We start from the raw sequence: 57,671 nt of genomic DNA, 5'->3' as shown, positions 1-57,671 counted from the left end.
TGTTGATGAGTTGGGTGGTGCCCGTCTTTATCGTAATGATGGCGGCCATTTTACAAATGTAACCAAAGAAGCAGGAATATATTCAAGTGATATAGGTTTTGGTTTAGGCGTTTCTGTAGCAGATATCAACCAGGATGGATATCCTGATATCTATGTCTCCAATGATTTTTTTGAGCGCGATTATCTTTATATCAACCAAAAAAACGGAACTTTTAAAGAGGATATTCAAAATGAAACGGGGCACCTGAGCCTGGCCTCAATGGGATCAGATATTGCCGATATCAATAACGATGGGCAGTATGATATTTTTACTACAGAGATGCTGCCTGAAGGCGATCGGCGTTTAAAAAAAATGACCTCGTTTGAATCATACGATGTGATCAAAGCCAAGCAGCGCGACGGCTATTATAACCAATACATGCAAAACTGTCTGCAGGTGCGTAATAGCGATGGTACGTTCTCCGAAACGGCCTTCTATTCGGGCGTAGCAGCAACCGACTGGAGCTGGGGAGCGCTGATGTTTGATATGGATAACGATGGTTGGAAAGATATTTTTGTATCAAACGGTATTTATAAAGACCTGACCGATCAGGATTACATTGAATTTTTAGGCAATCGTGATAATATGGCCAAAATAGCCGAAGGCCGGAAAAAATTTGATTATAAAGATTTTACTGATAAAATGGCTTCATCGCCTTTGTCTAATTATGCCTATCTGAATAATCACAACCTTACTTTCACCAATAAATCAACTGATTTTGGTTTGGATAAGCCGGGGTTTAGTAACGGTTCGTCATATGCCGATCTGGATAATGATGGGGACAATGACCTCATCGTAAATAACGAAAATGCCCAGGTGTCGATCTTTAAAAACAACGCCGAAAAAAACGGGAACCATCATATCCAAATAAAATTAAAAGGAACAGGTCTGAATACTTTTGGAATAGGTACTACGGTAAAAGTGTTTATGAAGGGCAGTTCGCTAATTTACTATAATCAGCCTACACGTGGTTTTCAAAGTTGCACATCGCCCAATTTACTTACAATAGGTATAGGTAAATACAAATCTATTGATTCGGTCCAGGTGATTTGGCCGGGTAATACTTATCAGTTGCTAAAAAACGTAAACGCGGATAAAGTTTACGCGGTTAATCAAACCGATGCCGCCTTGAAATATAACTGGACAAAGCCTGCTGTTAAAACACTATTTGCCGATGTTACCAAATCAATATTTGACAGCATTCCTAAGCATAAGGAGGACGATTTTATCGATTTCGACAACGAGCGCCTGATGCTCCAGATGTTATCGACAGAAAATCCTTATATGGCTACCGGTGACGTTAATGGCGACGGGCTGACTGATTTTTATTTCGGAAGCTCAAAAAACAGCTTTGCCAGCATCTATATCCAGCAAAAGAACGGTAAGTTTAAACAAACTATTCCCGAAGATTTTAAAAAGCAGGAATACCTGGAAAATGCCGGGGCTGTTTTTGGCGATTTTGATGGCGATGGCGACCAGGACCTGATTATAGGAGTAGGAGGTAATGCCGATGAAGCCGAAACACCAGTCTATAATCCCCGCTTTTTTGTGAACGATGGTAAAGGGAATTTTCATAGGGACCCTGAGAGAACACTCCATGCAGCTGTTAATGCCTCGATCATTATTTCGGCTGATTATGATGGCGATGGCAAGCCCGACCTTTTTATTGGGGGCAGAAGTATGCCCGGGCTTTACGGATGTTCGCCGCAATCATTTGTTTTTCATAATGAAGGCAACGGGCATTTTACCGATGTATCAAAATTAGTATTGGGCACGGATACAAGGCTCGGTATGGTAACAGCAGCCAAATGGGCTGATATTGATCATAACGGCTCGCCCGATTTGATAATTGCCGGTGATTGGATGGGAATTAAGATTTTCAAAAACAACAAAGGAAAATTTGCTGAAGATAAACAACTGGCTAATTACAAAGGCTGGTGGAGCAGTCTTGAAATTGCTGATGTGGATGGCGATGGCGCACTTGATATTATTGGCGGTAACATCGGGCTTAACTCAAAATTCAGGGCTTCGTTTGAGCAACCAATGGAAATTTTTGTAAAGGATTTCGATAATAACGGTACAAAAGAATGTGTAACTTCCATGTATAAAAGTGATGGGGTAAACTATGTTTTTCATATGAAACCTGATTTAGTGGGCCAGATGCCAATCTTCAAAAAACGTTTTCTGCGCTATATTGACTATGCGGGCAAACCATTTGACGAGGTATTTCCTGCTGAGATGCTTGATGGCGCCGAAAAGCACCAAATGAATTTCCTGGCTTCGGCGGTATTTTTTAATAAACGCGGAAAATTTATTTGTAAACCACTGCCTGCCGATGCACAGTTATCTATGATAAATACTATTTTGTGTGCAGATTTTGATAATACCGGAGCTGTGAAGATCATATTAGGAGGTAACTTTTATGGCTTTAAACCCGAAATCGGCCGGCTTGATGCCAATCGGGGGCTTGTTTATCAATATACAAAAAATGGGTTTGCTTATTTTCCGGCTGCCAAAACGGGCCTCAATTTAAACGGACAGGTACGCTCATCGTTAGGTATAAGAAATGCATCCGGTAAAAATTATTACCTGTTTGGCATTAATGATGAACCGCTTAAAGCTTATGAACTACGTTAACATCAATTTAATGCTGTTTGCCAAATATATTCTGAGATACTTCTTTATCCTTCTTTGTATTGGTGTGGTCGGCCTGTCTTCTTGTAAACCCCAAAAGGCCGGAGAAGGTGTATTTAAATTACTCCCAGCTAATGAAACGGGGGTGACCTTCGAAAACAGGAACGTAGTATCCGATTCGGTCAATGTTTTAGATTATTTGTATTTCTACAACGGTGCCGGCATAGCTACCGCTGATTTTAATAACGACGGCTTGCCCGATCTTTATTTCGTATCAAACCAGGGTTCTAACAAGCTTTACCTTAATAAGGGAGGGATGAAGTTTGAAGACATCACCGATAGAGCGGGTGTTGCAGGTACCGGGAATTGGAAAACCGGCGTAACTGTAGTTGATATCAATGGCGATGGATTTAAAGATATCTACGTAAGCGTGGTGTCAGGTTATAAAACCTTTTAAAGGTAAAAATCAGCTTTACATCAATAACGGTAATTTAACTTTTACAGAAAGCGCGGCCAAATACGGGCTCGATTTTGCAGGACTTTCTACCCAGGCTTCTTTTTTTGATTATGATAAGGACGGTGACCTGGATATGTTCCTGCTTACCTCATCAGTTCATAGCAATGATACCTATGGCGATTCAACCCAAAGGTTTAAATACAGCCATGATGCCGGCGATCATCTTTTCAGGAATGACAATGGACACTTTACAGATGTAACTGCGGGTTCAGGCATTTATTCGGCGCCAATTGGTTACGGATTAGGTGTGAGTGTAGGTGATTTGAATAATGATGGCTGGGATGATCTTTATGTAAGTAACGACTTTTTTGAGCAGGACTATTACTACGTTAACCAACATAACGGCACATTTAAAGAAGAGTTGAAAAGTGCGTTCGGACATACGAGCCTTTTTTCAATGGGGAATACTATCAGTGATATCAACCAGGATGGCCATTTGGATGTGCTTAGCACCGACATGCTTCCGGAAGAAATGAAGGTGTTACGATCGACCATCAACGACGAACCTTTGGATATTTATAATCAGGAAGTTAATGCCGGGTATTACTATCAATATTCAAAAAATTGTATGCAATTGAACGTAGGCAACGGCAATAAGTTTGTCGACCTGAGTTTGTACAGCGGGAACTCTGCTACGGATTGGACATGGTCGCCACTGGTACAGGATTTTGATATGGACGGAATGAAAGATATGTTCTTCTCCAACGGTATCAAACGCCGTCTCAATGATATGGACTACCTGAAATATCTTGGTGACCCCATGGTTATGCAGGCATATAAACAAAATCGCGTTTTTGATAAGGACAAGATCAACAGAATGCCCGAAGGCGGCGTGCATAATTACTTTTATCACGGTGAGGATAAATTGAAATTTACAGATGTTTCTAACGGCAACGATATGCAGCAAGCATCTATATCGGCAGGATCTGTTGCCGTTGATTTAGATAATGATGGCGATCTCGATATTGTGACCAACAATATGGATGAACCGGCATATATCTATAACAATACCACAATGGAGAACCGCAAAGAAAGCAAGCCGGGCTATCTTAAATACACTGTAAAATATAACCTTTTAAACCGTGATGGCATCGGTACTAAATTTTTCCTTAAGTCAAAGCATCATCTCGATCACCAGGAAATACAAACCAGCAATGCGTACGAAAGTAATTTGAATAACGAACTGCTTTTTACATTTGCCCCTGACGATAAACCAGAATCGTTGTTAGTGGTTTGGCCTGACAATAGCTACGAAGTGGTGAATGATTTTAGGCTCGGTCAGAAAACCACTTTAAGATATAACCCTCAAGCAGTTGAAAATAGTAAACCTATAGCTAAGGTTATCGAAGCTTTCATCAGCGATAAAAAACAGTTTGACAGCAAATCTATACAAGCAAAGCTTTTGACCACCGTTAAAACTTTTGATATTCCCGACTTTAATTATTATTCGCTTTTACCGCACACTTATTTGCAGCACACTCCCGCAGTTGCCGTAGCTGATGCCAATAATGATGGCATTGATGATATTTACGTAGGAGGCATAGCCGACGAAGAAAAATACATACTTGCAGGTGATAAATCGGGAGGATTTACCAAAGTTAAAGTGTCATTATTTGACCGGGATAAATATATTGCGGATGAGCAGGCTACATGGGCTGATGTAAATAACGATGGTAAGCCCGATTTGATCGTGATCAGCGCTAACCATCCTTTTCAGGAAACCGAGAAATTGATACAGCCCCGGTTATATATCAATAAAGGCAATTTTCAGTTTGAAGATCAACATTTACCAAAGCTCAATTACCAGGCATCAAAAATTACGTTGTTTGATTTTAACGGAGATGGGCTGAACGATATTTTATTTACCAGCGCCGTTTCATTTAAGGATTATACAGCTACTATTCCTTCCTCAATACTCATTAATAAAGGCAATGGAAAGTTTGAAATAAGTCATGACAAAGCTTATGATCAGATCATGAAGCTGCAATATGTCACCAGTATAACAACTGCCGATATCGACCACAATGGCAAGCCCGATCTGCTGATTACGGCCGAGTGGCAGCCCGTTTACATTTTCCTGAATGATGGAAAAAAAATAAATCGTTTCTCATCACCGGTTTTGGATAAGGAAAAGGGCTGGTGGCAGTCGGCTATAATAAGCGATATGGACGGCGACGGCAAGGCCGACCTTATTGCCGGCAATTGGGGGTTGAACAATAAATATAATGTTACTGCCGATCAGCCGCTTTATGCCTATAATACCGATTTGGACAAGGATGGCAAAAACGATTTGATATTATCATATTTTTATAAAGGCCTCTATTACCCGTTTCGTCCTAAAAATGATTTGGAGCAGGAACTGCCATATCTTAAAAAAGAATGGCTTAGCTATCAAAAAATGGCCGATAAAACCACCACTGAAGTATTTAAGGACAAACTGGATGATAATGACAGGTTAAGCGTGAACCAATTCAATAGCGTTTTTGTAAGTGATGTATTGCATGCTACTTCGGTTACTGCACTGCCATATCTTTATCAGCAGGCTCCAATTAAATCGATGCTAAAATATAACAATGGCGATATATTGCTGAACGGAAACTTTTGGGGTGTTGTGCCCTATGAAGGAAAGTACGATGCACTCGGCCTGGCCGGCTTACACTACAACAAACAGCAAAAACAATTTGATACGCCGACATACTATGTTAACGGTGCAATCAACTCACAGGAAATCACTTATCTGGTGCCAGTGAAAACGACAACCAATCTGAATACTTATCTTGCGGTTACCTATGATGGCCGGGCAATGTTATTAAGCAGATAGCGTAATATCACAATATCGGATAATATATTTTGGTGATCCATTTTGAGGTATCCTTTTGTGCCAGTCTATCGGTAACAAGCGATTGAAAAGGCATGGCAGGTGATACCAGCCTGTGATCTGTCATGTATATTTTCATTTGTACCAATGCATTGTTGACTGTGTTTTGGCCGCCACGTACATCAGCCACCAATAAATTGCCTCCCTTGGGTATGTTATTTAAACTTGTTTTTTGAAACGGAATTATCCTTTTGTTAATCGGTAAGGCGACATTTACCTGGTATTCGCGCTCATCTGTTTGGGTGACGTTAAGCATAGGGAAATTTGTTTGTTTAGCCCCCTGGCTGCCAGCTTGTTGTTGCAGGGTTTTAACGGTGTTGTAAATTGCTTGTAATGAAGGATATATCGGATAGGTGTTAGCCGAAACGAGCAAAACTGTGTCTTTAGCATGATTTAAGTATATTCTATAGCCATATGCGTTTCTTTCATCCTCAAGAAAGTGTTTAAGGGTTAGTAAAATTTCGCCAACCAGTTTTTCTGCATCTTGAGTTTTGAAATAATTAGTTATCCGTGATAAAAATTGGGTACTATTCTCATCAACAGCATCCCATTTAAATTTGACAGAGCCTTCGGCATCGGCAAAACAACTTATTACACCATTAAAGGTCAGGTTACCTTTTTTCAATTTAAGATAGGTACTGCTATTGGTCATTTTATCGATACTGATCTTTGCACCTTTAAAATTGTATTGCCTGTCCCCGGTTTTGGTGCCGGGCCACCATTTATCCCATCCGCTTTCGGTGGTCAGGAATTTTTCAGCAATAACGTCGGAGGTATCAATTGACAGGTCCTGTGCTATAACCGGTTTTTCGGGGAGCAAAATATAAGCCGCTGCAATAATTACAATAATGGTAAGTATAATAAAAAAGATCTTCTTCATTTAGTTTATAAAAGACGGATACCCGGGGTGATAAATTTAATAATATCGGGTGGATTAACAGGTGTATATTGTTATAAAATATGTTGCCTTTTTATTAAATAAAAAAAGTGCCTCATCGGGTTAAAAAACTAATGTAAATATGCTGTAGCGTACAAAAAAAAGCCTATATTGGCTGTTGATCAATCAAAAAACCAGCAGATTTTCTCCTTGTGTATCTGTTCGGTTTTTAACCTATTTTATAACTTATGAGATCCTTTTTATTTTGCCTTGCCGGTGTATTACTTTTATTCACCTCCTGTAAAAAGCCCTACTATGAAAAAGTACTCCACGATCCCGAACTTTATCGTATAACCGTTAAAAAACTTAATGATATTGTACTGGAAAATAACTTTCCGCCGGTTACAGCTTCCCGTAATTATGTATATGCCAATATAGCCGCCTATGAAGTTATAGCTTCCGGAGATCCTGAGCATTTTAGATCATTAGCCGGGCAAATTAAGCACTTACCGGCCGTACCCAAAGCGTCAAAAGATACTGCTGTTGATTACCAATTTGCTTCGTTGCTTGCCTTTTGCACAGTTGGCAATGCGGTAACGTTTCCGGAAGGTAGTATGGATCAATATGTTGATGAGCTTAAAAAGAAGGCCAAAGATGCAGGTATGCCGTCGGTTTTGTTTGATGGTTCCGTAAACTACGCTGATAAAGTCGCTAAATTTATATTGAAGTGGAGCAAAGGCGATCACTATGCACAAACACGGTCGGCAAGTAAATACACAGTAAAACAGCAGGATGGCCGTTGGATCCCCACGCCGCCCATGTACGCGCAGGCCCTTGAGGCCCATTGGGGTGAGATCAGGCCCATGGTGCTGGATTCCACAGCTCAATTTATTCCACCCGATCCGCCGGCTTTCAATGTTAAAGACCATAACAGTCCTTTTTACAAACAGGCGCTTGAAGTAAAGCAAATAGTTGACAGCCTAACCAAAGAAGAGAAACATCAGGCCGATTTTTGGGATGATAATGCCTTTAAACTCAACGTCGTAGGCCATGCATCGTTCGCGACCAAGAAGTTTTCGCCGGGAGGGCACTGGATGAATATTACCGCAATTGGCACAAGAATTAAAAAGTTTGATTTTGGAACCACAGTAAGCGTTTATACCGAAACGGCGATCGCTCTGTTTGATGGCTTTATTAATTGCTGGTACCTTAAATACCGCTCAAATTACGTTCGCCCCGAAACCATAATTACCAAATATATGGATGCCGAATGGCGCCCATATATTCAAACGCCCCCCTTTCCGGAGTATAGTAGCGGCCATGCCGTAATTTCGGCAGCCGCGGCCGAAGTACTTACCAATAGGATCGGTGATAATTTTGCATATACAGATTCATCAGAAATGGAGTTTGGGATCGATCCGCTTTCTTTTAAATCATTCCGGGCGGCCGCGAAATCAGCAGGGATGTCAAGGGTAATGGGAGGAATCCATTTTAAGAATGCCTGTATTGTGGGCAATAAACAAGGCGCCGAGATTGGGCAACTGGTGGTGAAAAAGCTACAATTAAAAATTAAGTAGTATTTTATTTATTTTAATTAAATAATTGATTTTGAACAGGATATTTAAATTGAGCTTGTTTTTCGCTTTGCTAACACCTGCTGTGTCTGAGGCGCAAAGCATCGATCCATGGAAAATTAAAGCCGACAAAATTGATCCCGCAAACTATTACGGAATTACCGTAGCCAACGGGATGATTGGGATAGTATCAGCACCGGAGCCTTTCAAGGTTAAAAATGTAGTACTGGCCGGCGCCTATGATCTATATGGCAGGGGGCGGGTAAGCAATTTCCTGAACAGCTTTAACCTGCTTAATATGTACCTTGAAATAGATGGCAGACGGATCGATGCTAAAAGTATTAACAATTTTAAGCAGGAACTGGATATGCAACACGCCGCCTTCACTACTACCTTTGATTATGCCGATAAAGCGACCATAAAATATACTTATTACTCGCTGCGGCAACTGCCCTTTACCGTTTTGATGGATGTTTCGGTAACAGCAAAACAGGCCATCAACATTACATCGGCCAGTGTAATGGAAGCGCCCGATGCGCTCAAAGAAGTGCAGAATTATTATAACGAAATCGACAGACCGCATGTAACCATTAGTTTGCTTACTTCAACAGCAAAGAGCCCTACAGGTAAAATGCAGTTATGTGCATCTACTTCGTTCTTATTCAGCGAACCGCACGGACAGGAGCCGCGTATTATTCATGAAATGTGGGACAATAACATGCACCTTATGAAGTTTAGCAAAGCGATAGCTGCCGGGCAAACTTATAATTATGCGGTAACTGGTTCATCCATAACTTCGGCACACCATGCCGACCCACTGAATGAAGCCGAACGCCTCACCATTTTTGCCAAATTGGAAGGTCGGGACAGGCTAATTAAATTTCATAACAAGGCCTGGAGTGAGCTGTGGACAAGTGATATCCAAATAGAGGGTGATGACCAGTCACAGCAGGATATTCACAGCATGTTATATCATTTATACTCATTCTCGAGGGCTGGCACAGCATACTCACCTTCACCTATGGGACTTTCTGGGTTGGGTTACAATGGCCACGTTTTTTGGGATTGTGATGTTTGGATGTATCCGGCTATGTTGGTTTTACACCCCGACATTGCCAAATCTATGGTTGAATACCGGTTTGAACGATTGGATGCCGCGCGTAAAAATGCGTTTTCACATGGTTATAAAGGAGCGATGTTCCCCTGGGAAAGCGCTGACAGCGGGGTAGAGGAAACACCGGTTTGGGCTTTGAGTGGTCCGTTTGAGCACCATATTACTGCGGATGTAGCGCTGGCCGCGTGGAATTACTATTGCGTAACCCAGGATAAACAATGGCTAAAAGAAAAAGGTTGGCCGATACTTTCAGCCACTGCCGATTTTTGGGCAAGCAGAGTTGAACGCAATGGACCCGGTCATTATGATATTAACAACGTAGTAGCTGCAGATGAATGGGCCGAAAACATTGACAATAATGCTTTCACCAATGCCGCAGCGAAAGCTAACTTGCTAAATGCTAACGCTGCTGCCAAAATCCTGGGAGAGAAGGCCGATGCCGATTGGGCAAATGTTGCTCAAAACATCCCGATCCTCAGGTTAGATAACGGCGTCACCCGCGAGCATGCTTCTTATAAGGGTGAAGGGATTAAGCAGGCTGATGTTAACCTGTTAGCTTATCCGCTTAAAACAATAACCGATCCGGCACAAATTAAGAAAGATCTTGAATACTACGAAACCCGTGTACCTAACGAAGGTACACCTGCCATGACCCAGGCCGTTTTTGCTTTATTATACTCGCGGTTGGGCAATGGCGATAAGGCATTTCACTTTTTTAAGGATGCTTATGAACCTAATCTCAACCCGCCGTTCCGGGTAATTGCCGAAACAAAAGGTGGAACCAATCCGTATTTTGCTACAGGCGCAGGTGGTATTATTCAAAGCTTGCTCATGGGTTTTGGCGGTTTGGATATTACACCAACCGGTATAGTACAAGTTAAAAGCAAGTTGCCTGCTAACTGGAAATCATTGAAAATTACAGGCGTGGGGATGAATAGAGCTACTTATACAATAAAGTAACTGTTTTATAACTTTACACGTCATGCCCTTTAAAATCTCCTGCGTTTGACAGAGAGAACGAATTGGCGATTGGAAGACTTACGAAGTTTTTAAAGCTTCGTAAGTCTGGCTTCTGAAACTTTCTTTACCAGGTACTTAGTTCTGAACTTCTGCCGGAGCCTTTTCTAATTGCTGGGTATCAATATGATACCTGTTTACTAAGTGCAGTAATACCCCATTTGTCCACCCGAAACCATCTTGCAGGGGGTATTCACCTCCGCCGGCAGTTAATTGTGTATCAACCACATTATACTTTTCAAGCAATTTGCCTGTTTGTTTAAACACCCGGATGTTAAGTTTAAGCCAGCGGATGGCTATCTCTTTAGCCAGCGTATTGTAATTGTACTTTTCAAGGCCGTCTACAGCTATGTATTGCAGTGGCGCCCAGCCATTGGGTGCATCCCACTGCTGGCCGGAAAAGTTGAGGGTAGTAACCAATCCGCCGGGTTTCAGGAAATTATTTTTGAGCCCATCAGCTACAAGACGGGCTTGCTCATCACTGGCAATTTTAAATTCGAGAGGGAACTCACCTGCAAGTGTTTCCACGGCAGATAGTTGTTTCAGCTGCCAGTTGTAATCATCAAACCAGCCTGTTTTTTGGTTCCAGCAATATTTCAGGATAGCATTTTTGCGGCTGTTTGCCCTATATCTATACATTTTGGCAAGCTTTGCATTTGAAAGTTGGTTTAAACTTCGTGCAATAGTCATTTCCAGGTTATATAATAGGCAATTCAAATCAACCGGTATAATATCGGTGGTTTGTATAGTTGGCAACTTACCCGATTCATCAAACCAGCGCGTACTGAAATCCCAACCCGAAGCCGCCGCTGCCCGCACGTTGCGGTAAAATTGTGCTGCCGGTTGTTTGCTTTCTTTGGCGGCATTAACATCTTTTATATATGATTCTTCGCGGGGTTCATCACTTTCGTCCCAATAACGGTTCATTATCTGCCCATCCGGCATTCGTACAACCCGGTGTGCAGCCTGATTGGCTTGTACAGCTTCCCATCCATGCATCCAATATTCATATTCTTTGATCAATTGCGGCCTGAAATGTACCAATACTTTCTCTCCATCAATTTTGGCCAACAGGTTTACCATCATAGCAAAAAATGGCGGCTGCGAACGGGTAAGATAATAACTTCGATTGCCGTTGGGTATAAAGCCATATTTATCAATAAGGTAAGCAAAGTTTTCGACCATGTTGCGGATCACTTTAACCTGATGGCTTTCCTGTAAGCCTAACATCGTAAAATATGAGTCCCAATAGTAAATTTCCCTGAACCTGCCGCCAGGTACAATGTAAGGGTTAGGCAGCGCCAGGGTTGATGAAAAAGGTTTTGCTTCATCCGGACGGCGTTGTAATACCTGCCACAAAGTATCAATATGTTTGCGGATACCGGCCGATATATCTGTTTGAAAATTGTTGTGTGATACAGGTACGTTAAAATTGGCCAATATAAATGCCTGGAGGTTAAACCCGGGCTGATCTTTCTGTTCGTTATAAGCCTTCATGATCAGTGCCGGATCCTGTTTGGGCACAGCGTCAACAAAAGTTTTGTTATCAGGGAAAATGGTTGAAGTTTGAACCGCCTCAAACAATCCCGGGAACTGTTGCCGGGGTGTAGCCGTTTGCGATTTTGCGTTAAATACAAAGAATAAAAATGCGAGTAAAAAAAGTTTTCTCATCAGCCTAAAATTATACCCTGTTGCAGGATGTGTAATTGGTTTATAACAGGTTATAAATTTACTATTTTTGAAACGAATATAACCGGTATCTGATTTGTTTTCAGGGTTTCTGTGCGATATTATCGCAGGGAAATATTAGATATCAAGGTGTGGGCCAATTAAAAAAACAAAATACATAAGCCATTTATTATGATAAACTTTTTACGGAAGGGAAGTATTATATTTTCGTTGTTACTTACCCAGCTATGCTATGGCCAGTCGCGGGTTAATACCCTGCCTTCCTGGGCCTTTGGCGGCTTTGTGCGGCCGGTAAATATCAATCCTATTATCTCACCAGATACGGTTTCCCGCTTTCTTGATCCTATGAGTAAAAAGCAGGTGCAATGGGAAGCCAATGACACTTTTAACCCTGCTGCAACCGTTAAGAACAATAAAATAGTGGTATTATACCGGGCTGAAGACTTGTACGGCATCGGTATTGGCTTCCGTACCTCTCGTGTTGGGTATGCCGAAAGCACTGATGGAATTCGGTTTAGCAGAAGGAAAACCCCGGTACTATATCCTGATAATGATATCGCTAAAAAGTACGAATGGCCCGGAGGCTGTGAAGACCCCCGCGTAGCCGTCACCGCCGGCGGGACTTATGTTGTTTTTTACACCGAATGGAACCGCGATCTGCCAAGATTAGGTGTGGCCACATCAAAAGACCTCATCCATTGGAAAAAACACGGGCCGATATTTGAAGCTGCCTATCATGGCAAGTTTTTCAATATCGCCAGTAAATCGGCTTCTATATTAACCCGGGTGGTTAATGGTAAACAAGTGATTATTAAAACAAATGGAAAATATTGGCTGTACTGGGGCGAACATCACGTATACGCGGCAACATCAACAAACCTGGTAGACTGGGCTCCGGTGGTTGATAATAAAGGAGAGTTGAAAGAGCTGATATCGCCGCGTGATGGTTATTTCGACAGTGACTTAACTGAGTGCGGCCCGCCTGCTTTGATGACCAAAAACGGTGTAATCCTATTTTACAATGGCAAAAACAAACCCGCCGAAGGCAGGGACACCCGGTTTAACGCCAATTCATACTGTGCAGGACAGGCCTTGTTTGATGCAAAAGATCCTTCTAAATTCAAAACACGCCTTGATTTTCCTTTCTTAAGACCAATGGAACCTTTCGAGAAAAGTGGTCAGTATATTAACGGAACAGTGTTTATTGAAGGGATGGTTTATTTTAACAGGAAATGGTTCCTTTACTATGGCTGTGCCGATTCGCGGGTAGCCGTAGCTGTATATGATCCATCGAAACCGGCACCTCCTGATCCGGTTGAATAGTATTTGACATTTGTTTATTGTTGAAGATCAAAATACAACGTAAAACTTTTGGTTGTGACGGCTAAAGTTTTATCTTCATAGTAAAAATCTTTATCATGCTTTATATCTTGATCTCAGTGGCAATTATTCTTTTTATTGCCCACGTTATTTTATTATTTACTTCGTTTTCAAATGCCGGCATTATTCCATCACGCTATTTTTACTCGCATCTAACGCTTTGGCTTACCGGTTTATCTGTATTTGCCTTAGCTGCCTTGTATAGTGGTACAAACCGCTCAGCCTTCCTTGATTATTTTGATACCTGGATGAGGAGGTCGTATATCGTACTGTTTACTTTTGGCCTATCGTTGATTGCTCATGTTGTTGTTACTTTTTTAGTGCTTCCATTATTACGGAAATCTAAACCTAATAATAACTTATAGCATGGGAAGGCCTAAGCAGTAATTATTATTAAGCTTTGTAACTAATTCAATAAATCAAGCAGGTCATCTTTTGACAATGAACTTGCAACAGCGGTGTCGGGCCTGATCAGGCTTTTGGCGATATCCTTTTTTGATTGCTGCATCACCATGATCTTCTCTTCGATAGTGCCGGGGCAAATAAGCCTTACCGCCACAATTTTTTTATCCTGGCCTATGCGGTGACAACGATCTATGGCCTGGTTTTCGACAGCCGGGTTCCACCACGGGTCGACGAGGTAAACATAATCTGCTTCTGTTAAATTAAGACCGGTACCACCAGCTTTTAGGCTAATGAGGAACACCCTGATGCCGGGATCATTCTGAAACTCATTAACGACCTGCTCGCGTTTGCGGGTTTGACCGGTGAGGTATGAGAAGCGAATCTCACGCGATATCAATTCCTTGCGGATAAGATCAAGCATGGAAACAAACTGCGAAAATATGAGTATCTTATGCTGGTGCTTTTTGCTTTCTATTTCCTCAATCAGCGTTTCCAATTTGGCCGATGCATCACCGGGCATTTTCTCGCCTTTTATGAGCATCGGCGAATCGCAGATCTGTCTCAATTTGTTTAACCCTTTTAATACGTTCATCGGGCTTTTTTTTAGCTCCTCATTTGTTGTGGCCGAAATGTACTCTCGGAATTCCTTCTCATATGAGTCGTAAATATGACGCTGCTCCTGCTTCATTTCACAATACAGCACCATTTCGGTTTTTTCGGGCAGTTCTGTTGCAACCTGCTGTTTAGTACGCCGAAGTATAAAAGGCCTTACTTTTTCCTGTAGTTCGGCCGCGCGTTTGCTCCCCTTAAATTTATCGATAGGAACAGCATAAATATCCTTGAAATATTGCTTGCTTCCCAGCAAACCGGGGCAGGCAAATGAAAGTTGACCATACAAGTCGAACGTATTATTTTCTATCGGAGTGCCCGTTATCGTAATTTTATTACGCGATTTCAGGAGCCTTACAGCCTTGTAACGCTGCGATTCGGGATTTTTTATATTCTGCGATTCATCGAGAAAAACGTAGTTGAAATTAAAATCCTTTAAAAAATTAATATCTGACAGTAACGTGCCGTAGGAGGTAAGCACTATCTCATACTGGTGCAGGTGTTTGGTATGCCTAAGTCGTTCAGCACCGTAAATGGTGTGGATGCTGATAGAAGGCGCAAATTTTTGTACCTCCTGCTGCCAGTTAAACAGGAGCGAGGTTGGCACTACAATAAGGTTGGTATTGTTTTCGGTTTTGCTGCGCTGTAAAAGGATAAAGGCTATCACCTGAATACTTTTACCCAGACCCATATCATCGGCAAGGCAGCCGCCAAAATTAAGGTTATCTAAAAAATTTAACCAGTTTAAACCCTGGCGTTGGTAAGGGCGGAGCGTTCCGTTTAATCCGGGAGGAACCGGTACTTCATCAATGCTTTCTGTACCGGTAAGCTTTCTGTTGTATATCGCAAGTTCGTTTCGCACGTCCTCGTCAAGCATTTCCTCGTCGTAATATTGCTGTATAGCAGTATAATTACTTTTTGAAGTATGCAGCGTGTCATCATCAGTAATCTCCCCCGAATTAAAATAATCGGTGAATTTCTCTATCCATTCGGTGGGTAAAATTCCCCGGGTTCCATCATCAAGGCGTACATACTTGCTTTTATTTTTTACAGCCTGGTGAACCTGTTTCAACGAAGCCCTTTTTTTGCCAAATTTTATATCGATAACTGTATTGAACCAGTTGATCCCGCTCACTACGTTGATCGTGATCTTTACTTTATGAGGGTTCAGCTTGTTGCCTTCCAGTTCGTTAAAGCCGAGTATTTCGATCTTGTGGTTATGCCATTCGTCAAATACATTTAAAAACCACTCCTCATCTAAAAAATGCCTTTTATGTAGGTAGAAGTAATCAAGGCCGTTATCCAACTGTTCGTTAAAATAAGGATGTTGTTTTACAAGCAGGGCTGCAAAGGCTATTTCCTCATCATCGCGCCGTTTAACTAAAAATTGGTTGCCTTTTTCGTCGGTACCGTAGATCTGCTTTTGCGTGCGAATAGGAATCTCGGCCTCGCCATAACGCAGCAAGGGGATGATCATTACATGTGCGCCAAAGTCCGACAAATAAATGATCTTTTCGGCAGGCTGATCAAAGCCCTCTTTTATCATCTGTTCCTGTGTTGCAGGCTTAATGTAAGTGTAATCAATGCGGAGTTTGCTTTCCAGCTTATTAAGCAAGTGTGATTTTAATTCTGCAAACTTACTCTTATGCACCTGCAGGCTACCCTGTTTCTTTTTCAGCAAATCAATGATATTCAATACCTGCAGGCTTTCAATAAGATAAAGCGCGTTACCTATGCCGATAAAATAGGTATACCTGATATCAAGATCTTTAATATCATACAGCAAACCATCGATGTTAAAAATACCGCTTATTTCATAAAACTCATCCCAGGTATTTACTTTTAGTTCCAGGTCACTTTTTAAATTTTTAACCAATACAGGGTTTATCGAGCCAGCTGTTACTTTATCCGAAACAGTGTTGTCATGCGCGTAAAAACTGTAGGCCAATGGGTTTTTAACAACGGCTTTTAGTGCTGCGATATCCGCAGCAGTTCTTTGTATGTTAATATGATTTTGAAACTTATGTACCCCGGTAAAGAATTTGAGTTGCTGTGCGTCATTCGTTTCCCAAATCAGGTCTAAAGGAGCGATAGGCGCCAGTGGGTTCTTGATTTTTCCATCTTTGGTGCTTTGTGCGGTGTAGAGTTCAATAAATAAATATTTATAGTATTTATGCTGTTTTAGTATGATACAAGTTGTTTTATTTGTGTCCTCGCCGGGTTGCCCAACCGGTTCAGAAATGTCATTAACTATAACGCTTTGCAAACTGGCAAGGCTCTCTTTGGTAATGGCTGTTAACGCGGCGGAGCGGGGGACTATCTCGAAATTTTTAGACAGTGATTTTACCTCGAAAAACTTGTCGAGATCAGGGGCCTCTTCAAGTCCGTAATCAGCTGCTGCTTTTTTTAACTTTTTATGTCTTAGTTCGTCATCAAAAAATAACCGTAACTCATCACGCTGTGTTATAGCCGATAGTACCTGTGCCTGGTGCTCGCAAAGTTTATTACCTGTAGCATGGCACCCGCACGAAAGCGCCAGCTGCCCTTCATGACTGGTAACAATTACCTCGGGAAAGGCAACTGTACCCGACTGATTGGTAAAAGCCCCGTGGTTAATTTCCAAATGTTTGGCCAGTATTTGCCTGTAGCTTTGCTTGTCAAAATAAATGCTGACGGCTGCGTGAGCGGCAATAACACTTTCGCTAAGGTCGGTTATGGTTGCGCCTTTGATGATGATATTATGGTTGCTTTCGCCTTCCTGGTAGCTAATTATCCTGATCACTCGTATATTGATGTGTTACCCGGTAAATATCATAACAATTATATAAAAGAAGACAATCACCAACGCATTTTCGTGAACTATGTAACAATTATATTCTTTATCAAATATTTACCTTTAGTAAACGTATCTGCCTTAATTTAGCCACTTAGTTCAGTACTATGAAGTATCCAAAATTTTTATTGCATCTATCCATATTAGCAATTTTTTTTTCCCTTTATGCCTGCCATACCGTTTCTGGCATCAAACAAAGCTCCGATAATGAACAGGTTAATATGCACAGTGCTTATGATGACAGCACACTAAATCGTCATATACTACCGGTTTTAATGCCTTACAACCGTATTATTGATCCGGCAGGAACGGTGATATCGTTTGGCGATGCATCCGACGAAAATCATAGCATGGATGTAAGGGTGATACCTGGTACCAGGTTTATCGCTGTCGAAGACCGATACGGACTTACTATAATTGATACATTCTCAAAAAAAGTAACCACCCGCTGGACCTATAAACAAGATTCCCGCTACGGCGGACTTACCAGTACTTACTCCGGCCTAAGAGTTGTAAATATTGACAATCAAACTCAAATATATTGGAGCGCTGCGGCAGGCAAGGGTAAGGATTCAAAATCGTATGTTTTCCAGGCTATCTGGAAAGATGGTAATATCAGCATACAAAACACTTTCAATTTTAAAGCTGAAGGCGAGTCGCCATTGGCATTACCTAACGATTTAGCCATCAATAAAGAAAATGGTATAAATTACTTATATGTAGTTTTAAATGGAAATAACCAACTGGCGAAGATCAATTTAACCGATAATAAAGCCGTTTGGACGAGATCAACCGGTGTTGCACCTTATGGGTTGACGATTGCAAAGGACAAGATATTTTTAACCAACTGGGCCGGGCCGCAAGCTATTGATACATTGAAGCGTGAAACAGCGGGTGTACCCTATGGTAAAGCTTACGTCGATCCTAAAACAGGGGCAACGGTGCAGGGCACAGTAATGGTTATGGATTTGGCTAAGGGCGATGTGATCAAGGAAATTACTGTGGGGCAGCATCCTAATGCCATTATCAATAGTACAGATGAAGCTTTTGTTTATGTAGCGAATGGCAATAGTGACATGGTATCGGTAATCTCAACAAGTTCATTACAAAATGTAGCAGCGATTGATGTTAAATTAAATCCCGGTAAAAAAAGTTATATAGGCGATACACCCAATGCGTTAGCTATAAATAACGATGGCACAATCCTGTATGTAGCAAATGGCTTGGATAACGCTGTGGCCATGGTTAAATTGGGCAATAAAACATCACTTAAGGGAGCCGGAAACGATGAGCTAAAAGGCTTTATCCCGACCGAAGCATACCCTGGCGGCCTGGCTGTTGACGGTAATAATTTATTTGTAACCAACCTGGAAGGAGAGGGCTCAAGGTTAGGTACCGACGAGATAGGTAAAAGCAATTTAAAAGGTGATTTACCCTCGGGAGCAGACGTTACAGCTTACAACTCGCACCATTCAAAAGCTACCGTATCAATAATAACTATTCCGGATGATGCTTTGCTTAAAAAGTATACTCAAAAAGTCCAAAATCTAAATCTGAGTTTCCGCCAGCAGATAGCACAGTTACTGCCCCGTAAAAACATTGCGCCTAAACCCATACCAGAGCGTATTGGCGAGCCATCGGTATTTAACCATGTACTTTATATTATCAAGGAAAACCGCACATACGACCAGGTTTTGGGCGATATGCCCGAAGGTGACGGCAATAAATCGCTTTGTATCTATGGTGATAGTGTTACCCCCAATCAACATAATTTGGCGCGCAACTTTTTGTTGCTTGATAATTATTATGCCTCAGGAAAATGCTCTGCCGAAGGGCACCAATGGACTGATGCCGCTATGGTAACCGATTATGTTGAAAAAAGTGTACGCTCCTGGTTTAGAAGTTATCCGCATGTGCAGGAGGACGCTTTAGTTTATGACGGGAACGGTTTTATCTGGAATAATGCCGCCGATCATGGCAAAATTGTCAGAATTTACGGTGAAGCCTGTGCCGTGCATTTTGATGATAAGTTAAGCTGGAGCGATATTTATAACAATTACACAGCAGGTAAACCATTCGCATTTAAAAACACCAGCACTATTTCCCGAGTGAGGCCAATGCTGTCACAAAATTTCCCGGGATCCGACGAGCATAAGATCAATGAACAGTTACGGGCCACCGCTTTTATTAAAGAACTTCATGAATATGAGCAAAAGCCTGGTGACCAGTTACCGCAACTGATGATCATGGCCCTATCGGCCGATCATACTGTAGGCACCCGGCCAGGCTACCCGACACCTGACGCTATGGTAGCTGATAATGACCTGGCGCTCGGCCGTATTGTTGAAGCAGTTTCAAAAAGCCGTTTCTGGAAAAACACGGTAATATTTGTTACCGAAGATGATTCACAGGCAGGGTGGGACCATGTATCTGCATATCGTACTACAGGGTTTGTGATTAGTCCGTATAGCAGGTTACAGCATAAGGTGAGCAAAAACTATAATCAAACCTGTATAGTGCGTTCTATTGAGCAAATATTGGGCTTACCACCAATGAATATTATTGACGCTACTGCATTACCTATGTTTGATTGCTTTACCGGCAAACCATCTGCATACACTTATACCAGTTTAAAAAACAGGGTTCCGCTCAATACAATCAACCAGCCTTTTTCTGCGCTAAAAGGTTCTGCATTGCATTTTGCACAATTATCATCAAGACCTGAATACGATCATATTGACGGTGGTAATGATGATGTGATGAACAGGATACTTTGGTTTGCGGCTAAGGGTAAAAAAGCTTATCCCGCTAAACTGGCGGGCAAAGATGAAGATCATGATGATTGATCGGGAAAATAGCTAACGTCAACATCATTCCCAGAGATTAACCGTATAATATTACATGGATGATTAGAGCTCGTTGCCTTAACCAGACAGCGAGTTTTTTTTATAGCTGATTGCCTTAAATTTCTATTGATCTATTAATTGTTTTATGCGTAAAAATACGGGAAACTCTTCTGAAAATTCCGTGAAATTACGTGGTCATTTGTGCACGATATTACTTTATCTTTATTGCAAACCTCATCAACGCCTGCAAGCAATTAATCAATCAATTTTTCAACCTAACCAAAAAAATTATGAAAATTTCTGCGCTTGATGAGAACGGCGCACCAGTCGACTGGTGGTTTATCTACAAAGTTCCGCAACTTGACGGAGGTGTGGGTAATGACAAAGCTACAGGGTACGAATATGTTTATTACGACTCAACTATCGATGCCAATACCGACGCCCGAAAAAGAACGATTACCAAATCACCCAATGTTTTGAATGGCGATAAAGGAGCACTCAACCTGACGATGGACTCCGTATTCAAAAACTTTAAATCACCGGCTCCGAGTACCGGATGGGTTCTTTATAATGACGAGATGCCCGAAAGTGCCAATAAACATGATGATGGCACCAAAGGGCATACCAAGGGAGTATTGGCATTTGATACCGAATCTAAAACTGCATTTTGGTTACTTCACTCATGGCCGAAATTTGCAGACCCTGGTGCCATAAAAGATCCTACTCCCAAATACGGGCAAACCTACCTGTGCATTTCATTGGATTTGGATACTGCTAATCTTATTGCCAAACAGATGCTGAACCACCAGGAGCCGCAAATCTATCTTCATAATACCGCCAACCTGCCCGCAACTGCCGAGTTGCATTCGCTGACACAGCCTTTGGCGAGCCACCCGATCGCTCTGGGCGACTCGATCGATTTAAAGTCTATTGGCGGTATGCCATTCAAAGTTATAGCCAAGAACCGGGAATGGAATAAAGATTTTTGGAACGAATTGGTAGGGCCTATCCTAAACGACGATTTAGACATTGAAACCTGGATCCGCGGTCCTATTCCACCTATCGCTGATAGCGACGGCATTCACAAAACTTTTGACATCAAGTATATCAATTTAGGTTTCATGGGTGCACACTGGGCCTGGCCCGAAACACATGACCATGCCAAATGGGGAGTTACATTGCATGATCCCTGGGTTTGTGTTGGCGATATCAACCGCATGATTTCGCAAAGGAGGCGCGGCGGCTGTACAATTGCATTTCAAAATCAAACTTTATGGTCGGGTTTATCCAAAACAAGTTTGCTTTTAGCGCCTCCGGGGCATAACAGAACTGAAGCTCACGTTCTGATCCAAAAAACACATCATCTTCATGCCGAAGCACCATTGAGGGAACAGCAGTAAACGTAATTTACAATTTAAAACTTTTCCATACACGCCAGTATACAAAAATTCTGCTCAAGCGGGATTTTTGTATACATATTAGGCTGTTTTTTATAACATAGCGGATGGTTTGCTTATATTTAACTATCAGTTTGATATAAAATTATAAGCCAGCGCTGCCAATGATTTTAAACGGAAAATACTTTAGCTTCGAACCGAGGCGATATGCATTTATGCTAATCGCTCTTTTTACTACTAACGGCTTTGCGCACGCTCAAAACTTACCCAACGAAACAAGACCACGCATCGTAATTACAGCAGATCCGGAATTGGATGATAATAATTCACTTATTCGGTTCCTGCTATATAGCAGTGATGTTGAAATTGAAGGATTGATTTATGCCAGCAGCGCTTTTCATTGGAAGGGAGATAGCAAAAGAACCAAATGGTTTGTACCGGGACGGGAGTATACCCGCTTTGGATTAAACTTGTGCCCATGTGAATCGTGGCGGTGGGGTGAAGATGAGCATTTTATTCATGATGCTGTGTATACCTACGCAAATGTTTACGCCAATCTAAAAATTCATAATTTCAATTATCCTGCACCTGATGTACTCAGAGGCAAAATCAGGATTGGGAATATTGAATTTGATGGTGATATTTCAAAAGATTCACCAGGTTCAGACCTCATCAAAACCCTGATACTTGATGATAAACCGGGCCAATTGTTTATTACAGCATGGGGAGGCCAAAGCACTATAGCGCGTGCTTTAAAAGCTATTCAGGAACAATATGAGTTCACCGCCAATTGGGAGCAAACGAAATTAAAAATTTATCGAAAGGTGGTTTTACTTCCCTCCAGTGACCAGGATGATACTTATGCAAATTATATTAAACCTAACTGGCCGGGTGTTTATCATATGTTTTAGAGTATAAAACTGCTAATATGCCCCCTGTTAAAGCTATCAGGGAACAATGGCATGAGGACAAAAACTCTTTAAACCAGCATGACGCCGGTGCTGCATCAATAACCCTCGACCAGGTTACCAGAAAGCAAAGAACGAATGGCTATCTGCAGATAAGAAAAAGAATACCATTTATTTTGAAACCAATAATAATGGCATGATATCCGGCGCAAGTTATGTACCCAATGGCTGTCAGGATGATTGCTCAACAGGTATCTCCATAAGCGAGATCAAGGCACTGTAACTTTATTGTAATTTACAGCGAAATTTGGCCGATATGTGTCATAACGCATATTACTTTTGTGCTTTTTAGTACCTTTGACCAAATTTTTAATTGATGCATAATTCAGATAATTTACAGTTTTTACTTAACGATCCGAATTTATCTGCTGATTTAAAGCATATTGCTCAAAAAGTTCTTGACAAACAACGCATCACTTTTGATGAAGGTGTTTTGCTTTATGAGCAGGGCGAACTTGGCTATCTTGGCACTTTGGCTAATTACATCCGCGAGGAACGCCACGGCGATAAAACTTATTTCAACCGTAATTTTCATATTGAGCCCACCAATCTTTGCGTTTACGACTGCAAATTTTGTTCGTACTCGCGGCTGCTGAAACAAAAGGCGGAAGGATGGGAGTACACCATGGATGAAATGTTCAACATGGTTACCAAGTATGATGGCGAACCGGTTACTGAGGTTCACATTGTAGGTGGTGTGCTGCCGCAATATGACGTGCCTTTTTACCAGGAACTTTTCGCCCGCATCCGCGCGCATCGCCCGGAGTTGCATATCAAAGCGTTAACCCCGGTTGAATATCACTACATCTTTAAAAAAGCTAAAATTGACTACGCCACAGGCATGCGCCTGATGAAGGAAGCTGGCTTGGACTCTATCCCCGGCGGCGGCGCTGAAATTTTTGACCCGGAAATCAGGGATCAGATCTCAAAAGATAAATGTACTGCCGATCAGTGGCTGGCTATTCATGAAGAATGGCACAAGCTTGGCGGCCGTTCAAACGCTACCATGCTTTACGGGCATATTGAAGCATATAAACACCGCGTTGACCACATGGAACGCTTACGCCAATTGCAGGATAAAACAGGCGGTTTCCAGACGTTCATTCCGCTTAAGTTCCGTAACAAGGATAACCAGATGTCGCACGTACCCGAGGTTTCGGTAATTGAAGATTTGCGAAACTACGCCGTAGCCCGCATCTACCTGGATAACTTCGACCATATTAAAGCTTATTGGGCTATGATCAGTCGTACTACCGCACAGCTTTCGCTTAACTTCGGCGTTGACGACATTGATGGTACGCTTGATGATACCACCAAAATCTATTCAATGGCCGGCGCCGAAGAGCAGCATCCAGGTATGAGCACCAAGCAAGTGGTAGAGTTAATTAAACATGTAGGCCGCCAGCCTATTGAACGTGATACATTATATAATGTAGTAACGGATTATACCAACTTTGTGTTCGGCGACGAACCGAAACCGCAGTATTACAAATTACCGGTAATTAATTAAGCTTTTTAAGCTGAAAGCCAAAGGCCGAAAGCTTAAAGCAAAGCAATAAATTTAGCATAGATAAAAGCAAAAAAGCTTTAAGTCTTCGGCTTTCAGCTTTGGGCTCAAGAAAATGGTACAAAAAACCTTATATATAGTACGTCACGGCCAAACTGAGTATAACAAACTTGGTATTATACAGGGTCGTGGTGTGGATACCGATTTAAATGACGAAGGTCGTAAACAAGCCCGCCAGTTTTTTGAGGCTTATAAAACTGTTCCGTTCGATAAAATTTATATATCGGCATTAAAGCGCACACAGCAAAGTATCCAGCCTTTTATTGATCTGGGGATACCTTATGAAAAGCTTCCGGGTTTGGATGAGCTGGCCTGGGGCATTCACGAAGGCCAGTCGCCAACTACTGATAATAAAGCTGCTTTTCTGCAGATTATGCGTGATTGGCTGGATGGTAAGCTCGACAGTAAATTTGAAGGGGGCGAAAGTCCGCTTGAGGTTGAAGTACGCCAGCGCGAAGCCATGGAGGTGATCATGAGCCACCCCGAAGAAAAAAACGTGCTTATTTGTATGCACGGTCGCGCTTTACGACTGTTGCTTTGTATCCTTACCGGTAAGCCCTTATCCGAAATGGATACCTTTCCGCACCAAAACCTGGTATTATACAAGGTAACGTACAATGGCGAAAGATTCGAAATCATCGACTTTAACAATGCCGAACATCTCAAACATTCCGAAGAATAGAAATAGCGAATTTGTGAACAAGATCAGAATATCAGCAGTAAGCTACACTAATACCAAACCCTTTTTATACGGCATTCAACATACCGACATCATTAATAAAATTGACCTGAGCCTTGATATCCCGTCAGATTGTGCTCAAAAGCTTATTGACGACGTGGTTGATATCGGTCTGATCCCGGTTGCTGCAGCACTGAGTTTGCCGCAATGGGAAATTGTTTCTGACTACTGCATTGGTGCCGTAGGCGCGGTAAACTCCGTTTTCATTTTCAGCAATAGTGATATTAAGGACGTAACTACCATTCAACTCGATCCGCAGTCGCGTTCATCAAATAATCTTGCCCGTGTGCTGCTGAAAAACCACTGGTTGGTAAACCCCAAACAGGTAAGTAATGCGCCGGATTATGCCCAATCTGCAGATGAACAAACCGCCTTTGTACAAATAGGCGACCGTACCTTCGGCAAAAAGCAGCAATACAAATATGTTTACGACCTGGCCGAAGAATGGCAAAAAATGACAGGTCTGCCATTCACCTTTGCAGCCTGGATAGCTAATAAACCTATCCCTCAGGATTTTATGGACGAGTTTAACGAGTCACTAAAATACGGTCTTGATCATCGCGAAGATCTGTTTAAAGAACTACCCATGCGTGATGACTTTGACCTGATCGACTACCTGATGGTTAAAATAGATTATGATTTAACAGCAGACAAGAAGAAAGCCCTGTACCTGTTTCATGAGTATATAAAAGCGTTATAATCTCTGAACCGGGATTGGGGCGGATTTTTAGGATTACAGGATCAGAATTGTTTGGTTATGTAATCCGATAATCACATAAATCCCGGTTCGCGCAAAAACAATTCCCTTCTCAATTCCATTGCTTATCTTAAACACAAAAACGTTTATCTATGAGCAATACTCCCCAACTATTAAAAGGACAAGCAGCCCTCGTAACCGGTGCCGATAGCGGCATTGGCAAAGGCGTTGCATTGGCAATGGCTGCAGCCGGCGCTAAACTCCTCATTAACTACGCACATAATAAAACCGCAGCCGATGATGTTGTAAGCCAGATCAAAGCCACAGGCGGTGAGGCATTTGCATTTCAGGCAGATGTAAGCCATGAGGAAGAGGTAAAAGCCATGTTTGCCGAAATATTTAAGCAATACGGCACTATTGATATCCTTGTGAACAATGCCGGTTTGCAAAAAGATGCCAGATTTGTTGATATGACGCTCGACGACTGGAATAAAGTGATCAGCATCAATTTAACCGGCCAGTTTCTTTGTGCCAGGGAGGCTGCTAAAGAGTTTATAAAACGGGGCGTTGTTGAGGGAAAAAGTAAAGCCGCGGGCAAAATTATCTGTATGAGCAGCGTGCATGAAGTTATCCCCTGGGCGGGGCATGTAAACTATGCGGCTAGCAAAGGCGGTATTATGATGTTTATGAAAAGTATAGCACAGGAGCTCGCCCCGCATAAGATCAGGGTGAATGGGATAGGGCCAGGCGCTATACAAACACCTATTAATAAGGAAGCCTGGGAAACCCCGGAAGCTCTTGATAAGTTATTGACGCTCATCCCTTACAACCGGATAGGCCAGCCGGCTGACATCGGAAAACTGGCAGTTTGGCTGGCTTCAGATGAGTCGGATTACATTACCGGGGTCACAATTTTTGCAGATGGGGGCATGACTTTGTACCCGGGCTTTGCAGATAATGGCTAAATGACATTTTCATGACAACATAAATCGGTTTAGCAAACTAAAAACGCCATTAATTGGCGTTTTTTCTTTTAGATATTGTAAAATATACACTAAGGTTATTGATAAAATTTAAATTTTGCGGCTATAAAAGGCTATAATTATTAAATATTCATAAAAGTTCAAGAAAATTTTAAATATTGACAAGTGTAGCGTATTTTTGTTGCAGGATTTAAAATTTAAACGAACATGAAAAAGATATTTTTAACAATAGCAACTGCAGCCTTATTTACCGTTAACGCTTTCGCTGATGGTGGCAAAAAATCAGATGGTGGTACCAACGTTTCTTACGTAGCATTACACGGCTTTACTGCTGACTTCGCTGAAGCTACCAACGTTAACTGGACTGTAACTAAAAACGTTCAAAAAGCTACTTTTACTGTTGATGGCGTTCAAAAAACTGCTTTCTACAACCTGCAAGGTGAATTTTTAGGTACAACTCAACGTGTTGACAACAAAGCTATCCCTGCAAAAGCCCTTAAACAAATCAACAGCGATTACAAAGGTTACGAAGTAGGCGAAGTTATCGTTTACCAGGCTAACACTTCAATCAATGACGCTATTGAGCCAACTTCATATTTTGTTGACTTGAAAAACGACAAACACGAAGTTTTGGTAAGGATTACTCAACAAGCTAACATCGAGTTTTTCCAACAAGTAAAATAACTCCGAAAAATTATAACAATGGAAAGCCGTCCCGAATATCAGGACGGCTTTTTTTATGATTATAAATCACACTTTTATGTCATAAAGCCTCTTTTCATAAAACAAAAAGGGTGTTTTCGTCTTTTAAATATTAATTAATATTTACTTCATATGTCGAAAACAATAATTGTATCAAACCGTTTGCCTGTTAAAATTTCCAAAACTGATGGTGCATACCATTCATCACCGAGCGAGGGAGGATTAGCTACCGGTTTAGGTTCAATATATAAACAGGGCGATAACGTATGGATAGGCTGGCCCGGAATAGAAGTTGCTGAGCAGGAAGATAAAGACCAGGTTACAAAAGAATTAAAAGAGTTAAGCCTGATTCCTGTTTTTTTAGATCAGGAAGAGATCAACCAATACTACGAAGGTTTCAGCAACGAGGTTTTATGGCCCGTTTTTCATTATTACGCTTCAACTTATGCTGCATACAAACAATCAAACTGGGATTACTATAAAGCGGTAAATAAAAAGTTCAGGGATATGATCCTGAGCATTGCCGAGCCCGGCGATGTGATCTGGATCCACGATTACCAGTTGCTATTGTTACCCGCCCTGGTCAGGCAGGAGTTGCCGGATGTTTCTATTGGCTTTTTCCTCCATATTCCTTTCCCGTCAAATGAAATGTTCAGGTTAATCCCGTGGCGTTCGGAACTATTGGATGGAATGCTTGGCGCCGATCTGATCGGTTTACATACATTTGATGATGTGCGCCACTTTTTAGGTGCGGCTACACGTCTGCTGCCGGTAACATCCAGTGCCAATATCATCAGCAATGGCGAGCGCTCGGTTGTTATCGAGTCGTTCCCGATGGGGATCGATGAAAAAAGGTATTCATCGCTACCGCTACAGGACGATGTAAAACAGCAGATTGAGCTTATTAAAGAGAATTTCCAGAACAAAAAGCTGATCCTTTCTATAGACAGGCTTGATTACAGCAAGGGGATCCTGCAAAGGCTGGAAGCTTTTGAGCTGCTGCTTGAACAATGCCCGGAATGTATTGAGCACATTACGCTTTACATGATCGTGGTTCCATCCCGGGATACGGTACCGCAATACGCTCACCTTCGGGATGAAATAGATAAAAAAGTAGGGAAGATCAATGCTTTGTATCGCACTATGGACTGGAGCCCGGTGCACTATTACTATCGCTCATTCCCTATCGAAACCCTGTCGGCACTCTACTACTCGGCCGATGTTTGCCTGGTTACACCCATGCGCGATGGCATGAACCTGGTAAGCAAAGAGTATGTCGCCAGCCGGATAAACAATGATGGCGTATTGATTATGAGTGAGATGGCAGGATCATCTAAAGAACTTATAGATGCTATAATTGTTAATCCTAATAATACCGGGGAAGTTTGCCGGGCCATTTTACAGGCTATCAATATGCCGCTTGAGGAACAGCGCCGGCGCATGATCCCGATGAGGCAGCTTGTAGCAAAGTTCAACACATCCCATTGGGTTAAAATTTTTATGGACAGGCTGAAAGAAGTAAAACTCATGCAGCGCTCCATGCAGGCCAGGCACGTGAGCAACACTACCGAACAAAGTATTATTAACCGTTATATCAAAACTAAAAAGCGCATTATCTTTTTGGATTATGACGGAACACTGGTAAATTTTAAATCCAATATCGATCAGGCCTCTCCCGATAAGGAGTTGTACAATGTCATCAATAAACTTGCGGAAGATTCTGCAAATCAATTGGTTTTGATTAGCGGGCGAAAGCATGAAAACCTCGACGAGTGGTTTAAGGAAAACGACATCTATCTTATTGCCGAACATGGTTCATGGTTTAAGCAACCCGGCACTTTATGGCATAAAATAAGCGGACTAACCGATCAATGGAAGCATGATATTTATCCGATATTGGAAACCTATGTTGATCGTACACCTGGCTCGTTCATTGAAGAGAAAACATATTCACTGGTTTGGCATTACCGTAAAGCCCAGGCCGGGCTTGGCGAGCTCAGGGCCAATGAGTTGATGAATAATCTTAAATATCTTGCAAGCGATAAAGGGTTACAGTTACTGGCAGGGGATAAGGTACTGGAAGTGAAGAATATGGATATTAATAAAGGCAAAGCCGCTTTAACACTTACCGAAGGCCGCGATTATGATTTCATTATAGCTTTCGGCGATGATTATACCGACGAAGATATCTTTAAAGCGCTGCCCGAAAGTGCCATTACCATTAAAGTTGGCAGTAATCTTTCGGCAGCTAAGTTTTACCTGCGGAACCCATCGGAGGTTAGGAAATTGCTGACCAGTTTTGCTAAATATACGCCGGTTGAGGAACCGGCAGACAAGTAGGGTTGAATAGTTTTAATCTTGCGCTCGTTTGCAACGAGCGCTTAATATGGCTTAGCGATTGCATCGCCAGTGGCGTTATAAACGCAAACCCAGGTTACGCACTCGTTGCAAACGAGCGCGAGATGACAAATAGGTATTATTAGTTTAATTTAAAATTTATTTATGCCTGCGGTTTAGCCGCGGGCATTTTTTTATATTCGGTTCGCGATAATGTAACCCTTTATGAAAAAAATCAGCCTGCTTGTTTTTGCATTGATGCTTAGTTGCCATATCATTTTTGCGCAAACCCCGGTCTATAAAATTTATGCTGTAAAATTCGCCGAATCCGGATATCCATTTAAAGTGGGCGATTGGGCATTGAACGGCCCCAAAAATGAGCCGGTTAAAATTGATTTTATGGTATGGCTTATCAAAGGCAGCAACGGCAAAAACATTTTGGTTGATGCCGGCTTTTTGCCCGATATCGAAGATGCTAAAGAATTTAAACTTAAAACCTATCAACGCCCGGACTCGGCGCTTTTAAAGCTTGGTGTAAAGCCCCAGGATATAACCGATATTATTTTAAGCCACCCTCATTGGGATCATATAGATGGTTTAAGTCTTTTCCCTAAAGCTAAGGTTTGGATGCAAAAGCTGGATTATGAGTTTTTTGTAGGCGCAGCATGGCAAAAAGCGGGAGAGGCAGGGGGGTATGCTAAGCGCGATGTTATCAATACCGTTAATTTAAATTTGGCGGGCAGGCTCAAACTGATAGACGGCGACGATAAAGAGATCATTAAAGGTATAAAAGTTTATACCGGTTCAAAGCATACCTACAATTCGCAATATGTGCTGGTACAAACCGGGAAAAACAGGGTGGTAATGGCATCTGATAATATCTGGATCTATTACAGCCTTGAACATTTAGTACCACCTTCGCAAGGTGGCACACTTGATCCGGCAGGCTATGTCAAGGCAATGAAACGCATGAAAACACTTGCAAGCGACGTTAAATTTATCATTCCCGGGCATGATGGCAGGCAGCTTGAGATCTTTCCAAAAGTTGCGGATGGAGTAGTGGAGATCAGGTAATTATTTAGGTGAACAGCGAATTACTTAATCCAGACTTACGAAGTTTTAAAAACTTCGTAAGTCTTATCTGCTGCCAATTTATGCAAGAGAAGATTAATCCTACAAAAATATCGGCCTATCCAATTTCATGGCAATCCGGTACGCAGCATTCATCAACCCTACATGGCTGTAAGCCTGGGGGAAATTACCCCACTGGCTTCCGTCGCGCTCATCAACATCTTCGCTAAAGAGCAACAGGTGATTGGAATATTGCAGCAGGTTGCCAAACTCGCGCTGGGCATCATCCAATCGACCAACAGCAGCCAGCGCTTCTACATACCAAAATGCGCAGATCAGGAAAGTAGTTTTGGGCTTACCAAAATCGTCTGTATATAAATACCTGTAAAATAATCCATTAGGTGTCTTTAGTTCTTTTTCTAATGCAACTAAATGATCCTTCGCTTTCTGCGAATTTGGATCGAGATAGTTCATCATAATCAATTGCAAAGTGCTGGCGTCAAGGTTACTGCTCCCGGCCGAGTTGGTGTAAACTTTGCGCACCGGGTCATAGCAGCTCTCGATATGCGCGGCCGCACGTTCTTTAAGAGAAATGGCCTTATCAATCAGCTCCTGGTTTTGGATGGTACGCGCCATTTTTTCGGCAGCGGATGCGCCTGCCCATTGAAACAGGTTGCTGTAACAATGAATGTTGGCCATATTCCTGAACTCCCAGATGCCGGCATCTTTTTCATCAATGGTATGCTCTATCTTACTCAACAGAAAGGCTATCCAGTGAACCGAATCTTTTCGTTCCGAAAAAACAAAACGATGATCGGTGTATAATGGGAGCAGGGAGATCAATACCTGGCCGTAGATGTCATTCTGAATGTGTTCAGACGCCTGGTTGCCAACCCGTACCGGCTGGTTGCCCATATAGCCTGCTAAATCAGTCATGATATTTTCGACAAGGTCTTTTTTACCAGTGATGCCATATAGCGGCTGGTAGCGTTCCATTTCCGAAAAGGTAATATCAGTAACATAGCCGAAATACTTCTCCATCTCCTCAAAATGGCCAATGTGGTTTAGCGCGGTTATTACGTAATAAGTATCGCGCAGCCAGCAATAACGATAATCCCAGTTACGGCCGCTTCCCGGCGATTCGGGCAGACTTGTGGTGCTTGCGGCGATAATTGCACCGGTATCCTCATACTGGTGTATTTTAAGGGCCAAAGCAGAGCGGATTACAAAGGGCTGAAAATAAGTAGCAATTGATGAATGTTTGATCCATGTACGCCAGTATTGCACGGTTTCGGCCAAAAACCGATCAGCTGTGCTGATGAGCGGCGCTTCAAGCGGTTCGCCGTAGGTCATGGCCAGGTACTTGGTTTCATTGAGTACAAAAGCCTGTCCATCAAAAACATAACTTATGGGAATATTGGTGGTAAGGCGGATGTTTTCTTCGCCGCCCAGATATTGGATATGATTGCTGCCACGGTTTACACTCAATTTAACAGCGCCATATTCAGATACCGGCGTGCATTTGACAATGATGCGCGGTGAGCCCTCAATAACCTCAATTTTCCTGATCAGCATTAATGGTTTATAATAACGCTGATGCTGGTAAAAGCGTGGTGCAAAATCGGTTATTCGATATTTGCCGCCGCTTGCAGGGCATATTTCAGTAATTAAAATATTGGTATTTTCCAGGTAATGTTGATTGGTAGTGTATTCCCCTTCCGGACGGATCGAGAATTCGCCGCCTTTATCTTTATCAAGCAGGCCGCCAAAAATAAAGGTACTGTCAAACCGGGGCCAGCACAGCCAGTCGACATTGGTGTTTTTATTAATATGGGCTAAAAAGGCGCAATTGCCAATTATACCGGTATCATAGGTGTGTTTACTCATGGATAGGTGTTATTAATTTCAAACTTCAACAACACAGCCTTTGTAATGTTGGCGTAAATAATGCGATTATTTAAAGTTTGTTTGCATTTGTTTATGAATGTATAGTAACTTAGTCGTATTAAATTACCATAAAAAATCTATCATCATGAGTTTAAGACTGGGCGATAAAGCGCCAAACTTCAAAGCAAAAACATCAGAAGGCGAAATTGACTTTTACGAATATTTAGGCGATAGCTGGGGCGTACTATTCTCGCATCCTGGCGATTATACACCAGTTTGTACCACCGAGCTTGGAAAAACTGCCGCTTTAAAAGATGAATTCACCAAACGCAATGTTAAAGTATTGGCACTTAGTGTCGACTCGGTAGAATCACATCACGGCTGGATCCAGGACATTAACGAAACGCAGGGTGTTGAAGTTAACTTCCCGATCATTGCCGATGAAGACCGCAAAATTTCTGAAGCCTATGACATGATCCATCCAAATGCTTCGGTAAATGCCACAGTGCGCTCATTATTTATTATAGGGCCCGACAAGCTGGTTAAGCTCATCATCACTTACCCGGCATCAACCGGCCGTAACTTCCAGGAAATTTTAAGAGTTATTGACTCATTGCAGTTAACCGCCAATTACAGCGTGGCAACACCTGCCGACTGGAAAGAAGGGGAGGACGTGGTAGTAGTGCCGGCAATTAAAACTGAAGATATCCCCGCCAAATTTCCAAAGGGTTTTACTGCAGTTAAGCCCTATTTGCGCCTGACACCACAACCAAATAAATAATTTTATTTGGTTTATTTAATAATTTTATATATTTGAGGGAAGCAGGGTATCTATTCCTTCTGAACCAATAAGCCTATTTTGTTTTCAGTTTGGTTTTAGTTGATCTTAACACGAATTTTTTATTACGATTATTATAATTATGAAAACTGGAAAAGTAAAATGGTTTAACACACAAAAAGGCTACGGCTTTATTATTACCGAAGAAGGTAAGGATCTTTTTGTACACTTTAAAGACGTGCAAGGCGGTGTAAATGCAATTAAGGATAATGATAGCGTCACGTACGATGTGGAAGAAGGAAGAAAAGGATTACAGGCAGTAAACGTTAAAAAAGCATAAAATATATAAAATTATTGAGCAAAACTTACTTACAAAACCTCTGTTATGACAGGGGTTTTTTTGTGCCGATTTTTTTGTTTTTATCTTCATAAATCCCCTACATTAGCCAACCAATTTTTACACGCTATGACCGATGCTACCAACGCTAAAGCCGCAAGGAACGCTGTTTTCTTAGTACTTGTTGCTTCCCTGGGCTATTTTGTTGATATATATGATCTTTTGGTTTTTTCTATAGTACGCAAGGCAAGTTTGTTAGGCATAGGCGTTTCGGCAGCGGATGTGTTACCAAAAGGGCAATTTATCATCAACGTACAGATGTTTGGACTTTTGCTTGGAGGTATATTGTGGGGAATTATCGGTGATAAAATGGGGCGGATTAAAGTTCTTTTTGGTTCCATTTTATTATATTCCATAGCAAATTTTGCTAATGCATATGTTAAGGATGTAAATACGTACGCATTGGTACGGTTCATTGCGGGGATTGGCCTGGCTGGCGAACTTGGGGCGGGCATCACGCTTGTAACAGAAACCTTAAGTAAAGAAAAGCGCGGCTATGGAACCATGATAGTAGCAGTAATAGGCTTATTTGGAGCTGCCGCCGCCGTTATGGTAGCTAAACATGGATGGGAAAATGCATATAAAGTGGGAGGATGTTTGGGCATAGCTTTACTCTTACTCCGATTGGGCACTTTTGAGTCGGGTATGTTCAAAAACATCGAACAGTCCAATATATCAAAGGGGAATTTCTTTATGTTGTTTTCTGATTTCGGCAGGTTAAAAAAATATCTGTATTGTATTTTAATTGGCGCGCCGCTTTGGTATGTGGTTGGCGTACTGGTTACCTTATCGCCCGAGTTTGGAAAGGCATTGGGCGCCAAAGAGCCCCTGAGCGCCGGCGATGGGGTTTTGTATACTTATATCGGCATAGCAATAGGCGATATATTTGCCGGTTTACTTGCCCAGATTACCAAATCACGAAAACTTACAATGGTAGTATTTTTGTTGCTTTCGGTAGCAAGTGTTATTTACTATCTCAGTTCAACAGGGCTTACCGGCCATCAGTTCGTTTGGATCTGTTTCTTTATGGGCTGTTCTGTGGGATATTGGGCAACTTTTGTTACCATTGCGGCCGAGCAATTTGGCACCAATATACGCTCAACCGTCACTACTACCGTTCCCAATTTTGTAAGAGGATCGTTGATACCTATTAATCTGGCATTTAATGCCTTTGTGGTTCATTATGGCATGGTTACCAGTGGCTATATCATGATGGGAATATTGACTGTGATCTCACTATTGTCACTAAGCCAGTTGAAAGAAACTTTTGGCAAGGACCTGAATTATGTAGAGATAAGCTAAAAGCCGGGTGTTCAACTTTTGAAAAAACAGGTGTTCAAAAACACCCCACTTAGTTTAAAGTTAAATACACAAGCATTGACTATCAGTTTTTTACGTTTTTAGCAGTAAAATAATGAACATGTAAATTGTTGATTATCAATTGATTCGTTTTTACCGGGTGTTCACACCTAAAAAAGTTGAACACTTTCCATTATCGGCTATAAATGCGGGTAGCTATGGGTTTCCACGTTGAAAAAAGGCCTTCCGCTGCAATTCCCAAAATTCATTACTTTTACAGCCTATGATCAGCAAAGAACAAATAGCCGAAGATTATAAACAAATACAGAATGAAATCTGCACCGCACTTGAGCAATTAGATGGCGCCGCAAAATTTGAGGAGGAGATTTGGGAGCGCGCGAGGGCGGAGGCGGGGGGCGTACCCGGGTTATCCAGAACGGTAACATCCTTGAAAAGGGCGGCGTTAACTTTTCGGCTGTTCACGGTCATTTGCCCGATACCATGAAGCGTGCCCTGCAGGTTGAGCAGGATGATTTTTTTGCTACCGGTGTATCAATTGTGATCCATCCCAATCACCCGCTGGTACCTATCATCCACATGAATATCCGTTACTTTGAAATGCCATCAACCATGGGCGACAGCCAGAAACCGGTTCGCTGGTTTGGCGGAGGCATAGATCTAACGCCTCATTATGTAACAGAAGATGACGCCCGTTTTTTTCATTCAGGCCTAAAAGCTGTTTGTGATCAATACTATGCCGATTTTTACCCCCGGTTTAAAAAATGGGCTGATGATTACTTTTTCATCAAACACCGTAATGAAACCCGTGGAATAGGCGGCATATTTTACGACAGGCTTACTGCCAATGATGAGTTAAGCTGGGAGGAGATCTTCGAGTTTTCAAAATCAGTTGGACGATCATTTGCACCGTTATATACTGAGCTGGTTAACCGCAATCGCGATAAATCATTTACCGAAGCGCAGCAGCTTTTCCAATACCAGCGCCGCAGCCGCTATGCCGAATTTAACCTGGTTTATGATGCCGGCACCAAATTCGGGCTGGAAACCAACGGCCGCATCGAATCGATATTGATGAGCCTGCCGCCTACAGCTAAATGGGTTTATGACTATCACCCGTCAGCTGGCAGCGAAGAGGAAAAAACACTATCTTTACTAAAAAAAGGCATTAACTGGGTATAGGAAAAAGCTGAAAGCGAAATGCAGAAAGCCAAAGGCCTAAAGAAAAAAGCTTTCAGCATTATGCTTTGGCTTTTAGCTAATAACATCACCAATGAAAAAATCTATTGTGCCGGTTATCGGTATTTTGCTGTTATGTGCTTTCCGTTTTGATGATAGCCCGCTGAAAGGCGTCTGGGAGTACCGCGGCGGTATAATTAACGGCAAAACTGATGCTGCCCCTAAAGCTTATAAACTACAACGGGATTACGACAACGAGCATTACAAAGCGAGGGTTATAGAAGAAGGAGAGAAGACCCAGGTATATGAAAAAGGCGATTACCAGTTAAAAGCTGACACCTGCTTTGAAACCCAAACCTATTGTATGCAGGAGTCAAAACTGCTTAACAAAACCATAAAATACAACTACATAATCAGTAACGATACACTAAAACTGCTTTCGGTTTTGCCCAACGGCAACAAGGTTGAAGATTACTGGGTAAAGGTGAATTAAACCTGTATTAAAGTAACAAAATTGTTAAACCGGGGCAATATGTTCCCCCGGTTTATTGTTACTAAGTTGGCGCAATCCCAAGTATTTTTTTAACTTCGCAGGTCGTTGAAAAATCAATTTTAACACGCAATTATAAGAGAAGGTTCTACAAATAATTAAAAATGGCTGAAGGAACAGAAAACGATAATTCACACGCAGAAGACAGGATAATTTCGATAAATATTGATGAGGAAATGCGCTCGGCGTACATTGATTATTCAATGTCGGTGATCGTTTCCAGGGCGCTGCCCGATGTCCGCGATGGACTGAAACCCGTTCACAGGCGCGTACTTTACGGTATGCTTGACCTGGGTTTAACCAATAACAAACCCTATAAAAAGTCTGCCCGTATTGTGGGTGAGGTGATGGGTAAGTATCACCCGCACGGTGATAAATCGGTGTACGACACTATGGTACGTATGGCTCAGGAGTGGAGCTTACGCTACTTACTGGTTGAAGGCCAGGGTAACTACGGTTCAGTTGATGGTGACGAACCTGCGGCAATGCGTTATACAGAGGCACGCTTACAAAAGCTTGCGGAAGAGATGCTTGCTGATATCAACAAAGACACCATTGATTTTCAATTAAACTTTGACGACTCACTGCAGGAGCCAACCGTACTGCCATCCAAATTTCCTAATCTGCTGGTTAACGGCGCTTCGGGTATTGCCGTAGGTATGGCTACCAACATGGCTCCGCACAACCTATCGGAAGTTATCGATGCAACCATGGCATTAATTGATAACCGCCAGATCGAGGTTGCCGAGTTAATGAAATATGTAAAAGGCCCTGATTTCCCTACAGGCGGTATTATTTACGGGTACGACGGCCCTCGTGAAGCGCTGGAAACAGGCCGCGGCCGGGTTGTGATTCGCGCACGTGCGGAGATTGAAACCTACAATGGCGAACGTGAACGCATCGTTGTTAGCGAAATACCTTACCAGGTAAATAAAGCTTTGATGATTGAGCGTACTGCCGAACTGGTTAACGAAAAGAAACTGGAAGGCATTTCGGCTATTCGCGATGAATCGAGTCGTGAAGGGATCCGCATCGTTTATGAGATCAAACGTGACGCCAATGCGGCTATTGTATTAAACAACCTGTTTAAATATACGGCCCTCCAAACATCGTTTAGTGTAAACAACATCGCGCTGGTTAATGGCCGGCCAATGCTGCTTAACCTAAAAGACCTGATCCATCACTTTGTTGAGCACCGTCATGAGGTTGTGGTACGCCGCACCAAATTTGAGCTTAATGAAGCTGAAAAACGCGCGCACATCCTTGAAGGCTTATTGATCGCTTTAGATCACCTTGATGAAGTTATCCGCCTGATCCGCGCTTCACAAACTCCGGATGAAGCAAGGGAAGGCTTGATGAGCAGCTTTGGTTTAACCGATATCCAGGCACGTGCTATCCTTGATATGACCCTAAGGAGGTTAACAGGACTTGAACGTGATAAGATCAAAGATGAATATGCCGCTTTAATGAAACTCATCGAACACTTAAAAAACATCCTGAGCGACGAAGGTTTAAGGATGCAGATCATTAAGGATGAGTTATTGGAAGTTAAGGAGAAATATGGCGATGAGCGCCGTACTGAAATGGTTCACTCATCTGCAGAAATGCAAACTGAAGACTTTATTGAGGACGAGGATGTAGTAATCACCATCTCCCGCGAAGGTTATATCAAACGTACCCCGCTTACCGAATACCGCAGGCAGAGCAGGGGAGGTAAAGGCGCTATTGGCAGCAACAGCCGTGATGAGGATTTCATTGAGCACCTGCTTATTGCCTCAAACCACAACTATATGCTCTTCTTTACCGAATCGGGACAATGTTTCTGGCTCCGGGTGTTTGAAATACCGGAAGGTACACGTACCTCAAAAGGCCGCGCCATCCAGAATATCATCAATATTCCGAAAGAAGAGAATATCAAGGCCTACATTAAACTGATTTCGCTTAAAGATCAGAACTACCTTGAAAATAACTTCATTATTATGTGTACCAAGAAGGGTACCATCAAGAAAACCTCACTCGAGGCTTATTCACGTCCACGTTCAAATGGTATCAATGCTATCAATATTAACGAGGGCGATTCATTACTTGAGGCAAGCTTAACCAGTGGCAGCAGCGAAATTGTGATGGCACTTAAGTCTGGTCGTGCTATTCGTTTCAATGAATCAACAGTAAGGCCAATGGGACGTACCGCTACCGGTGTTCGTGGTATTACGCTTGATGACGAGAGCGATGAGGTAGTTGGCATGATAGCAATTGATGACGCTGAAACAACCGTATTGGTGGTATCAGAAAAGGGATACGGTAAACGTACCGACATTGAAGACTATCGTGTTACGAACCGTGGTGGTAAAGGTGTAAAAACATTAAATATTACTGAAAAAACCGGAAACCTTGTTGCCATAAAAGGTGTTACAGATAAGGAAGACCTGATGATCATTAACAAGTCAGGTATTATTATCCGTATAGCTGTAAGCGAATTAAGAGTGATGGGCCGTGCAACACAGGGTGTAAGGCTGATAACGCTTAAAAACAACGATGAGATAGCTTCAGTAGCCAAAATTGAGCATGATGAGGATGAGGAAGTAAAAGAAGGTGATGAAAATGCAGAAGGCTCTGATACCACAGCCGAAAATACAGGCGGTGATGATACAGCTGAAAATGGTGCAGAACCATCAACTGACGATACAACAGAATAATAAATATGCACTACCGCAAGATCATTTTATCGGTTTTAATTACAAGCCTTACTACGACTTTTGCCTTCGCACAAAAAGAAGCGCTGAAAGTTGTAGTAAATAACCTGGCTTTTTATAAACAGAAAAACGACCTGAAATACTTGGCCGCGGCCAAAAAATCTGCAGATAGTTTGATCATTACCAAGTCGGATACGGCTGATATTGAAAAAAACCTTTACCGGGCTATTGTAAATTCGAGTATCCTGTACATCGATTCTTTAAACAAACTCGGGATGCCTGCAGATATGCTTGACAAAACAACCAAACTGGTTGATCGGCTATCGGGTATGAACAAGATTTTCAAGTACCAGTCAGAACTTGATTATACCAGGCGCTGCCTGGCAAACGTTTATATCCGAAAGGGGTTTGATGCGGTAAATAATTCAGATTTCACCAATGCTAAAACTTGGTTTGAAAACGCGAAAAAGTATGCGCCGGCGATGAATCAGATCAATACCTATATCGCTTTCGCAAACAATAAAGCTGGTAATTTGCAGGATGCCGCTGTGTATTATAGCAATATGCTCAAGGTTGACAGTGCACGTACTGAATATATTGAAACAGCATCAAATATCTATAAATCATTGGGGGATACGGCCAAGGCTTTACAGATTCTTCAAAAAGGGAGGAAAATCTTGCCTAACGACAGATTTTTATTACTTGATGAAGCCAATATCTATAACAATAAAAAAAATTACAAAGCCTTAGAGCCCCTAATTGGCCCCTTGCTTGATATTAATGCAAATAACGCCGATATTGCATTTGTTGCAGGTAATTGCTACGATCATTTAGATAAATTTGATCAGGCAGAATCTCTTTACTTACACGCCATTGAACTAAGCGGAACATATTTTGATCCGGTATTTAATTTGGGGTTATTATATTTAAAGCAAAGCACGACTTCGAAAGGGGAGAGGAGCATTCAGGACCTTGGGCGAGCTATTCAATGGCTTGAAAAGGCCAATGAAATATCACCGAATAACGTAAACAGCCTGCAGGCTTTGCAGTTGGCATACGCAAAAACCAATAACCAGGATCAGTTAGACAAAATAAACAATAAACTAAAACAGTTAACCAATCAATAATAATCATGAAAATCAAACTTTTGATGGCGGGCCTGTTAGGCTTGGTTTCAGCAACAGCTTTTGCACAGAAAGGCGAGTTAAATACCGCAAAAGAAGAATATGAAAAATATTCGGGCTTAAGGGGCCAGCCGGCAATGGCAGCAATGGCAGGCAAAAGCCTCACTACTGCAAAAGAATCAATTGACAAAGCTTCAGCCAATGAAAAAACCGCTACTTTACCGCTTACTTACGCTGTAAAAGGTTCAATTTATTCAGCGTTAGCTGTTCAGGATACTGTACCCGCTACTTCATTGCCTTTGTTTACCACAGCCGAAGAAGCCTTGAAAAAAGCTAAAGAAGCTGACACTAAAGGTGAAAATAAAAAAATGATTGATGAGGCATACTTAAATCTGGCTCAATATCAATTAACTAAAGGTGTAAAAGAATATTCGTCCGGTAAATATGATCTTGCTTACAAATCATTTGACTTTTACCGCACCGTATTACCAGAAGATACCAATGCCATTTATTACACCGGTCTTGCAGCTGCAAACGGAAAAAATTATCCGGCTGCAATTTCAAACTACAGCAAACTGGTAACTACAAAATATTCAAAAAATGCCGGGGTTTACCTTGATCTTTCTTCATTATATCTCGCCAGTAAAGACACTGCAGGAGCTCTCAAAGCAGTATCTGAAGGTGTGAGTAAATACCCGGCAAACAGTGAATTGCGTAAACGTGAAATCGAAATCAGCCTGCAAACAGGAAAAGAAAAAGAAGTTACCGATAAGATCCAGGCAGCTTTGGCTAATGACCCTAAAAACAAGACTTTGTATTACTATGCAGGTCTAACTTATTCACAAACAGCCGATAATTACGCAAAAGAAGCGGGTGCAACTAAAGATGCTGCTGCAAAAGCGAAACTGCAGGCCTCAAAAGCCGAGGCTTATGTTAAAGCTGGTGAAATGTATAAAAAAGCTTTAGAAATTGATCCTAATTATTTTGAAGCTAATTTAAACTATGGTTATGTAATACTTAACCCCGCTATTGACGCTTATAACGCTGCTAATAAATTGCCTGCTAACAAACAAAAAGAATACGATGCTGCTATTGCTAAAGCTAAAGCTCAGTTTGAACAAGCTAAACCATATTTGGTAAAAGCTGTTGAACTACAGCCAAAATCAATTGACGCATTGCAAAATTTAAGAACCTATTATTTGGGTGTTAAAGATGATGCGAATGCTTCAAAATTAAAAGCTCAGATTGATGCGTTACCAACCAATCAATAATTAGATAATACAATATAAAAAAGAGGGGCCTTGAAAAAGGCCTTCCTTTTAAAAGTTTTATTTAACATAATGTTAATTATGGGAATAATATTCATTTGCAAATTTCACATAGATACTATTAATTTTAGCTTAAACTTTTACCGAATTGCACGGGTATACAGATAATATTTACAGGCGTTCACAGGTATGTAAAGTAATTGAAAAGTAGTTTACAATTTAAGAGTCAATAAAGTAGCGCGGGCTGCTGATAAGCATGAATTAAATATATTTGACATAGCAAATTGCTGTTATAAGCCGACTCGTAATTATTGATTTTTGATCGAACCAAAGACGAATTAAAAGTTTATTTAAGCAATAAACCTTTCGATCAAATAAATAAAAAATGTGAGTCATATGGCGAAGCATTGTGCGATGGTTCAAACGTATACCAGGTTCGGTATCTCGGTAAAGTACCAGGCATGTGAAGCTCAAATTCTATTTAATACTTCTAAAATAAATTTTTTCTTTTATATGGTAACAGGTCAGAACTTGATGGTTAGCGTTTGCTGTACAACTTACAATCACAAAGATTTTATCGGCCAGGCTATCGAAAGTTTCCTGATGCAGGAAACTAATTTTAGGTACGAAATTGTTATTGGCGACGATTGCTCAACCGATGGCACAACTGAAATAGTGAGATCATACAAGGAAAAATATCCTGATAAAATCAAAATCATCTACCCGGAAAAAAACCGTGGAGCTCATTTAAATACTATTAATACCATCAAAGCATGTGAAGGAAAATACATTGCTCTTTGTGATGGCGATGACTTTTGGACAAGTCCTCAAAAGTTGCAAAAGCAAGTCAATTTCCTGGAAAATAACCCGGAATATATTATTTGTTGTCACCACACAAGAGTGATTGATATCAACAATAACACCCTGAATATCGAGCCAAATCCTGTACCGCTTGAGTATACTTATCAAGATTTATTAGTTGGCCGGCAGGTAGAGACTAAAACAGCAACTGTTGTTTATCATAACATCCCAGAAGTACATGAATTGTTTCAGGAGTCATGGTATACGAGTTGCTATGCAGCAGATAAATTCTTTAAAATCTTTGCCACATTCAACACCGGGCGCAAAATATATGTAATGCCTGAGGTTATGAGCTGCTATCGCAATCATGTTGGCGGCATTTGGAGCATGATAAGAGATGACGCCCGGATGGAGATGGTTATCAGTGATTTTAATCTCATTATCCGGCGCTTTCGCTATCGTGGAATGCAAAAGAAAATGCTGCTGCTGCTGTATCTTAAGAGATACATACTATTTGAATTAGGCCGGTTTCGGTTACGTAAAGCTTTTGATACTGTAAAATATCTGCTTTAAACTTTATCCCAGTTTTTCCTTCCTGCTGTATTATGATCAACCTGTATCCAACCGGTACGTGGATAAGTATTTTCATTTTTTTGAGGCATAAACTGCCTCGTATTATTGACTAACAAGCACCCCATGTCCTACCCTCGGGCATGTAATCAATAATTAAACGTAATTAAAACCACTTATGAGCTATCGAAGTTTCACCATACATAATAGAAAAGATTGGGACGAATATATAAACCAGTCATATGCGCACGAGGGATTTCATACCTGGTACTATCACTCTTTAAATAATGAAGGCGAGCCGCTTTTATTTGTTTATGAAGATGATGCGGTTTTTATAGCATTACCTGTAATCAAGAGGAAAATTGAAGGTTCCGAATACTTCGATATGACTTGCGTGTATGGCTATTCAGGGCCTTTATCCAACATACCCCTTGAAAACTTACCGGTCGCAATAACTACACAATTTAAGGTTGCATTTACAGGTTTTATGAAAGAAGAATCGGCCATTTGTATCTTTTCAAGATTACATCCGTTCCTCAATCAGCATCATCTTTTGGAAAATATTGGCGGTATTAAGGATAACGGCACAACGCTGTACGTTGATCTTTCCATGTCTGAAGAAGAACAACGAAATGGCTATGACAAAAGACTTGGTCGGCAGATAAGAAGCCTGCGAAAAATGGGTTTTGTTATTAAAGAAGCGGATACAATTCAGGAAATTGAACATTTTGCGGAAATGTATTATAAAAACATGGATAGACTGCATGCCTCATCTAATTATTATTTTGATGTTCAGCATTTTATCAATCTTCTTAACGAGGAATACATGAGAAATAAACTGATCTTAATTTACGATGGCCTAAACCTAATGTGCGGAGCGCTCATTTTATTATCAGATAACATAGTAAGAAACCACCTTTCTGCTACTTCTCCCGATTATCTGAATATTTCTCCGAGTAAACTATTAACAGACGAGATAAGTATGATTGGAAGAAGATTAGGAAAAAAGATCTTTCACCTTGGAGGCGGCGTAGGCGGAAAAGAAGATTCACTTTTTAATTTCAAAAAGCTTTTCTCCAACTTACAGGTAAAAGACCGGATCTGGTGCTATATCAATGATGAGCCTGCATATAACGAGCTTGTTTTAAAATCGGGTGTGGATCCCAATCCTGAAATTAAATTCTTTCCATTATATCGCCATCCTAACAGAAAAACACGGTCAACTACCTCTGAACCAGAAACCACCACAATTGAAAACCTTAATTAAATACAGAAATGAAAAATAAGTTTAACTATTCCGATGCTGACCTTGCCGTATTCGACCGGGTAATGGATGAATATGGATGGATTATATACGAAAATGCCCTGGACGAAGAATTCATTGATGAAATAACAGATTCATTGATACCTGCATACGATATCAGGCGTAAAATTCAAATTGCAAATGGTATAGGTGATAACATGAACGGAACGTTACACCACCTTGTTGAACGGGAAAGATTTTCACTGAAGTTTCTTGAACGAAAATATTGTGCAGATCAGATGATGCATTTCTTAAAAGGAAATTACATTATAAATTCGCTGGGCGCGGTCATCAATTTAAAAGATGAAAAACCATATGTTCAAAACATCCATCGGGATATAAGAAGTTTTACCGGCGATTTTAAAGTAATGATTCAAATGATGATAATATTAGATGATTTTACTCCTGAAAACGGGTCAACTTATTTTTTGTCAGGCTCGCATAAAAGCGATGAAAAACCGGAGAGTGATTTCTTCTACAAAAATGCAGATCGTGCCAATGCAAAAAGAGGCAGCATTATCTTGTTTGACTCCAATTTGTGGCATGCGGCTGGTAAAAATTATACTGATGCATCAAGGCGGACATTAACCATGGCTTTTACTAAGCCTTTTTTTAAACAACAGCTTGATTATCCAAGATTTTTGGGATATGAATTTGGCGAAGGATTAAGTGATGACCTGAGGCAAGTTTTGGGTTATAAATCCCGGGTGCCGGAAAACTTAAACGAATATTATCAGCCTGTTGAAAAAAGAATGTACCAGCCCGGTCAGGGTTAAATTCAAAATTTGCCATCTATTGTCAATGCTGTTTAATCTTTGATTTTAAAATCTGCCTTAAACTAACAACAATGCTACACTTGTGTTATTAAGCAAAAACTAAAATCATGGATCTTAAACTTAATGACAAAATCGCGCTGGTAACCGGATCAACAGCCGGAATTGGCTATGCTATTGCAAAATCATTAGCCAACGAGGGCGCCACGGTATATGTAAATGGCCGAAGCCAAACCAAGGTTGACGAAGTTGTAAAAAAGCTGATTGCCGAAACCGGTAACAATAAAATTAAAGGCATTGCTGCTGATTTTTCAAATATTGCGCAAGTTGAAACACTGACAGCACAATTGCCGGAAGTTGATATCCTGGTGAACAACGTGGGTATTTTTGAACCTAAACCATTTACCGAAATTACCGATGCCGACTGGCTGAAGTTTTTTGAGGTCAATGTACTAAGCGGGGTACGGTTGTCGAAAGCCTATTTTGATAAAATGATCAGTAAAAATTGGGGCCGTATTATTTTTATCTCTAGCGAATCGGCATATCAGATCCCCGAAGAAATGATCCATTATGGCACAACCAAAACGGCTCAAATTGCAGTTGCACGTGGTTTGGCCGAACTTACTAAAAGCACAGGTGTTACTGTAAATACTGTTTTGCCCGGGCCGACTTTATCTGAAGGCGTGGGCGATTTCATTGAGGCTTTAGCAAAAGATCAGGGTTTGAGTAATACTGAGGTAGAAAAAGAATTTTTCACTAATGTGCGTGGCACGTCATTAATAAAACGTTTTATTACTACAGAGGAAATTGCAAACATGGTTACCTATATTGCAAGTCCGCTATCGGCAGCAACTAATGGTGCAACTTTACGTGCTGATGGCGGGGTTATAAAAACAGCATTCTGAAATTTAAACGAAAAAGCACAAAAATCCCGGTCAGGCGTAATACCTGGCCGGGATTTTTTATGCGTTCTAAATTTCTAATGTTTTGTAGTGTCTTTTTTGCTTGTGTCGGTCTTAGCTGTGTCAGTAGCCGCCGGTGCACTTTGACTTGTTGAATCCATTTTTGTACTGTCAGAGCCATCGCCTGCTTTTTTTTCCGAGCTACAGCTGGTAGCAATAGCGCCTATCATTGCCGCGACAAGTGCGAAACTTAAAAATTGCTTTTTCATAGTTATTTGCTTTTGATTAATAATCAATTTATGATGAACCATACTATTAACGAAGCTTTAACCGTATTGTTTACCGGTAATTCTGGATTTTATTATCTTTTTATTTTTAAACATACGCCTGTTTGATTCACATTTGCCACTTATTGTTTAATTTTTTTCTGATCTTTAAGCGCTATGGTAGTATCCGAAGGATTATTAAAGTGGGTAATGCGCTTCTACCCTCCTCTCCTTTTCCAGCGTATCTGGGTAGTTAAATTCAGCAAAGGCTATCGCGGTGTTAAGGTAAAAGTCAGGAAGAGTTTTCTCAATAAAAACTACAATAACTCAATTTTTGGCGGCACGCTTTTCTCGGCCGCAGATCCCTTTTACCCTATCCTGTTTTATCAAATATTTAGCCATAAAGGTTATAAACTTACGGTTTGGTCAAAATCGGCAACGGTAAAATACGCAAGGCCGGCAGCAACAAATTTATCTTTTGATATCGAGCTATCAGACAGCGATATAGCCGAAGCAGAGCATGTTTTAAATACAGCCGGGAAATTTATTCGCTCGTTCCCTATTGACATTTACAATAAAGATGGCGAAATATGCGTATCCCTCATGATTGAGGTATATATTCGAAACTTAAACTTTACTGATACTACTATATAACTTATACTGATGACTGTAATTATGAATGACGAAGCTTTTGAAAAAAAAGGCTTCAAAATCTCAACCGATAAAAACCTGCTTAACGTTGATGTTATTTATGATTATCTGAATAATGAATCATACTGGGCAAAAGGCATCCCGCGACAAAAAATGGCAAAAGCCATCGAAAACTCCATGTGTTTTGGTATTTATCTAAACCATGAACAGGCGGGCTTTGCACGTGTTGTTACCGATAATGCTACGTTTGCTTATATCTGCGATGTATTTGTACTGCCTGCTTATCGTGGTAAAAGCCTTTCTAAATGGTTAATCCAAACAATTGTTAAACATCCGGATTTGAAAGGTTTAAGAAGATGGTCGTTAGCTACATTGGATGCGCATAACTTGTATAATCAATTTGGTTTTTCGCCACTCTCCCGCCCGGAAAACTGGATGGAGATTTTTACACCATATATTAAGCCCTAATAATCAAAAGGCTATGAACAAAATAAACGTTAAGAAGCTGATTTTTGAAGGTGAAGGGGTTACTGTTGATTTTAAAAAAACGATAACCAGTTGTGAAAAAATAGCCCGGACAATGGTATCATTTGCTAACAACAAAGGTGGTAAATTACTTATTGGGGTTATTGATGACGGCACAATAAAGGGTGTGAAATCAGACGACGAAGAAAGGTACATGATAACAAAGGCAGCTCATTTTTTTTCGAGGCCGGCGCTTGAACCTGTTTTTGAAGAGGTATATTTTGATGATAAATTGGTACTCGTTGTAGAGATTGCTTCAAGCGAGCTAAAACCTCATTATGCTCTCGCCGAAGACGGTAAATGGTGGGCTTATGTACGCGTAAAAGATAAAAGTGTACTGGCCAGTAAAATTGTACTGGAAGTTTTAAAACGTTCGTCAAATGATCAGGGTGTTTTAATTGAGTATTCTGAAAACGAGAGTACCTTACTTGGCCATTTGGAAAAAGCTGGCCGCATTACCATAAAAGAATGCAGCGAGCTGCTTAAAGTTGGGCGCCGTCGTGCTCAGAATGTACTTGTTGACCTGATATTATCAGGCCTGATCAAGATCAACACAACCGAAAAGGAAGAATATTATACAGCCTGCTGACTTTTCTGTGTGCCCGAATGGTTACTTTTGTCCTCCTGTTGCCTGAGTAATTATGAGAGCCCTTTACCAAAAATACAAACCTTATTATCTTGAAAGCCTTAAATTGGCTATCCCGGTAATTATATCAAACGTAGGACATACGCTCGTTCAAATGTCTGATACCATCATTGTGGGGCATTTTGCTGGCACTGTTTCTTTGGCTGCAGTATCAACCGTAAACAGTCTGTTCATGGTTCCGTTGGTGATTGGCATGGGGATCTCTTATGGTTTAACGCCACTTATCGCCCAAAATAATGGGCGCAAAAATCACAAAGAATGCGGCCTGTTATTATCCAATAGTTTATTCCTGAATATACTGAGCGGAATCATCCTGTTTTGCGGAATCTACTTTGGCACCATGTTACTTATCGGCCACCTTGACCAGTCGCCCGAGGTTGTAAAAGAGGCTAAGCCATATTTATTTTTGCTTAGCTTGTCCCTAATCCCCTTGCTCATTTTTAACACGTTTAAGCAATTTGCAGAAGGTTTGGGTTTTACTAAACAGGCCATGATGATATCGATATGGGGTAACCTTATTAATATTTTGTTCGGGATAATTTTTGTTAAGGGCCTGTTTGGCATCCAACCAATGGGTATTAGAGGTGTTGGCTACAGTACACTGATTGATCGTTGCTTAATGGCAACTGTTATGGGTATCTATGTTTTCCGTTCAAAAAATTTTAAAACTTATTTAACAGATTTTGCCATTAAGCATATCGATAAGCTCCGAGGTATCCAGATCATGAAAATCGGTGCGCCTGTGGCAATGCAGTACACATTTGAGATCAGCGCCTTTGGCGGCGCTGCATTATTGGTTGGCACCATCGGTGTAGTTGCGCAGGCCGCACACCAGGTTACTATAACTATGGCATCCATGACTTATATGATGGCAAGCGGCATTGGTGCGGCTGCAGCAATTAAATCGGGTAACTATTTTGGTGTAAGTGATCATCGTAATTTAAGGCTTGCGGCTATATCCAATTATCACATTGTATTGCTGTTTATGACGTTTACGGCAGTAGTATTTGCTTTAGGCAGGCATCTTTTACCATGGATTATTACCTCGGATAAAGAAGTAATAACCATTGCATCACAGCTACTTATAATTGCAGCATTTTTCCAGCTGTTTGATGGTGCGCAGGTTGTTGGGCTTGGTGTACTAAGGGGCATGGGCGATGTAAATATCCCAACTGTTATTACTTTTCTGGCGTATTGGATAATTGGTTTGCCTGTTGGTTACCTGCTTGGTATTAAATTAAACCTTGGGGTTTATGGGGTTTGGTATGGCCTTGTGCTGGGCCTTGGAACCGCATCGGTACTTTTATTTGTACGGTTTAACCTGTTAAGCAAAAGCCGCAAGCAAAAGCCGGTAATACCAGCAATAGCAACGGATTAAAAATAGAGGTCGATAGCCGCCTTGAACGTATTACAGTGCGCTTCCACAATATCTTTAATTTGTGGTGAATACCCTCCTCCCATACTTACCTGCACGGGGACATTGTGTTTGATGCATTGTTCAAAAACAAACTGATCACGGGCTTTACATGCGTCTTTACTTAATGCAAGCTTACCCAGCTTATCAGTAGCCAAAATATCAACACCCGAAAGGTAAAAGATAAAGTCGGGCTTATGTTGCTTAATCAATCGCGGCAGCGTTGTTTTAAGTATGTCGAGAAACTCGACATCACTTACGCCATCTTTTAAAGGGATATCCAGATCAGATTGCTCCTTTCTGTAAGGGAAATTGTTAGCCCCATGCATTGAGAAAGTAAATACCCTGGACTCATTTTCAAAGATTTCAGCTGTGCCGTTGCCTTGATGTACATCTAAATCAATTATTAAGATAGATGTGGCTAATTTATTGTCCAATAAATAATTAGCTGCAATGGCTTGGTCATTTAACAGGCAGAAACCTTCACCCCAGTTACTGCCTGCATGATGTGTACCGCCTGCAACATTGAACGCGACACCATCGTCAAAAGCGTACCGGCAGCCATCAATTGTGCCTTTTGCTATCCTGATCTCCCGTTCAACCAATTGCGCCGATAAAGGAAAACCCGTGCGGCGTTGTTCCTTCGGTGAAAGCGTGAGGTCTCGAAGCTGGTGCCAGTAATTTTCATCATGGGTACGGGTAATGATATTTTCTTCCAGCAGCCCCGGCGAAAACAAATTATTCCTGCCTATCACGCCTTCATATAATAACTGGCCCGGGATCAGTTCATACTTCAGCATAGGAAAGCGGTGCCCTTCGGGCAGCGGATGGGCATATATCGGATCGTAAGCTATTTTGAGCATACCTTCTATCCTATCAACTCTCCAACATGTTTTTGAATATTGTCGCAAATGCTATCCAACGGTAAATCATTAGCATCCCGACCAAAAGGGTCCTCAATTTCTTCAGCTAATAACTCAATACTCGCAAAAACAAAAAGTACAAAGCAGATTATCGGGATAATAAAATATTTGAGGTCAAAGGCCCAGGTAAAGGGCAGGGTCATGATGTACGTAAAGATAAATTTCTTGATAAAAACATTGTACGAAAACGGAATAGGCGTTTTCTTAATTCGTTCACATGCTCCGCAAATATCTGTAAAAGAAGTAATTTCAGCTGTTATGCTAAACAATTGCTCCGGGTTGATAGCACCTTCTTTATTTAACCTGTAAATGTTTTTAATCATTTCAGAAGCTACCTGGTTGGGTACATGTTTTTGTGCATCAACACTGATGAACGACTGCTCCTCCGGAACATATTCATCCCGTAAATGATCTCTCAAGGCTCTTGCATAACGCGGAATAGCGTAATTAAAAAAAGCCAGTTCATTTTCGCCAATCAGATGTTTTAATTTGATGGCAAGGTTGCGGCTGTTATTCACCAGGCTTCCCCAGATCTTACGCCCTTCCCACCAGCGGTCATAAGCCGAGTTGATACGGAATGCCAGCAATAAGGAGAATACGAAACCTATTGTTTGATGAATAAAGATTACCTTCTTAAGTATGCTTGTATCGGGTAGCTGCCAAAAATCAATCAGGAAATAGGTAACAACACCTGCATATGCACCTACGGCAAGCATAAGTGGAAATAACTCGCGCAGCGTTTCGGCTTTATTTATTTTAAAAATGAATGAAAACCACTCTTTGGGATTGTAGTAAACCATATATCTCTGAAAATTTAAACAGCTTTTAGTGCATCAGCCATCAATCCGGCTGCTTTATAAACATCCTCAAATGTATTGTAAAGCGGTACAGGGCTTAGGCGGATCACGTCCGGTTCGCGCCAATCGCCTATAACACCATTTTGTGCAAGATAGTTGAAAATAGCCCTGGCTTTTCGTTCGCAAACTACTGAAAGCTGGCAGCCGCGGGCAGTCGCGTCAGATGGAGTAATTATCCGATAAACCTCTTCGCCCTGCTGTTTATTAATGCTTTGAATCAAAAATTCCAAATACCCCGTTAAATAAAGACTTTTTTGCCGGAGGGTATCTAACCCGCCTGCACTGTCAAAAATAGCCATAGAGGCTTTAAATAAAGCGAGAAGCGGAATTGGGCTTGTGCTTACCTGCCAGCCGGCTGCCCCAGCCTCGGGGTCGAAGCCCGGAGCCATCAGAAACTGCTTATCACGACGGTATCCCCACCAGCCGGCAAACCTGTTCAGTTCCTTATCGGTAAAATGTTTTTCATGTACAAAAATGCCGCTTATGCCGCCCGGTCCGGAGTTCATGTATTTGTACGAACACCAGCAAGCGAAATCGGCTCCCCAGTTGTGCAACTGCAAGGGAACGTTCCCTGCAGCATGAGCCAGATCAAAGCCTGCATAAGCGCCTGCTGCGTGGGCGGCATCTGTAATTGCTTTCAGATCAAAAAACTGTCCGGTATAGTAATTGATTCCGCCGAACAGCACTAAGGCCAGTTCATTTTTGTTTTGATCAATGGTTTGAATGATGTCTTCGGTACGTAATGTAACCTCCCCGTCCCGCGGGAAAATCTCAATTATTGTATCCTTAGGATCGAGACCGTGGAATCTCACCTGGCTTTCCATTGCATATTGATCAGAAGGGAAAGCCCCTCCCTCCATGAGAATTTTAAAACGCTTATTATCTGGTTTATAAAAGCTTACCATCAATAAATGAAGATTTACTGTAAGCGAGTTCATGATGGTAACTTCATTATCCCGCGCGCCTACAAGGCCGGCAATTGAGCCGGTAATAGATTTATGATAATCAAGCCAGGGATCATCTCCCCGAAACCAACCTTCAACAGCAAGGTTTTTCCAGGTGTTTAATTGATCGGCTAAATATTGTTGCGCGGAAACCGGTTGCAAGCCAAGCGAGTTACCGCAAAGGTAAACCGCGTCTTCACCATTGTGCTGGGGAATTAAAAAACGACTTCGGAAATTTTTTAATGAATCCTGCTCATCCTGCTGCCGGACAAACGCCAGATCGTTTTGATAGTTCATTCGCCAATAATACAAAATAGGAAGCTTATTTGTTGGGCTTGCTCACGTAAATATTGCCTTTTACATAGAAACGATAAGGCAGCAAGGCATCTTCAGCAGCGTAAGCCACTCCTATTCGTGGGCCGGCTTTTATCTGATTATCCGGAAAATGAAGGCCACGGTCTTCAAGCCAGATCGTATCGCCCTGCAAACTAAACGCATTGATATTGCGCGAAATGCCTAATGCCTTGGCTACCGAACCAGGCCCGGCAGTTATGGTTGGCTTAAGAACCGGCATGTTGCGCCGTACCTGCATTGCTTCAAGCCCATCGGTAGGTTGAATTGCCCGGATAAGAATTGCCTGCGGGTGCCCTTCGCTTGAGGTGACGATATTAAACATTTCATGAATACCATAACACAGGTAAACATAGGCAATGCCTCCCTGCATAAACATGGTTTTAGTACGTGGCGTAAGGCGGTTACCGAAAGCGTGAGAGGCTTTATCTACAACACCATTATAAGCTTCTGTTTCAACTATATAACCACCTGTAGTTACACCGTCAATACAGGTAAATAAATACTTACCTAACAGATCTTTACTGATATTTACAACATCGTTACCCAGGTAATAACTTTCAGGTAATTTCATTTTTTCAGGATTCCCTTCAATAATTTGTTAATCTCTTTTGACTTGTCAAAGATCATGATATGTGTACCTCCTTTAACAATGGTGGCGTTTTTTACTCTTTTGTAATCAAACACCAAATCCATATCACCGGTAATGTGATAGAGGTTTGGCGGGATAACTTCGTTCTTCCAGTGCAAAATGGCATACATAGCCCATTTCATGAATACCGGCGATGATCTTTTGAGCATATCGCTAAATAACCAGGCATCTTCCTGACTCGTGTGACCAAACAAAGGTTTGATCATAAACCCCATCAAATTAAATACTTTTCCCGGGACAAGTTTGTAAACAGGCAGCGCGTGAAAGAGTTTAAAATACCATGGCGCCTCATCACTGGTTTTAATACTGGAAATCAAAATAACCTTTTCGGCAGGGATGAGCTTCGCCATTTCAACAGCGACAATCCCGCCTAAGGAGTTGCCGATCAGTACTGAGTTTGATTTTATATTGTATTGATAAATAAGCTTTTGAGCGTAACTAACTAAAGTGTCTTTTGAATTCGGTTCTATCCAGTCTACCGTAATTACCTCATGCTCATCACTGAGGTTAATATTGTTGTATACACGCGTATCAGCACCGAGACCGGCAATTAGATAGATCCTGCTCATTAAAAATTAATAAGCTTTATTATTTGTTCAAGATATTGCGCATCAGTTTCATTGAACTGATCAAGCAACTCGCTGTCTACATCAAGTACGGCCGCTACCTTATCGTCTTTAAATACCGGCACCACAATTTCCGAGCGGGAAAGTGAGCTACACGCAATATGCCCGGGAAATGCATCAACATCCGGCACAATCAAAGTTTTAGCCTGCTGCCATGCGGCTCCGCAAACACCTTTCCCCAGGCCAATACGGGTACACGCAACCGGCCCTTGAAATGGGCCTAAAACCAATTCGTTTTCTTTAACCAGGTAAAAACCTACCCAAAACCATTTAAACTGCTCTTTTAAAGCCGCCGCTACGTTTGCGATATTAGCTATAAGGTCAGGTTCGCCATAAAGTAATGCTTCTATTTGAGGGACAAGCGAGGCGTATTGCTCCGCTTTATCGGTCGATGTATTTATTGTTAGATCTTCTGCCATGATGTAAAAGTAAGGATGCCACGTTGAAACTAAATAAGGCAAATATCATATTTAATCTTTTATTTAGCATTTACATGATCGTTAGCCTTACCATAATCCGCTACCGCAAACTGTTTGTTCCTTTTGCCCTGTTGGCTATGGCTATTCATCGCCTTCCCCTATTGATGCAAAAAGGATGCAGTTTTTACAAACTTCTTGGTTCTGGAAAAAACGGAACATTTGACCTTGAACCCGACTGGCAACAATGGGGCTTATTGGCTTGCTGGGATAGCAGGGGAAATTTTGACGCATTTTATAACAGGTCGTTCGTCTCATCCTGGTGGAAGCTGTTAGGTACTGAAAGCTGGACAATGATTTGTCAGCCCCTGCAAAGCCACGGGAGTTGGGATGGAAAAGAGCCATTCGGCAAGCCCGATGTAAGCGACATCAATGGCCCAGTCGCCGTACTCACACGCGCAACAATCAAACTTAGCAGGTTAAAGAATTTCTGGGCCAATGTAGATACCGTTGCAAACATAATGACATCCGCTCCCGGATATATAAATTCATTTGGCGTTGGTGAAGCTCCGGTATACAGACAAGCTACATTTTCTGTTTGGGAAAGCCTGGAACACGTCAAAGCTTTTGCATATAAAAGCCCCGAACATGCCGAAGTAATTAAAAAGACAAGAAGCGAAGGTTGGTATAGCGAGGAACTTTTTGCACGATTTAAACCTATTGCCAGTTTCGGTACCATTAACGGAAAAGACCCATTAAAGGGCTTATTGAATAAATAAAAAGACATGAGAATTATTGCAGAACTCCCCCATCCCGATTTTAAAATCTCTATCCTGAATATGAATAATAAATTTATTGTAAAGGTAGAGCAGGGTTCCCTTGAGCAGAGTTACAAGATCCCGGAAATGGATTTAACCGACGGGGTAAACAGTGTTTTTGAATTACTTGATGAGGAGTTTTTAAAAAAGATAGCCGCCCGGTTTATCGACATGCGTAACGATTATAAAGACGCTTATTTTAGATATAACTATTGAAGTAAAACATCCATTTACATTGATAAACAATAGCTTATAAGTAAAAGCAACTGTAGGCAAAATTTAATTTGGCAAAAAAAATGCATTTTAAGTTCTGCTTGTCTTCATTTTACATAGTATCTAAATAAAAAATTGAATAAACTAATATTAATATATTGATATTAAATTAGTTATATAGTTAAACAAAATTTTATTCTGCGTTGATTTTAACGGAATAAATGAAAGGTCAAGCCAATAGCAAGTCGCAATACCAAAAACCGGAAGGTTTGGTATCGGTAGCAGAAACGCAGGAATCATTGGCGTTTTTCGGCGTGGCGTATTCCTTAAAAATTTTCACACCTGTTTTGTATTCAATTGGGTTTTTAAATATTGGCCCTTTAAAAGTGAAGGTATGAAATTCCCCATTCTCGCCGCAAACGTCAACATCGTCAGGCAACGCATCAATTAACTCCCGACTGATCTCTTTACCAACAATGCGTTCCAAACGTTGCTGGGTACAGGCTATCACGGTTCCGAAACCGAGGTTCAAAAATTCATTTATTAATTCGGATGTATCCCTTTTCCATAAGGGGTAAATACCTTTGAGCCCAACCTCGCTTAACCGTGCATCGCGGTAATCTTTTAGGTCTTGCAAAAATATATCGCCAAAAATGGAATGGGTTACACCTTCATTTTTAAAGCGAGTTAAATGGTGTCGCATCACATCGTCATATTCCTGCATACCCGGCATTTCGGGCAGGCGGATTTGATATAATGGAATACCGATAGCTTCTGCTTGTTTAGTCAGTAATTCCGTCCTTACACCATGCATGGAAATCCTGTCGGCTGCATCATTGATCGTAGTTACAAGATAGGCGATTTCAAGATCCGGATTTTGCAGGCAATGATATAAAGCGAGGGCGCTGTCTTTACCGCCGCTCCAATTGAAGATACACTTCATATTTAATTGGTGATTTAGTGAGTTAGCGAATTAGTGATTTAATCCTTTAATAATTGGTTCACTAATTCAGGTACGCCAACTGTTGCTTTTTCCTGGATTTTAATAACCGGCCCTTTAACATTTACAAAAGGTATATTGGGATCGATAATATACTTTGGCGTCTCGCGGTCAACATAACCGATAAGCCCTGCGGCCGGGTAAACAGCAAGGGAGGTACCTATAAGCATAAATATATCAGCCCCCACGCATATAGCGGCTGCATGTTCTATCATTGGTACGGGCTCACCAAACCAAACTACGTGCGCACGTAATTGTGAACCTAATTCGCAAAGCTCTCCCATTTTAATTTCCCACCCATCGATAGGATAAGTAAGTTCTGGTTTGATACTTGATTGTGAGCGGGTGATAATGCCATGTAAATGCACCACATTGGTTGAACCTGCCCTTTCATGCAGGTCATCTATATTTTGAGTAATGATGGTTACCCTATACTTTTCTTCGAGCGCAGCAAGTGCATAGTGGGCCGCATTAGGTTTTGCTTCCAATACAGATTTACGGCGCTCGTTATAAAATTGCTGTACCATAACCGGGTTATGCTCCCAGGCCTCAGGCGTGGCTACGTCTTCAATATTATACCCTTCCCAAAGCCCATCGCTATCCCTGAAGGTTTTTAAACCACTTTCGGCGCTGATACCTGCGCCGGTTAACACTACTAAGTTCTTCATTTTAATATAAACAGATGATAATTGATTAGGCCATAAAAAAAGCGGACTGCCTTTCAACAATCCGCTTTAAATTTAAATGCATTTATATTATAAAGCCAATTGCTTTTTGTCCTGCAGAAACGTGTACTTATTCTTAGCCAATTCAAAACCACCAAAAAGTATTGCACTAAATACCAATGTACCCAATGCCATATTTTTCTCAAACGGAATAGCCTTGACCAATGACTCGCCATACCCAGCCAAAGTATGCGGATAAGCTGTACCATATAACCATGGCAGATCAGT

49 protein-coding genes and 2 pseudogenes (2 of these 51 cut by a window edge) are annotated in these 57,671 nt (G+C 41.4%); 37 read left to right on the top strand and 14 right to left on the bottom strand.

Annotation, left to right across the window (positions count from 1 at the left end; genetic code table 11):
* The 4 genes and pseudogenes from ABID99_RS12285 to ABID99_RS12270 all read left to right on the top strand — a co-directional run.
* On the top strand, positions 1–2,677 hold the 3' portion of the coding sequence (locus ABID99_RS12285; RefSeq protein WP_188831900.1) for a VCBS repeat-containing protein. It extends 626 nt beyond the left edge of the window; only the last 2,677 of its 3,303 coding nucleotides appear in the window; the start codon falls outside the window, past its left edge; it ends in the stop codon at positions 2,675–2,677.
* A complete protein-coding gene (locus tag ABID99_RS12280; RefSeq protein WP_373613866.1) occupies positions 2,664–3,131 on the top strand; it encodes an FG-GAP repeat domain-containing protein in 468 nt (155 codons plus the stop codon). The genes ABID99_RS12285 and ABID99_RS12280 overlap by 14 nt, the downstream gene beginning before the upstream one ends.
* A pseudogene (locus tag ABID99_RS12275) lies at positions 3,118–3,258 on the top strand (FG-GAP repeat domain-containing protein); the annotation flags it as partial. The gene ABID99_RS12280 and the pseudogene ABID99_RS12275, both read left to right, overlap by 14 nt.
* A gap of 6 nt (positions 3,259–3,264) precedes the next feature.
* A complete protein-coding gene (locus ABID99_RS12270) occupies positions 3,265–6,012 on the top strand; it encodes an FG-GAP repeat domain-containing protein (RefSeq protein ID WP_373613865.1) in 2,748 nt (915 codons plus the stop codon).
* Positions 6,013–6,019: 7 nt separating this feature from the next.
* On the opposite strand, the gene ABID99_RS12265 is transcribed toward ABID99_RS12270, so the two are convergent.
* The gene (locus ABID99_RS12265) at positions 6,020–6,949 is read right to left on the bottom strand and encodes a hypothetical protein (protein ID WP_373613864.1); all 930 of its coding nucleotides are present in this window, start codon (positions 6,947–6,949) and stop codon (positions 6,020–6,022) included.
* A gap of 245 nt (positions 6,950–7,194) precedes the next feature.
* On the opposite strand from ABID99_RS12265, the gene ABID99_RS12260 reads away from it, so the two are divergent.
* Both ABID99_RS12260 and ABID99_RS12255 read left to right on the top strand, forming a co-directional pair.
* A complete protein-coding gene (locus ABID99_RS12260) occupies positions 7,195–8,523 on the top strand; it encodes a vanadium-dependent haloperoxidase (RefSeq protein WP_090525531.1) in 1,329 nt (442 codons plus the stop codon).
* 31 nt (positions 8,524–8,554) lie between these two features.
* Positions 8,555–10,594: a glycoside hydrolase family 65 protein gene (locus tag ABID99_RS12255; protein WP_254780057.1), complete on the top strand. Its 2,040-nt coding sequence runs from the start codon at positions 8,555–8,557 to the stop codon at positions 10,592–10,594.
* 135 nt (positions 10,595–10,729) lie between these two features.
* On the opposite strand, the gene treA is transcribed toward ABID99_RS12255, so the two are convergent.
* On the bottom strand, positions 10,730–12,322 hold the full coding sequence (gene treA / locus ABID99_RS12250) for an alpha,alpha-trehalase TreA (protein WP_090525533.1): 1,593 nt from the start codon (positions 12,320–12,322) through the stop codon (positions 10,730–10,732).
* 189 nt (positions 12,323–12,511) lie between these two features.
* Here treA and ABID99_RS12245 point away from each other — a divergent pair, with 189 nt between their 5' ends.
* Complete coding sequence (locus ABID99_RS12245; protein ID WP_373613863.1) at positions 12,512–13,663, top strand: glycoside hydrolase family 130 protein; 1,152 nt, start codon at positions 12,512–12,514, stop codon at positions 13,661–13,663.
* 95 nt (positions 13,664–13,758) lie between these two features.
* A complete protein-coding gene (locus tag ABID99_RS12240; protein ID WP_373613862.1) occupies positions 13,759–14,085 on the top strand; it encodes a hypothetical protein in 327 nt (108 codons plus the stop codon).
* Positions 14,086–14,126: 41 nt separating this feature from the next.
* On the opposite strand, the gene ABID99_RS12235 is transcribed toward ABID99_RS12240, so the two are convergent.
* On the bottom strand, positions 14,127–17,516 hold the full coding sequence (locus tag ABID99_RS12235; RefSeq protein WP_373613861.1) for a DEAD/DEAH box helicase: 3,390 nt from the start codon (positions 17,514–17,516) through the stop codon (positions 14,127–14,129).
* 158 nt (positions 17,517–17,674) lie between these two features.
* On the opposite strand from ABID99_RS12235, the gene ABID99_RS12230 reads away from it, so the two are divergent.
* The 11 genes from ABID99_RS12230 (at position 17,675) to ABID99_RS12180 (ending at position 30,877) form a co-directional block, all read left to right on the top strand.
* Complete coding sequence (locus tag ABID99_RS12230) at positions 17,675–20,413, top strand: bifunctional YncE family protein/alkaline phosphatase family protein (RefSeq protein ID WP_373613860.1); 2,739 nt, start codon at positions 17,675–17,677, stop codon at positions 20,411–20,413.
* A gap of 290 nt (positions 20,414–20,703) precedes the next feature.
* Positions 20,704–21,813 carry a deoxyribonuclease II family protein gene (locus tag ABID99_RS12225; RefSeq protein ID WP_373613859.1) on the top strand — a complete coding sequence of 370 codons (1,110 nt, stop codon included), beginning with the start codon at positions 20,704–20,706 and terminating at the stop codon, positions 21,811–21,813.
* 212 nt (positions 21,814–22,025) lie between these two features.
* Positions 22,026–22,721 (top strand): nucleoside hydrolase-like domain-containing protein, encoded by a 696-nt coding sequence (locus ABID99_RS12220; RefSeq protein WP_373613858.1) that lies wholly within the window; start codon positions 22,026–22,028, stop codon positions 22,719–22,721.
* Positions 22,722–22,738: 17 nt separating this feature from the next.
* Positions 22,739–22,918: a hypothetical protein gene (locus ABID99_RS12215; RefSeq protein WP_373613857.1), complete on the top strand. Its 180-nt coding sequence runs from the start codon at positions 22,739–22,741 to the stop codon at positions 22,916–22,918.
* A 176-nt stretch (positions 22,919–23,094) separates the two neighbouring features.
* The gene (gene mqnE / locus ABID99_RS12210) at positions 23,095–24,288 is read left to right on the top strand and encodes an aminofutalosine synthase MqnE (protein WP_090525545.1); all 1,194 of its coding nucleotides are present in this window, start codon (positions 23,095–23,097) and stop codon (positions 24,286–24,288) included.
* 112 nt (positions 24,289–24,400) lie between these two features.
* Entirely contained in the window at positions 24,401–25,027 is a 627-nt protein-coding gene (locus ABID99_RS12205; RefSeq protein ID WP_188831906.1) for a histidine phosphatase family protein, read from the top strand.
* Between the two features lie 13 nt (positions 25,028–25,040).
* A complete protein-coding gene (locus ABID99_RS12200) occupies positions 25,041–25,784 on the top strand; it encodes a menaquinone biosynthetic enzyme MqnA/MqnD family protein (RefSeq protein ID WP_373613856.1) in 744 nt (247 codons plus the stop codon).
* A gap of 149 nt (positions 25,785–25,933) precedes the next feature.
* Positions 25,934–26,746, top strand: coding sequence for an SDR family oxidoreductase (locus ABID99_RS12195; protein WP_176624630.1), 813 nt, complete (start codon positions 25,934–25,936; stop codon positions 26,744–26,746).
* 225 nt (positions 26,747–26,971) lie between these two features.
* The gene (locus ABID99_RS12190; protein WP_090525550.1) at positions 26,972–27,448 is read left to right on the top strand and encodes a hypothetical protein; all 477 of its coding nucleotides are present in this window, start codon (positions 26,972–26,974) and stop codon (positions 27,446–27,448) included.
* A gap of 150 nt (positions 27,449–27,598) precedes the next feature.
* A complete protein-coding gene (locus ABID99_RS12185) occupies positions 27,599–29,806 on the top strand; it encodes a bifunctional alpha,alpha-trehalose-phosphate synthase (UDP-forming)/trehalose-phosphatase (protein ID WP_176624635.1) in 2,208 nt (735 codons plus the stop codon).
* Between the two features lie 222 nt (positions 29,807–30,028).
* Positions 30,029–30,877, top strand: a complete 849-nt coding sequence (locus tag ABID99_RS12180) for an N-acyl homoserine lactonase family protein (protein WP_373613855.1) — start codon at positions 30,029–30,031, stop codon at positions 30,875–30,877.
* Positions 30,878–30,976: 99 nt separating this feature from the next.
* Here the strand turns inward: ABID99_RS12180 and ABID99_RS12175 are convergent, their stop codons facing one another.
* On the bottom strand, positions 30,977–32,761 hold the full coding sequence (locus tag ABID99_RS12175; RefSeq protein ID WP_373613854.1) for a glycoside hydrolase family 15 protein: 1,785 nt from the start codon (positions 32,759–32,761) through the stop codon (positions 30,977–30,979).
* Positions 32,762–32,906: 145 nt separating this feature from the next.
* Between ABID99_RS12175 and ABID99_RS12170 the strand changes: the two genes are divergently transcribed.
* The 12 genes and pseudogenes from ABID99_RS12170 to ABID99_RS12115 all read left to right on the top strand — a co-directional run bounded on the left by ABID99_RS12170 (position 32,907) and on the right by ABID99_RS12115 (position 46,419).
* Positions 32,907–33,542: a peroxiredoxin gene (locus ABID99_RS12170; protein WP_176624642.1), complete on the top strand. Its 636-nt coding sequence runs from the start codon at positions 32,907–32,909 to the stop codon at positions 33,540–33,542.
* Positions 33,543–33,681: 139 nt separating this feature from the next.
* The gene (locus tag ABID99_RS12165) at positions 33,682–33,879 is read left to right on the top strand and encodes a cold-shock protein (RefSeq protein WP_090525558.1); all 198 of its coding nucleotides are present in this window, start codon (positions 33,682–33,684) and stop codon (positions 33,877–33,879) included.
* 126 nt (positions 33,880–34,005) lie between these two features.
* Positions 34,006–35,238, top strand: coding sequence for an MFS transporter (locus ABID99_RS12160; protein ID WP_373613853.1), 1,233 nt, complete (start codon positions 34,006–34,008; stop codon positions 35,236–35,238).
* Positions 35,239–35,518: 280 nt separating this feature from the next.
* Positions 35,519–36,435 (top strand): annotated as a pseudogene (gene hemF, locus ABID99_RS12155) (oxygen-dependent coproporphyrinogen oxidase).
* Between the two features lie 91 nt (positions 36,436–36,526).
* Positions 36,527–36,925 carry a hypothetical protein gene (locus ABID99_RS12150; protein ID WP_090525564.1) on the top strand — a complete coding sequence of 133 codons (399 nt, stop codon included), beginning with the start codon at positions 36,527–36,529 and terminating at the stop codon, positions 36,923–36,925.
* Positions 36,926–37,086: 161 nt separating this feature from the next.
* A complete protein-coding gene (gyrA, locus tag ABID99_RS12145; protein ID WP_090525568.1) occupies positions 37,087–39,678 on the top strand; it encodes a DNA gyrase subunit A in 2,592 nt (863 codons plus the stop codon).
* Positions 39,679–39,683: 5 nt separating this feature from the next.
* A complete protein-coding gene (locus tag ABID99_RS12140; RefSeq protein WP_373613852.1) occupies positions 39,684–40,802 on the top strand; it encodes a tetratricopeptide repeat protein in 1,119 nt (372 codons plus the stop codon).
* Positions 40,803–40,807: 5 nt separating this feature from the next.
* The gene (locus ABID99_RS12135; protein ID WP_090525572.1) at positions 40,808–42,070 is read left to right on the top strand and encodes a lipopolysaccharide assembly protein LapB; all 1,263 of its coding nucleotides are present in this window, start codon (positions 40,808–40,810) and stop codon (positions 42,068–42,070) included.
* 510 nt (positions 42,071–42,580) lie between these two features.
* A complete protein-coding gene (locus tag ABID99_RS12130; RefSeq protein WP_090526223.1) occupies positions 42,581–43,441 on the top strand; it encodes a glycosyltransferase family 2 protein in 861 nt (286 codons plus the stop codon).
* Between the two features lie 175 nt (positions 43,442–43,616).
* A complete protein-coding gene (locus tag ABID99_RS12125) occupies positions 43,617–44,705 on the top strand; it encodes a GNAT family N-acetyltransferase (RefSeq protein WP_175489932.1) in 1,089 nt (362 codons plus the stop codon).
* Positions 44,706–44,713: 8 nt separating this feature from the next.
* A complete protein-coding gene (locus tag ABID99_RS12120) occupies positions 44,714–45,517 on the top strand; it encodes a phytanoyl-CoA dioxygenase family protein (RefSeq protein ID WP_188831916.1) in 804 nt (267 codons plus the stop codon).
* A 107-nt stretch (positions 45,518–45,624) separates the two neighbouring features.
* Positions 45,625–46,419, top strand: a complete 795-nt coding sequence (locus ABID99_RS12115) for an SDR family NAD(P)-dependent oxidoreductase (RefSeq protein WP_188831917.1) — start codon at positions 45,625–45,627, stop codon at positions 46,417–46,419.
* A gap of 74 nt (positions 46,420–46,493) precedes the next feature.
* Here ABID99_RS12115 and ABID99_RS12110 read toward each other — a convergent pair whose 3' ends face one another.
* Positions 46,494–46,685, bottom strand: coding sequence for a hypothetical protein (locus ABID99_RS12110; protein ID WP_139159935.1), 192 nt, complete (start codon positions 46,683–46,685; stop codon positions 46,494–46,496).
* Positions 46,686–46,859: 174 nt separating this feature from the next.
* Between ABID99_RS12110 and ABID99_RS12105 the strand changes: the two genes are divergently transcribed.
* The 4 genes from ABID99_RS12105 to ABID99_RS12090 are packed head-to-tail and all read left to right on the top strand — an operon-like array spanning position 46,860 to position 49,882.
* Positions 46,860–47,336, top strand: coding sequence for a DUF4442 domain-containing protein (locus tag ABID99_RS12105; protein WP_090525580.1), 477 nt, complete (start codon positions 46,860–46,862; stop codon positions 47,334–47,336).
* Positions 47,337–47,345: 9 nt separating this feature from the next.
* A complete protein-coding gene (locus tag ABID99_RS12100; protein ID WP_090525582.1) occupies positions 47,346–47,801 on the top strand; it encodes a GNAT family N-acetyltransferase in 456 nt (151 codons plus the stop codon).
* A gap of 13 nt (positions 47,802–47,814) precedes the next feature.
* Entirely contained in the window at positions 47,815–48,447 is a 633-nt protein-coding gene (locus ABID99_RS12095) for a helix-turn-helix domain-containing protein (protein WP_308421671.1), read from the top strand.
* A 52-nt stretch (positions 48,448–48,499) separates the two neighbouring features.
* Positions 48,500–49,882: an MATE family efflux transporter gene (locus ABID99_RS12090; protein WP_373613851.1), complete on the top strand. Its 1,383-nt coding sequence runs from the start codon at positions 48,500–48,502 to the stop codon at positions 49,880–49,882.
* Here the strand turns inward: ABID99_RS12090 and ABID99_RS12085 are convergent.
* Genes ABID99_RS12085 through ABID99_RS12060 form a run of 6 tightly spaced genes read right to left on the bottom strand, consistent with a single transcriptional unit; the run spans position 49,879 to position 54,690 of the window.
* Entirely contained in the window at positions 49,879–50,781 is a 903-nt protein-coding gene (locus ABID99_RS12085; protein WP_373613850.1) for a histone deacetylase, read from the bottom strand. The genes ABID99_RS12090 and ABID99_RS12085 overlap by 4 nt on opposite strands.
* 5 nt (positions 50,782–50,786) lie before the next feature.
* Positions 50,787–51,641 (bottom strand): bestrophin family protein, encoded by an 855-nt coding sequence (locus tag ABID99_RS12080; protein WP_090525589.1) that lies wholly within the window; start codon positions 51,639–51,641, stop codon positions 50,787–50,789.
* 14 nt (positions 51,642–51,655) lie between these two features.
* Positions 51,656–52,939 carry a kynureninase gene (gene kynU, locus ABID99_RS12075; protein ID WP_373613849.1) on the bottom strand — a complete coding sequence of 428 codons (1,284 nt, stop codon included), beginning with the start codon at positions 52,937–52,939 and terminating at the stop codon, positions 51,656–51,658.
* Positions 52,940–52,964: 25 nt separating this feature from the next.
* Positions 52,965–53,567, bottom strand: a complete 603-nt coding sequence (locus tag ABID99_RS12070; RefSeq protein WP_373613848.1) for a DNA-3-methyladenine glycosylase — start codon at positions 53,565–53,567, stop codon at positions 52,965–52,967.
* Positions 53,564–54,214, bottom strand: a complete 651-nt coding sequence (locus ABID99_RS12065; protein WP_373613847.1) for an alpha/beta hydrolase — start codon at positions 54,212–54,214, stop codon at positions 53,564–53,566. Before ABID99_RS12065 ends, ABID99_RS12070 begins: the two co-directional genes overlap by 4 nt.
* The gene (locus tag ABID99_RS12060; protein WP_090525597.1) at positions 54,214–54,690 is read right to left on the bottom strand and encodes a GAF domain-containing protein; all 477 of its coding nucleotides are present in this window, start codon (positions 54,688–54,690) and stop codon (positions 54,214–54,216) included. The genes ABID99_RS12065 and ABID99_RS12060 overlap by 1 nt, the downstream gene beginning before the upstream one ends.
* A 74-nt stretch (positions 54,691–54,764) precedes the next feature.
* Here ABID99_RS12060 and ABID99_RS12055 point away from each other — a divergent pair, with 74 nt between their 5' ends.
* On the top strand, positions 54,765–55,466 hold the full coding sequence (locus ABID99_RS12055; protein WP_090525599.1) for a DUF3291 domain-containing protein: 702 nt from the start codon (positions 54,765–54,767) through the stop codon (positions 55,464–55,466).
* 6 nt (positions 55,467–55,472) lie between these two features.
* The gene (locus ABID99_RS12050; protein WP_090525603.1) at positions 55,473–55,721 is read left to right on the top strand and encodes a hypothetical protein; all 249 of its coding nucleotides are present in this window, start codon (positions 55,473–55,475) and stop codon (positions 55,719–55,721) included.
* 226 nt (positions 55,722–55,947) lie between these two features.
* Here ABID99_RS12050 and ABID99_RS12045 read toward each other — a convergent pair whose 3' ends face one another.
* From ABID99_RS12045 to ABID99_RS12035, 3 genes are all read right to left on the bottom strand, one after another.
* Positions 55,948–56,661 carry a diphthine--ammonia ligase gene (locus ABID99_RS12045; protein ID WP_090525613.1) on the bottom strand — a complete coding sequence of 238 codons (714 nt, stop codon included), beginning with the start codon at positions 56,659–56,661 and terminating at the stop codon, positions 55,948–55,950.
* Positions 56,662–56,699: 38 nt separating this feature from the next.
* Positions 56,700–57,386, bottom strand: coding sequence for a Sir2 family NAD-dependent protein deacetylase (locus tag ABID99_RS12040; protein WP_090526225.1), 687 nt, complete (start codon positions 57,384–57,386; stop codon positions 56,700–56,702).
* 87 nt (positions 57,387–57,473) lie between these two features.
* A protein-coding gene (locus ABID99_RS12035; protein WP_373613846.1) for a DUF6580 family putative transport protein crosses the window boundary here: on the bottom strand, positions 57,474–57,671 show its final stretch. Its footprint extends 375 nt past the window's final position; only the last 198 of its 573 coding nucleotides appear in the window; the start codon falls outside the window, past its right edge; the stop codon is at positions 57,474–57,476.

It is taken from the genome of Mucilaginibacter sp. OAE612, assembly GCF_041806395.1.
Taxonomy (GTDB): domain Bacteria; phylum Bacteroidota; class Bacteroidia; order Sphingobacteriales; family Sphingobacteriaceae; genus Mucilaginibacter; species Mucilaginibacter rubeus.
The sequence above is the reverse complement of the archived record's forward strand: the minus strand, read 5'-3'. Positions and strand labels throughout refer to the sequence as shown.

Excerpts from the sequence above, each read along its gene's own strand:
- ABID99_RS12165 (WP_090525558.1), top strand. The coding sequence starts at position 33,682 with ATGAAAACTGGAAAAGTAAAATGGTTTAACACACAAAAAGGCTACGGC.
- ABID99_RS12215 (WP_373613857.1), top strand. The coding sequence starts at position 22,739 with ATGCCCCCTGTTAAAGCTATCAGGGAACAATGGCATGAGGACAAAAAC.
- ABID99_RS12170 (WP_176624642.1), top strand. The coding sequence starts at position 32,907 with ATGAGTTTAAGACTGGGCGATAAAGCGCCAAACTTCAAAGCAAAAACA.
- ABID99_RS12115 (WP_188831917.1), top strand. The coding sequence starts at position 45,625 with ATGGATCTTAAACTTAATGACAAAATCGCGCTGGTAACCGGATCAACA.
- ABID99_RS12175 (WP_373613854.1), bottom strand. The coding sequence starts at position 32,761 with ATGAGTAAACACACCTATGATACCGGTATAATTGGCAATTGCGCCTTT.
- ABID99_RS12280 (WP_373613866.1), top strand. The coding sequence starts at position 2,664 with ATGAACTACGTTAACATCAATTTAATGCTGTTTGCCAAATATATTCTG.
- ABID99_RS12140 (WP_373613852.1), top strand. The coding sequence starts at position 39,684 with ATGCACTACCGCAAGATCATTTTATCGGTTTTAATTACAAGCCTTACT.
- ABID99_RS12135 (WP_090525572.1), top strand. The coding sequence starts at position 40,808 with ATGAAAATCAAACTTTTGATGGCGGGCCTGTTAGGCTTGGTTTCAGCA.
- ABID99_RS12225 (WP_373613859.1), top strand. The coding sequence starts at position 20,704 with ATGAAAATTTCTGCGCTTGATGAGAACGGCGCACCAGTCGACTGGTGG.
- ABID99_RS12220 (WP_373613858.1), top strand. The coding sequence starts at position 22,026 with ATGCTAATCGCTCTTTTTACTACTAACGGCTTTGCGCACGCTCAAAAC.
- ABID99_RS12050 (WP_090525603.1), top strand. The coding sequence starts at position 55,473 with ATGAGAATTATTGCAGAACTCCCCCATCCCGATTTTAAAATCTCTATC.
- ABID99_RS12040 (WP_090526225.1), bottom strand. The coding sequence starts at position 57,386 with ATGAAGAACTTAGTAGTGTTAACCGGCGCAGGTATCAGCGCCGAAAGT.
- ABID99_RS12150 (WP_090525564.1), top strand. The coding sequence starts at position 36,527 with ATGAAAAAATCTATTGTGCCGGTTATCGGTATTTTGCTGTTATGTGCT.
- ABID99_RS12185 (WP_176624635.1), top strand. The coding sequence starts at position 27,599 with ATGTCGAAAACAATAATTGTATCAAACCGTTTGCCTGTTAAAATTTCC.
- ABID99_RS12190 (WP_090525550.1), top strand. The coding sequence starts at position 26,972 with ATGAAAAAGATATTTTTAACAATAGCAACTGCAGCCTTATTTACCGTT.
- ABID99_RS12090 (WP_373613851.1), top strand. The coding sequence starts at position 48,500 with ATGAGAGCCCTTTACCAAAAATACAAACCTTATTATCTTGAAAGCCTT.
- ABID99_RS12260 (WP_090525531.1), top strand. The coding sequence starts at position 7,195 with ATGAGATCCTTTTTATTTTGCCTTGCCGGTGTATTACTTTTATTCACC.
- ABID99_RS12045 (WP_090525613.1), bottom strand. The coding sequence starts at position 56,661 with ATGAAGTGTATCTTCAATTGGAGCGGCGGTAAAGACAGCGCCCTCGCT.
- ABID99_RS12055 (WP_090525599.1), top strand. The coding sequence starts at position 54,765 with ATGATCGTTAGCCTTACCATAATCCGCTACCGCAAACTGTTTGTTCCT.
- treA (WP_090525533.1), bottom strand. The coding sequence starts at position 12,322 with ATGAGAAAACTTTTTTTACTCGCATTTTTATTCTTTGTATTTAACGCA.
- ABID99_RS12100 (WP_090525582.1), top strand. The coding sequence starts at position 47,346 with ATGACTGTAATTATGAATGACGAAGCTTTTGAAAAAAAAGGCTTCAAA.
- ABID99_RS12125 (WP_175489932.1), top strand. The coding sequence starts at position 43,617 with ATGAGCTATCGAAGTTTCACCATACATAATAGAAAAGATTGGGACGAA.
- ABID99_RS12065 (WP_373613847.1), bottom strand. The coding sequence starts at position 54,214 with ATGAGCAGGATCTATCTAATTGCCGGTCTCGGTGCTGATACGCGTGTA.
- ABID99_RS12085 (WP_373613850.1), bottom strand. The coding sequence starts at position 50,781 with ATGCTCAAAATAGCTTACGATCCGATATATGCCCATCCGCTGCCCGAA.
- ABID99_RS12070 (WP_373613848.1), bottom strand. The coding sequence starts at position 53,567 with ATGAAATTACCTGAAAGTTATTACCTGGGTAACGATGTTGTAAATATC.
- ABID99_RS12230 (WP_373613860.1), top strand. The coding sequence starts at position 17,675 with ATGAAGTATCCAAAATTTTTATTGCATCTATCCATATTAGCAATTTTT.
- mqnE (WP_090525545.1), top strand. The coding sequence starts at position 23,095 with ATGCATAATTCAGATAATTTACAGTTTTTACTTAACGATCCGAATTTA.
- ABID99_RS12060 (WP_090525597.1), bottom strand. The coding sequence starts at position 54,690 with ATGGCAGAAGATCTAACAATAAATACATCGACCGATAAAGCGGAGCAA.
- gyrA (WP_090525568.1), top strand. The coding sequence starts at position 37,087 with ATGGCTGAAGGAACAGAAAACGATAATTCACACGCAGAAGACAGGATA.
- ABID99_RS12105 (WP_090525580.1), top strand. The coding sequence starts at position 46,860 with ATGGTAGTATCCGAAGGATTATTAAAGTGGGTAATGCGCTTCTACCCT.
- ABID99_RS12120 (WP_188831916.1), top strand. The coding sequence starts at position 44,714 with ATGAAAAATAAGTTTAACTATTCCGATGCTGACCTTGCCGTATTCGAC.
- ABID99_RS12265 (WP_373613864.1), bottom strand. The coding sequence starts at position 6,949 with ATGAAGAAGATCTTTTTTATTATACTTACCATTATTGTAATTATTGCA.
- ABID99_RS12180 (WP_373613855.1), top strand. The coding sequence starts at position 30,029 with ATGAAAAAAATCAGCCTGCTTGTTTTTGCATTGATGCTTAGTTGCCAT.
- kynU (WP_373613849.1), bottom strand. The coding sequence starts at position 52,939 with ATGAACTATCAAAACGATCTGGCGTTTGTCCGGCAGCAGGATGAGCAG.
- ABID99_RS12160 (WP_373613853.1), top strand. The coding sequence starts at position 34,006 with ATGACCGATGCTACCAACGCTAAAGCCGCAAGGAACGCTGTTTTCTTA.
- ABID99_RS12195 (WP_176624630.1), top strand. The coding sequence starts at position 25,934 with ATGAGCAATACTCCCCAACTATTAAAAGGACAAGCAGCCCTCGTAACC.
- ABID99_RS12110 (WP_139159935.1), bottom strand. The coding sequence starts at position 46,685 with ATGAAAAAGCAATTTTTAAGTTTCGCACTTGTCGCGGCAATGATAGGC.
- ABID99_RS12130 (WP_090526223.1), top strand. The coding sequence starts at position 42,581 with ATGGTAACAGGTCAGAACTTGATGGTTAGCGTTTGCTGTACAACTTAC.
- ABID99_RS12240 (WP_373613862.1), top strand. The coding sequence starts at position 13,759 with ATGCTTTATATCTTGATCTCAGTGGCAATTATTCTTTTTATTGCCCAC.
- ABID99_RS12245 (WP_373613863.1), top strand. The coding sequence starts at position 12,512 with ATGATAAACTTTTTACGGAAGGGAAGTATTATATTTTCGTTGTTACTT.
- ABID99_RS12205 (WP_188831906.1), top strand. The coding sequence starts at position 24,401 with ATGGTACAAAAAACCTTATATATAGTACGTCACGGCCAAACTGAGTAT.
- ABID99_RS12080 (WP_090525589.1), bottom strand. The coding sequence starts at position 51,641 with ATGGTTTACTACAATCCCAAAGAGTGGTTTTCATTCATTTTTAAAATA.
- ABID99_RS12095 (WP_308421671.1), top strand. The coding sequence starts at position 47,815 with ATGAACAAAATAAACGTTAAGAAGCTGATTTTTGAAGGTGAAGGGGTT.
- ABID99_RS12270 (WP_373613865.1), top strand. The coding sequence starts at position 3,265 with ATGTTCCTGCTTACCTCATCAGTTCATAGCAATGATACCTATGGCGAT.